Genomic DNA, 57,671 nt, shown 5'->3' on the forward strand with positions numbered 1-57,671 from the left:
GCCGCCAGCGTTCGTCCTGAGCCAGGATCAAACTCTCCAATAAAGTATTGAAAAGAGCGATTAGCTCATTTTGAATCTGACGAGATTAAAAATCTCATTGTTGATCTTGCAAGCAAGATCATTACTCACTCGTTGTTCAGTTTTCAAAGATCAAACTTTTCCGTTTTTCATCGTCTCCGTGTTTCAGCGGCGACTTAAATAATGTACCACATCACAAAAATTTATGCAACAGTTTTTCATAAAATTGTTTTGGTTCTTCATATCTCTTTGCATTTAACCTCATTCACATGCTGAAATTAACGTGCAAATGATAATGCATATCTATTGTAGCACAACTATGAATAGGCTTTCAAACAATATACGCAATATTTTTGTTATTCCGACATATACGTTGATTTCTGTATATTATTTCATTCTTCAGAAGAATCCTCAATGAAAAGACCAGTTCTAATTCATAGAACTGGCCTTTCCACCAGAAGCCTATTCTTAATATGTTACTACGTTAACTAGTATTAATGTTGAATCCAGGGATTACGACGTTTTTTAGCAGGTTGGCGTCGATTAGAAGTCACCGGCGATCTTTCTTCTTTGGAGGATTTTCCAGATCCAGATACAGAAACCTTGGATTTATTTTTCAAAGTTGTTTTGCTTGTTCTCCGTTTGGACGTACCCGATTTAGTTGAGGTTGATTTCGACTTGGCTTCCGCCCCAGCATCCGACTCAGTATTGATCTCCTCAAACGCCGCTTGGCTTAAGTTCGCTTCTTCTCGTCCGCCCTTTTTGCCACCACTGAAACCCTGGCCTTGGGAAGGATACATCTCACCAAAAGCGCCAAGCGGTGATGGAGGAACCATACTTTGAGCTGGATAAGGGTTTTGATAAGCATACTCCATAGGATGATTCGGCATAACAGATGTGGACATTTCAGGTGGCATACCATTTGGATGACCATACATTCCCCAGGCTGGTTCCTGATAACTATGCGAAGGGTAAATGTAATGAGGTGCTTGTGTATGTGATCCACATCCGCATGGTGGGTACGGAAGCATGGAGTAAGGAGACATCATCGGCGGCTGATGGTTCATATGGTTATTTGCAGCTGCAAAAGTCGGAAAAGGGCTATTTACCTGACCAGCAGGTGAAGTTGGAAATGGACTATTTATCACGTCTGGAGAGACATTAGGCGTTACGTTGTTGTGATTATAGGTATGTTCTGCTCCCGACCACGGGCTATTTGGCATATTGCCAACACTGTAGACACCAACATCCTGAACACCTGGGAATGGAGAGTTATTCCCCATACCTGCTGTGTACATGTTATCTTGCTGAACAGCGTATACTTCTTGTGCCGGTACCGGAACCTGCATATATGGATGTTCCATCGGTGCATGAAGCATTTTTTGACCACACCCGCATGGTGCTTTAGTTGCTGGAGCAACATTCACAGGTGGTTCGATGTTAGGCATTACAGGCAAAGGCATCATTTCAGCTGGAGAAATCGGCATTTCAGGTTTTTTCGATTCATTTACAGGTTGGGTTTGGACCTCAGGTTTCATTTCGGGCATTTCAGGTAGTTGCGGCAAAGCCTCCAATTCAGGCATTACATTAGGCTTAACCGGAGCAACAGGCGCCGGGGTCGGAACGGGAACGGGAACAGGGACTGGGACTGGAGCTGGAGCCGGAGTTGGAGTTTCAACTGCCTGAGGTGGAGATGGCGGTACGATCGGTGCCGTTTCTTCTTTTACACCCGTATATTCCTTACCTTCAGGTGATATTTTTTCAAGTACGCCCACATTTCCGATTTCTGCATTGGACATATAGTTGCCTTGCGAGTGCATCGAAGGAATATAGACGGTTTCTCCTACCAGAAGAGCATTTGGATTTTTCAGTTGAGGATTAGCATTGATCATTTCTTTCAACGGAACTCCCCAAGCTTGCGATAGCTTCCATAACGAATCCCCTTGTACTACCTTGTGACTGTGCAGTACGCCCTCTGGTTTTGGACTTACTGGCTGTGCAGGAATTTTGACCTTCATCCCAATATCCAGCTTGTCGGGATCTGAAATCTGCGGATTGGCCGCAATTAATTTTTCCAGCGCTACATTGTATTTTTGGGACAGCAGATATAATGTGTCGCCTTTTTTCACCATGTGTATTTTCACAGGGAACTAACCTCCTAGACGTCATACTTGGGCAGTACATTCGCCCATACCTTTACTACATCCTATGCAGCAACCGGGCTAATGACATCATCTGAACAAAAAAAAATCCTCCCGCCTTATAAAATACCGCATACTTTAAGCATGCTACATTTTATTGGACAAGGAGAATTCCTCGTTTATTCATTTAGGATGAACCTATGACTCCCACACTTTGTAACCATCTTTGTCGACAATTTGACGGAAAGCTTCAAGTAATTGCAATGTAACCGGACCCGCTACACCAGAACCAATCGTTCTGCCATCCACTTCACACGCCGCAATAACTTCCGCAGCTGTTCCGGTGAAGAATACTTCGTCCGCAATGTATACATCATGAAGCGTGAAAGGTACTTCTTTTAGCTCAATATCAAGCTCGCCACACAGATCAATAATGGCTTGGCGTGTAATCCCTTCAAGTGCTCCCAAATAGCATGGAGGGGTGTAGACCACACCATTTTTGATAATGAAAATGTTATCACTCGAACCCTCGGTTACATAGCCTTGAGAATTCAGCATGATCGCCTCACCAGCACCTGAATAGTTGGATTGCAGTTTGACAAGGATGTTATTCAGATAGTTGAGAGATTTGATCTTGGGATTCAGAGCATCCGGAATGTTTCGACGCTGCGATACTGACACAGCTTTAAGTCCAGTAAGATAAGCCTCTTCCGGATAAATCGCAAGTTGCTCCACAATAATGATCACAGAAGCCTTAGGGCAACGCAGCGGGTCAAGACCCAGGTTACCTGGTCCGCGTGACACGATAAGACGAATATATCCGTTACGCATGTCATTGCGGCGCACCGTTTCAGCCATCACTTCAAGCATCTCGTCGTAAGAGAGAGGGATGTTCAGACTGATGGATTTTGCCGAATCATACAAACGATCCAAGTGGGCTTTACATCTGAAAATATTACCATTGTAAATCCGAATCCCTTCGAAGATTCCGTCTCCGTACAAAAATCCGTGGTCATACACCGAAACTTTCGCATTCTCTTTGGTTACATATTCACCATCCAAATAGATCCATTGCTCTGCCACGACTTACCGCACCTCCATTAAAATATACATTCCCGAGATTTCCAAAACGTGCTGGACCTGTCCATTGTACATTAACAATAAAGGAGAAACTCTCATTACACATCAATGTCGAAAGACATCTTCCCGTTATTCAACCCAATCCGTTATTTCCGTGAAGGGTATGTATAACATGGATAACAGCCAAGAACACGCACCTGACAATTCAACGCCTCGATTTCGGCCATGGCTGCCGTGAGCAATACGGAGTCAACCGTTTCAATCACGTCAATATAAAAATAATAACTGCCTAATCGTTTCTTCGTTGGCCTCGATTCAAGACGGGTCAAGTTCAACTTTCTCCAGGCAAAAGCCGACAACACCTGATGCAATGCACCCGGTGCATCCTCAGGCAGCGTTACAAGCAAGCTTGTCTTCACATGATCCGGTTCACGCGGAATACTGACAGGTTCATGACCAATCAGTACAAAGCGGGTGTAGTTATTATCATGGTCCGTCACCCGTTCAGCCATGATGTCTAACCCATGCTTTTGTGCCGCAAGCTTCGTGCCTATGGCCACCCAACCTTTACCCGGATTTTTTTTCACAATCTCGACCGCTTCAGCCGTGCTGTTAACTCCTTCGAGATCTGCGTCCGGTGAATACTGTCTAATAAAATTCTGACATTGCGGGATCGCCACGGGATGAGACATAATCTTGGTGATTTTGCCAAAATCATATGTGCCTTCATCCGTGATGAATTCACTCCCGTGTCCGATGACATTCTGAATGGATGGGTATACCCACTCCGCTTGCATCGGAATATCCACCTCATTCACAAGCCAGTCCATATGGAGGCTGACCGAGCCTTCGATGGTATTTTCAATCGGAATTACACTGTACTGTGTACCCCCGCTATCAACGGCGCGAAACACGTCCGAAATGAGTTTGAAGTGTTGCAAGTCCATTGGTTCGCCATTAAATAAGAATTCGATCGCTTCGTGTGAGACCGACCCCTCCGGTAATACTGCTATTCGTTTCATCGGCCAACTTCCCCTTTGATTCTGTCCAAAAAAGGACGTTCATCTTGATCCGGCAGGATGACAACGCCCTCCAGATCCGGGTCCAACCACAACGCAGAGGCCGTGATCCCCTCCTGCTTCATGATACCCATTACGTATTGCTCCAACTCTTCCTTCCGGGTATCGTGACGATCCACCAGTGTTAGCACCGTCGGTCCCGCCCCACTAAGCGCCGCACCCAATGCGCCATGCCCGGTAGCATGTTCCAAAATATCCGTCATGCCGGGTACCAGTGATGCACGATATGGCTGATGGATCCGGTCTGACATTGCCTTTTGAATCATATCTAGCCGCCCACTGGCAAACGCAGCAACAAGCAATGAAGAACGGCTTATGTTGTGCACAACATCACGCATGCCGAACTGCTGTGGAATGACATTTCTCGCTTTGGAGGTAGAGAGCTGGAAGTCCGGCACAATAACCAAAGTCTGCAAGTCCTGATGCGGCTCGATACGAATATAGTCGACACTTTGACCGTCCCAGGCCGCTGTGATGATCCCTCCAAATAATGAGGCACCCACATTATCCGGATGTTTCTCCAATGATGTAGCCATATCCAACAATTTTTCATTCGATAGGGGACTGCCAATCAACGCATTCGCACCTGCAAGAGCACCTACAATTGCCGATGCACTGCTTCCGAGCCCTCGAGTGAGAGGAATATCCGAGTACATCGAGATGTCCAATTCAGGTACAGACACTCCAGCCTCATCAAATACCATTTGCGCGACTTGATAAATCAGATTGGATTTATCCGCGGGCAGCCCCGTCAGATGGTCTCCATACAGATGAAATGTTGTCTCAGTTGCCGGTTTGATCTCAAGCCAGGCATACAAAGACAAGGCCATGCCCAGGGTATCAAACCCAGGGCCCAGATTGGCTGTACTTGCCGGGATTTTTACGGTTACTTTTTCACGCAAGCTCATACAGACTGCTGCTCCAGTTGGGCAATAGCTGCCAGAACCGCCTCTTCTGTATCTTCAACCACCAGCGGCTCTACAGCTGCCGTCTGAATGGCTACATTCGGGTCTTTCAGGCCGTTACCTGTCAGCACGCATACAACCGTTTCCCCACCTTTGAAGTAACCTTCACTATGCAATTTGTACACGCCAGCGACAGATGCAGCAGAAGCCGGTTCTGCAAATACCCCTTCACGCGCCGCAATCGTACGATAAGCTGCCAGAATCTCTTCATCCGTTACATAGTTAATTTGACCATTAGACTCTTCTGCTGCAGCTACTGCCGTTTTCCAGCTAGCCGGGTTACCGATTCGAATCGCTGTAGCTACAGTCTCTGGCTCAAGGATTGGCTCTCCTTTAACGATGGCCATAGCTCCTTCTGCTTCAAACCCAACCATACGTGGCAAAGCAGTGGATTTGCCTGCCTCTTTATACTCTTTAAAACCTTTCCAGTAAGCCGAAATGTTACCCGCATTACCTACCGGTATTGCCAGAACATCTGGAGCATCGCCCAATTGCTCAACCACTTCAAAAGCAGCCGTCTTCTGTCCTTCAATCCGATATGGGTTAACAGAGTTCACAAGTGTAATTGGGTGCTTCGCAGTAATCTCACGTACGATTTCAAGCGCTCGGTCAAAGTTACCATTGATTGCGATGACTTTGGCACCGTAGATCATTGCTTGAGCGAGTTTCCCCAGTGCAATATTGTTATTTGGAATCAGCACGATACAATTGAGTCCACCGCGTGCTGCGTATGCAGCAGCTGCTGCAGATGTATTACCAGTGGAGGCACACATAATGGTACGACTGCCTTCTTCCATAGCTTTGGCAACAGCCATAACCATTCCGCGGTCTTTGAAAGAACCTGTAGGATTCAATCCCTCGTATTTAAAATACAGATTCAAACCGAGTTCCTTTGACAGATTCTCTGCATGAATCAGCGGTGTATTTCCCTCCTGAAGTGTAAGCTGAGGGGTATTTTCATTTACGGGAAGGTGCTCTTTGTACGTTTGCAATAATCCTTGATATCTCATTATGGGTGAACTCCTTTATGATGGATTGATCTAAATTTTTTGAAATAAATAATGATATTCAGAACCGACGCTTGTTTGAATGAGGTGTTAAGAAGTAAAAGATTGTTAGCTACTAACCTTCAACACGATAAACACTCTTAATTCGGCGTATCACACTGAGTGATTCAAAATGTTTAAGGACCTTATCCATACTTGCTTTACTTGCATTATGAGTAACAATTATAATTTCAGCGTCTGGGTTGTGCTTATTCGGCTGTTGAACAACAGATGCCAAACTGACTTCATATTCCGCGAAAATCTGCGTGATCTGCGCCAGCACACCCGCTTTGTCGTCCACATGCAGCAAGATAAAGTTTTTAGAAATGATCTGCTCATCACGCTGCAGTCTCTTCTCTTTATAGGGTACCATCGCCTTTACTCCGTTTACACCAAGTTTCAGGTTCTTGATTACAGCCACTATATCCGCAACTACAGACGTTGCTGTCGGCATTTCTCCTGCGCCAGCACCATAAAACATCGTCTCCCCTACTGCCTCACCATGAACATACACTGCGTTGAATACACCGTTCACTGATGCAATCGGATGGTTCTGTCTCACCATGGTTGGCTGTACACTAATCGTAATTTCATCGTCTATACGATCTGCGATCCCTAGCAACTTCAACTCATAACCGAGTCTTTTAGCATAGGTAATATCTTCACGCGTGACAGCAGAGATCCCTTGAACGGTAACATCCTTCAATTCCACATTGGTTCGAAAACCGAGTGTACTTAAAATCACCATTTTACGAGCAGCATCGAGTCCTTCTACATCTGACGTTGGGTCTGCTTCGGCATACCCTAAAGCCTGTGCTTCCGAGAGCACCTCCTCATAGGATGCACCTTCCTGACTCATTTTTGTCAAAATATAGTTCGTTGTGCCGTTAACAATTCCCATAATTCGGGTGATCCGGTCTGAAGAGAATCCTTCAATAAGCGTCCGGATAATCGGAATTCCCCCAGCTACACTGGCTTCATAGAACACGTCGCATTGTTTCTCCTGTGCCTTCGCCAAAATCTCTGAACCATGCAGGGCCATAAGGTCTTTATTTGCTGTTACAATGTGTTTGCCGCGTTCCAACGCTTCGAGAATATATTCTTTCGTCTGATCAATACCGCCCATGACTTCCACAATAACATCAATATCCGGGTGACGAATGACATCCCAAGGATCTTCTGTCAGCTTCTCCTGATCAATCTGGAGAACACGATCTTTCTTCGCGTTCTTCACAGCGATTTTCTCAATGATAATCGGTGATCCCACTTGACTGCTCAGATCCTCCTGATTCCCTTCCACAATTCGGACAACGCCCGTTCCCACTGTACCCAGGCCCAACAATCCGACTTTTACCGGTTTCACTAACGACCTACCCCCTAATGTCTAGTCATGTCTACCCATTATGCAAATTTCACTCCTGATTGCACTGCATATCTCTGAAAATATATATTTACAAAGCCAGTCAACCTTGGCCTACGATACGCGTTCGCTTCACTCCAGGCATATCTTGCATACGTTCTAGCATTTCTCCAATCTCTCCATGCAGATGCGTCGTTTCGACAGAAATAACTACATTAGCTCTTCCCTGCAATGGAATACTCTGATTAATTGTAAGGACGTTGGCCCCGTAGGCTGCAAAATGTCCAAGCACACGAGACAGAATACCAGACTGATGCTCCAGATCAATGGAGATCGTTACGATTCGTTCACGCTCTAGCTGATTGATCAGATGGATTCCATCCTTGTACTTGTAAAAGGCACTCCGGCTTAAACCGACCTGTTCTACAGCTTCATGCACTGTTTTGACATCACCGGAAGCAAGCAGTTCTTTTACCTGCATCGTTTTCACTACAGCCTCGGGTAAAATATCTTCCCGTACTAAGTAATAGCGTTCATTCACAGAACGTCCTCTCCTCAAAGACTGATGTATTCATATAGTGGACATTATAAAGGATGATTAACAAAAGGGCAATATGTGACATGTCTATTTTTTCAAAAACTATTTCTCACAGTATACAGGTTTCTCCCTTTCTCATGTCAGAAAAACAAAAAAAACGCAGCGTCACGGTAACTTCACCGCTTGCTGCGTTTATAATTTATATTTCCATATCATCATATATCACGATCAGGGGTGCAGCAGCTTAGTAGTAACTGCTGCTTTCCACGAACTCAAATTCGAAATCTCCAATACGCACAATGGTACCTTCAACGGCGCCGCGTTTGCGAAGCTCATCATCCACACCCATATAGCGAAGTGTACGTGCCAGCTTCAGAATGGCTTCGTGTGAGTTCAACTGCATTCGTTTCATCATGCGATCAATCTTGGCACTTTGCACAATAAACGTATCGTTTTCACGCACAATACGGAAACCTTCGTCTTCTTTCTTCTCCAAACTGTATACTTTACGCTCCGACAGTTCGGTAACTTCCTCTACTACAGGCTCATCCGGAATCTGATCTAGCAGGTCAGCTGCACGGAATAACAGTTCCTGAATGCCATGACGTGTTAAGGAGGAGATTGGCATCACTTCAATATCCGGCTTCACTTCACGAACCCGCTGCAAAAACTGCTCCAGGTTAGCTTCGGATTCCGGCATATCCATTTTGTTCGCAGCTACAACCTGCGGTCTCTCGGCGAGAACAGGATTGTATAGTCTCAGCTCATCATTGATCTTCTGCCAGTCTTCGAAGGGATCGCGTCCTTCTGAGCCAGACATGTCCACAACATGAATAATGACGCGTGTCCGCTCAACATGTCGAAGGAACTCATGTCCCAGTCCAACACCTTCATGTGCACCTTCAATCAGTCCTGGTAGATCGGCCATTACAAAGCTGCGACCTTCACCCACATCTACAACACCTAAGTTAGGTGTAATAGTTGTAAAATGATATGCCCCGATCTTAGGCTTGGCCCCCGAAACAACGGACAACAGCGTGGATTTCCCTACACTTGGAAAACCAACCAGTCCTACATCCGCCATGACTTTAAGCTCAAGTACGATATATCGTTCTTCGCCTTCTTCCCCGTTCTCTGCAAGCTCAGGAGCAGGGTTTTTTGGCGTTGCAAAACGAATATTCCCACGGCCTCCACGGCCTCCCTTGGCAACAACAACTTGTTGACCATGGCGCGTCAAGTCAGCTAATATTTCACCGCTGTCCTCATCAACAATGACAGTGCCAGGTGGGATACGTACAACCATGTTCTCTGCATTAGCACCATGTCTACCCTTATTGCGTCCCTTTTCCCCACGAGGAGCTTTGAAGTGACGCTGATAACGAAAGTCCATCAATGTCCGAAGACCTTCATCCACACGAAAAATAATATCTGCACCTCGACCGCCATCGCCGCCGGCAGGGCCACCTTCGGGTACATACTTCTCACGACGGAATGAAACAATACCGTCACCACCATCTCCGGCTTTCACATAAATCTTCGCTTTATCAACAAACATTAGTTACCCCTTCTTCCTATATTCCACAAGGCATTCTGAATTGTATAAACGTATCTCCAGACGGAAGCTGCTCCGTTCTGACTTTTTTACCTTTGAGTACGGCCGCTAGTTGTTGCAGCGTTTCCGGATCAGGTGTCTGATCCCCGTCCAGCCGGACAACCAGATCTCCATGATCCTGTCCGAAGTTCAAGGTCAGTTTGCGAACCTCTCCCCAAGACGACCGGCCGCCACCATATTGATAGGCCCGAATTGCATCCGCAATCGCCCCCGTAAGCGACTCGCCATCCTCGGGAGAGACCAGAGCACTCAGTTGCAACTCTTCCTCCACTTCCACATGCAATTCCAGCGCAGCTCCACTGGCTCGAAAAGACTGCAAATAAAATACGAGAGAAGGTATGCCTAATTTGGATATTTGGCTCTCTTCCGTAACCCGCTCCTTTATTCTTTCCACACATTGCAGGGATTTATCAAGTTTGCCCAATCGAAGATATCCATATAACACCTGAAGATCGTTCATCCAGTCATGCCGATGATGATTTAATGAAGCTATTGCTGTTTTCTCCATGGATTGTATAATGGTTCTGCGTTCCGCCTCGGCATGCTTTTTCATTGCATATCCCGATATGAACATCACTGCGACGGACCACAATGCGCACATGACGCTCGCGAAGATCCCTGGATACAACATAACGAAAACCAAAGGAATCACAAGTGAACATGCCGCAATCCACGGCACTCTTTTCCAGGATTTCATGGCTTCTCTCCGTTCTACAAAACTCGGTTGGTATAAACCCACCGTAACCAAGTATAACATGTCTTATCTGCCAGTTCATTATCGAATCATCGCTGAATACAAAAAAACCTCCGGCAAAAATGCCGAAGGCTCCTTAGGCGGAATGCCGATATTAAGCTTCTACTGCCGCTGCCACTGGAGCAACGTCTACAGGGTAGATGCTTACTTTTTTGCGATCGCGACCCCAACGTTCGAATTTAACAACGCCGTCGACTTTCGCGAACAAAGTGTCGTCTTTACCGATGCCCACATTTGTTCCTGGGTGAATTTTCGTTCCGCGTTGGCGAACGAGAATGCTACCACCAGTTACAGTTTGACCATCTGCACGTTTAACACCCAGACGTTGTGCATTACTGTCACGTCCGTTCTTCGTGGAACCTACACCTTTTTTCGATGCGAACAACTGAAGATTTAATTTCAACATGATTGGTTTTCCTCCTTCTTCGCTTATTGGTGTTGCTGTATCTGAATATACTTCCCGTATGACTCTGCAATATTAGAGAGCATAACTACCATGGATTCGAGTAATAACTGTACCTGAGAAAAAGTTTCCCCTTTTACCAGCATTGGTAAAGAACCACTCAGAAAGCCATTCTTCATCTTGGCATCCATTTCGACACCAGTCAATGCCTCAATCGAGTTCACCGTACCTACGGTTACAGCAGATACCCCGGCACACACGATATCTTCTCCACGTTTGGCATAATTAGCATGCCCTTCAATGGAAAAGCGTTCGATATTACCATCCGCATTACGAAAGATCTGAACGATAATCACTTATCGCACCTTCTTACGCTTTGATTTTTTCGATAGTTACTTTAGTGTACGGTTGACGGTGACCTTGCTTCACATGGTAGTTCTTTTTCGGTTTGTATTTGTATACAACAACCTTTTGACCTTTGCCATGTTTCTCCACTTTAGCCGTTACAGTAGCTCCGGAAACCAATGGTGTACCTGCTGTCAAACCTTTATCGTTAGATACAGCCAGGACACGGTCGAACGTTACGCTTTCGCCGTCGTTCGCAGTCAATTTCTCGATGAACAGAACATCGCCCTCTTGGACTTTGTACTGTTTGCCGCCTGTTTCAATAATTGCGTACATTTGCCTTGCACCTCCTCATGTCTCAGACTCGCCCGGTCTCAGGTGACAGCGCCTTACGGAACTGTTCTTGTACCCGGCCAGTGCGGTTACAGCATGTGCAAGACCAATAGGCTAAACACATACTCAAGGAGTATACCACGCAGTATACTAAAAATCAATGCAAAGGTGAAATATATCTTTTTCCAGTCCCATGACAAGAAGAACAAGGCTCCACATAAGGAAGTGTGTTCTCTTCTCTCACCTTTTTACGCGTTAATTCAAGCAATCCAAGCTTCGTCCATCCCAAGACAAATGCTTTGGTTCGATCTTTGCGGAGTTCTTGCTCCAGTGAGGCCGCCACTTCATGTCGATTAGATGCTTTTTCCATATCGATAAAATCCACGATAATCATTCCGCCGATATCTCTGAGTCGCATTAACCGAGCGATCTCGACTGCGGCCTGCAAGTTGGTTTCGGTTACCGTTTCTTCTAAGCTGTCTCCGCCCGCTCCGATATATTTGCCTGTATTCACATCAATAACGGTTAACGCTTCGGTTTGATCAATGACAATATATCCGCCTCCCGGCAACCATACCTTGCGAGCGAAGTCTTTGTTCAATTGTTCCTGTACCCCGTAGGCATCAAATATGGATTCCTTTCCAGAATAGACTTGAACTTTGGGCTTATGTCCCGGACAGATCTCTTCAAGCAACGCCCGAATCACCTGAGCTTGTCCCTCACTATCCGTAATGACTTCGTCACTTCCTGGAGTATATACATCTCTAATGACCCGTTGAATCATGTTATCATCCCGGTGCAGCAGACTTGGAGTTGGCAAACTATCTGCTTTTTCTTGGATTAGAAGCCACTGAGTTCGCAGCGTCTCCAGGTCGGTCTGAATCGCCTCATACTGTTCCTCAGCAGAAACGGTACGAATAATCAGCCCTTCTTCATCCCGGCAAATTTGCTCTCCCATCGCTTTAAGACGTGAACGATCCCCTTCTCTGGCAATCTTTTTGGAAACTGCCACGTAACCGGCCACAGGCATGTATACAAGCCAGCGACCCGGTAGTGAATAATGCGTGGTCACCCGGGCTCCTTTACTACCTACCGGTTCCTTTAGAACCTGTACGATCAATTCCTGACCAGGACGCAGCAGTTCCGAAATAGACGGTTTCACCTTCGGCTGCTTCTCCAGATGAGGATGAAGTACATCGTCCACATACAGAAAGGCATTTTTTTTCTGACCAATATCGACAAAGGCAGCCTGCATACCCGGTAACACATTCACTACCCGGCCCTTGAAAAAGGAGCCAAGCAGTCCGCGCTCACGTGTACGCTCTGCCGTGAATTCTACCGCTCTGCCTTCTTCCAGAAGCGCCATTTGCATGAGGTTAGGTTCATTATGTACAATCATTTGTTTCATGGCTCCACCTCTAGAAGACACTTCATTCCACCCACATCCATTTCATATTATAAGAAATACTTGTCCTACGATGTATTACCCTATTTCAAAGCAGTTCATCAGCAAGGATTACTATTAATCCGTATTTTGTTGAAAATAGGTTCCGATCACGCGCTGTTCTGGCAAGACTGCCATGATCCGTCCCTGTTTGTTCATTACGTATACCATGTGGTATCTTTCCCTTTTTAATAGACGCAAAATAGCATCTAAAGGTTTCGCAGGAAACGAGATTATTGGCTGGGCTAAACTGCCTGTAGCCGCATGCCGGACAAAAACAGCTTCGCGATTCATCAGAAAACGGATAAAGCGGTAGGGAACATTGCGATAATCCGTAACATTGGAATACAACAAAAAAAAGCCGATTAACAAGAGGTTTAACGGAACCCCGTAATCACCGGATAGCCATTGACTAACTGCGGTCAAAATAACCCCAGCGCTACACAGAATACTGATACGATAAGTCCACATAAGTGTCGTATAGTAAGGAGCCCACAGGCTCACAATGGCTTGAACAATTTTGCCACCATCCAGCGGTAATACAGGTAACAGATTAAATAAAGCGATGAGCATGTTCGCGTTAATAATATATTCCAGAAACACTGGATCACCCAACTGAAATTGGCGTAACAATACTACCACACCAACCATCAGCACATTTTGCAACGGACCTGCCAAAGCAATAACAATCTCGCGGTAAGCCGTTAATTTGCCGCCATCTTCAATGACGGCTACTCCTCCGAAGGGAAGCATCTGTATGGATCGTACTCGACAGCCGAGAAGGGCAGCAGCCGCTGCATGTCCACATTCATGAATGAATACGATAGCAAACAGCGTGATCAGTTCAATAAAATGTCCCGTCAGTAGCGATGTCATCATAATGATTACGAAAAATGGGTGAAGCGAGATACGTACATCCCACACCCTAATCAAGGGCAACCACTTCCGCAGGATCCACGTACTCTTCTCCTTCTTTTATCGCAAAATAAAGGGTAGCTGGATTTTTATCATCCCCACTCTTAAGACTTCCTACCGCGTCCCCCGCTTCGACCCAATCATTCACTTGAACATCGTTGTTATTCATGCGGCCATAAACCGCTGTCATCTTACCCGTATGTTGAATCACAACAGTGTATCCACTGGAAGGATCTCCGAGAACCTCAATGACACGTCCAGCACCTGAGCTGACCACTTGCACCAACCCTCCAGCTACGGCAGTGTCAGGAACAATCTCGATTCCCTTCATGCTTAGCGCAAAAGGTTGAACAACCGTTCCTGACACAGGTTTCTGAAGAAGTTGTCTTACTCCTGTTCCATTGACCACATCGGTGGTATGTCCGAGCACAGGTAGAAAAGAAGGCGTCCCACCAAAATTCTTTTCATACCATGCAGCGGCCGCAGCAAAATCCATGTCATTATGAAGCACATCAGCGATGACCGTTTTGGGTGATACAGTCCATGATGCATTCAGTTGAAATAGCCCCCAGACACCTCCAAATAGAACTGCACTGATTACCGTGCGCCGCAGTAGTGAACGGAACAGATTAAAACCGGAACGGCCATCAGGACCAAAATGTCCATTCTCTTTTTTCCACAACCATTCTGGGTCTCGTTCTGGTGGTTGCTCTGCAAAAACAAACGACTTCTGCCCGGACTGTCCAACCTGGTCTGCTGTGCTCCTGTCTTGATCTCGATCTTTATCTTTTTCGATCTTCCTCTCCCATTGAAAGGCAGGCTTCTGTTCTTCTAATATTTCATGCAATGCCCCATCCATCAGCCGCCGGATTCGTTCTTCTCTTCTCTGCTTGATTCGCTCTTTGGTATTCATATGTTATCCTCCCACTGAGGCTTGTTTACTTCATCCTATGAATCGGCAGTGAATAATATGAACAAGCCTGTGTGCCTAGCTACAAATAAACTTGAAACCATGAATACCACGCTCTCGGTAAGTGGACGTGGGGGTTGTCTTGTACTTTAAGGTGGTAAAGGTGCTGAAATAGAGATCATTCAGGTGTGACTGATGAAAGACAAAAAAAGCCGGGCACCTTGTCCCGGCTTTAAAAAATTTTATAAGGTCAACTATATTGGTTGCAAATTGGAACGATAAGTTGTTAGCCCATTCCGAAGAATTTCTTGAAACGGGAAAACGCACCTTTTTTCTGCTCCAACTGCATTAATGGCACAGTGTCTCCCAGAATTCGTCTCGCAATATTACGATAGGCGATAGCTGCAAGTGAATCCGGATTCATCACGGTAGGTTCACCAGAGTTGGCAGCTTTGATAACAAGTTCATCATCTGGCACGATGCCAACCAAATCAATGTTAAGTACTTGTAAAATACCGTCGATGTCAAGCATGTCACCTGACTTCATCATATTATTACGAATTCGGTTCACTACAAGCTTCGGTGACTGAATGTGTGAACTCTCCAGCAGACCGATTACTCGATCCGCATCACGTACTGCAGCATTTTCGGGCGTCGTAACGACAATAGCCTGATCCGCTCCTGCTACCGCGTTTTTGAATCCCTGCTCAATACCTGCGGGGCAGTCAATAATAACGTACTCAAAATCCTTTTTAAGTTCCAGAATGATATCCTTCACCTGTTCTGGCGATAAAGAGTTTTTATCTCTCGTCTGCGCTGCAGGCAACATATATAATTCTTCGAAACGCTTATCTTTCACCAGAGCCTGATTCAGACGGCAGCGGCCATCTGCAACATCGCACAGATCGTAAATAATGCGGTTCTCCAGACCCATCACAACATCCAGATTACGAAGGCCAATATCGGTATCGACCAGACAAACCTTTTTGCCTAGCAGCGCCAGCGCTGTCCCGATGTTTGCCGAGGTGGTTGTTTTACCCACGCCGCCTTTACCCGAAGTGACCACAATCGCCTCTCCCATGAGCTACACTCCTTTAAACACATTAAAATCTCGGCGCAACCGAACGATATTGCTCATTTTGTCGATCTGCATCTGATTATCCTGTAAATAAGCAAATTCCATTCCGGTTTCACGACTCTCCCATTCATCCGGGGGACGGCTGATCACATCTGCAATACGCAGTTGTGTCGGTGCAAACAACGATGCTGCAATAATAGCCTCTTCGTCCCCGGCGATACCGGCATGAGCCATACCTCTGAGTGAACCCAAAATATATATATCCCCAGTACACGTCACCGTGCCCCCAGGATTGATATCTCCAAGAAACAGGAGATTTCCTTCATGATGAAGCACCTGTCCCGATCGTACCATGCCGCACATTGTCATAATCGGCGGGGGACCTTTGACCTCCTGAACAAGAGCAGGTGAGTCAATTGACCGGATTAGCAGATTTCCTTTTTGCTTCAATATGTCCAGAATTTCTTCCTTCTGATCTTCCGTAACTTCACGCGCTCCCAGCTTGATATCCACATGAACAATCGGTCCGGTCAAAATATTTTGATGGCTGTGTTCCAGCTTATAGCGGAGCTCATAGAGCAATTCCTCGAATTCACATTGATCGTCCAACAGGAAAACCAAGCCGTCTCGGATGCCTTTAATCGTTACGTGATTCGATTTAACCGTCATAAGCCTGTCCCTCCCATCTCATTACATTTCGTGCCCCGGCCCCCAAGTTCCTGCTTCACGTTCCATAATTGTCGTCAGGAGGCTTCTTCTGTCCTGCTTTTCGGTTTGCCGATCTTATCCAGTTGTTTGCGCAGTGGTACATATATGATCAAGGCAAACACAAAGTGGACAAATAAATTCGGGATCATGTATTCAATCAGTGCCCAGTCAAAGGTCACATGATTAAGCTGGAAGAGTTTATATAAGAAAAATAACATTGTATCATTCAGTAAACTTCCGAGCAGGACAACCGAAACCATAATTGGCAGCGGTGCACGGGGTGCTTGAAATATTAATCCCATCATATAAGCAGATAGACCCATAGAGAATCCATAAGGGCCAATCATCTCTCCATAGAACACAACATCATGCAGGAGTCCAAATGATATACCCAGCACAAGTGCGGTATGCCGATGATAATATACTGCAAAAAACAGAATAACGATATAAACGAGGTTGGCCGAGATCCGCATCTGCCAAGCTGAAGGAATGATATGCGGCAAAATAGTATCTTCAGCGATGAACAGAACGAACAGTAACAGAAACAGAACTTGTTTGCGTGTTACCATTATTTTTTAACCTCAGGTGGAATGATGACAATTAGCAGTTTCCAGTCAAGAAAATTGGCATATGGCTTAATCGTCGCTGTCTGGGTTAAACCATACTCACTTTTTTCCACACTCTTCACTTTACCGATTCGCATATACTTCGGAAAATTGTTAATGATGCCCGATGAGATGATCTCATCACCTTCTGCAATATTGGAATCTTCTGAGATTTTGGTCATCTTCAACATGCCGCTCTTCGGATCGTAACTCTCAATCATACCAAATACTTTCTCTTTGCCCACTGCTGTAGCAGCGATGGCATTCGATGTGGGATCATTGGCATCCATAGAGGTTAACAGATTCACCGTTGACGTATACGCACTGACATGACTAATTACACCAACAAGCCCTTCCTGTGAGGTGACTGCCATGCCTGGTTTAATACCTGCATTTTCCCCAATATCGATGTTGATCGTCCGACTATTCGGGTCTGCATTGGCACTAATGACCTGGGCAACTCTCGTTCCATAGTTATGACGTTCTCGTTGTTCTGTTGTGAAATTGAGTAATTTCTCAAGTTCGTCATTTATCTTCTCCATATCGTTATACTTCAATCGGTCACGAGTATAGTGTCCCATGGCAATACGAAGCTCTTCATTTTCTTCGTATACCGCACGCATGTTCGCCACATCTTTGAAAAAGCCCGCTACATAAGAAGCGGGCTTGTAAAATACGTATTGTACAAATCCAACTGAATCCTTCAGGAATTTTTCCGGCCAGGATAGAGTGGCTCGCGGACTAAGGGTAAAGCCCATCAGCGCGATAAATGTAACAAGGCCCACCAGCAAAACAAAAAGTCTTTTGTTGCCCAGCAGTTTAAACAGTTCCAACACCCTCTAACATCCATTATTCTCTTGAGCCCAGCCCGGTGGGGAGAACTCAGACCTGAAGTCCTTGCGAGAATATCAGTCTAACCCTCCCCTGTTAAGCGGGTCATAGCTCTCCCGATAGATCCGGGCAATCTCGATTGACATGCTGTGGCCAGATCTAGGATCAGACCGAAAAGCTATCAATTAACGTCTGGAACGAACTGCCGAGCTGCTTTTGCTTTTAAACATATGGATATTGTCCAATGCTTTGCCTGTTCCGATCGCTACACAGTCAAGCGGGTTCTCAGCAACAATGACAGGCATTCCTGTCTCGCCAGCAAGCAACTTGTCCAGATTGCGAAGAAGTGCACCGCCGCCTGTCAGAACAATCCCGCGATCCATAATATCTGCAGCAAGCTCAGGCGGACATTTCTCCAGCGTTACTTTTACCGCTTCAACAATAGCATTCACCGTGTCAGCCAGAGCTTCACTAATCTCGTCAGAAGTAATGGTGATGGTTTTTGGCAGACCTGTCACCAGGTCACGACCACGAATCTCCATCGTTTCTACCTGTTCCAGCGGCATCGCTGAACCGATGTCCATCTTCAACTGCTCAGACGTACGTTCTCCAATCATCAGATTGTATTGGCGTTTGATGTACTGGATCACGGAGTCATCCATCTCATCGCCAGCTACACGTACCGAACGACTTGTTACGATACCGCCGAGAGAAATGACCGCTACTTCTGTCGTACCACCGCCAATATCAACGACCATGCTTCCTGTTGGTTCCCAAACAGGGAGGTCTGCACCGATCGCCGCGGCAAATGGTTCTTCAATCGTATAAGCTTCACGCGCTCCCGCTTGTTTTGTTGCATCTTCTACCGCTCGCTGTTCTACTGCCGTAATTCCGGAAGGTACACATACCATAACGTTTGGATGACGCTGAAACATGGAACGTTGCTTCTGTGCCTGACGAATGAAATATTTAATCATCGTGGCTGTTGTATCGAAGTCAGCAATGACACCATCTTTCATTGGGCGGATGGCACGAATGTTGCCAGGTGTACGTCCGATCATTTTTTTGGCAGACTCCCCTACCGCTTCAATGGTTTTTGTATCCGTGCGCAGAGCAACTACCGAAGGTTCACGTACCACAACGCCTTTTCCTTTTACATAAACCAGCGTATTCGCCGTCCCCAAATCAATACCTAAATCTTTCGTAAAACCACCAAACATGACGTATTCTCCTTTTCTGCCTCATATTGCCGCTCACACTGTCTTGCAAGAGCGTAATTTTATCCACGGAACCGTGGAGCTAATATTCGCATTTGTATTTTGATTCTGTAATTATAAAGTGAACCTATCTGTGACGGACACGTCCGTTATCATTCATAGGTAAACATCAACGCCAACCATTATATTATACTAAGCCCTTCTCCTTCAAACTTACGTATGTGCCATCACCTATAACAAGATGATCCAGAACGTCAATTCCCACAATCGCACCGGCTTCAATCAGTCTTTTGGTTATCTGAATATCTTCCGGACTAGGCGTTGGATCACCGCTGGGATGGTTATGAGCGCATACAATTGAGGCACTACTGCATTTGATAGCGGCACGGAATACTTCACGTGGATGTACAATCGAAGCATTGAGACTGCCCATGGAGAGTGTTTCCTGAGCAATGATGTGATTTTTACTATTCAGAAAAAGACACATAAAATGTTCTTTCTGCAAATAACGCAGCTTTTCCATCAAAATATCTGCGGCATCTCGCGGTGTGCGAATCGCTACCGAAGGGGCAAGTCGGCTCTTCGCGACCCGATGGCCAAGTTCAATACCAGCTTTAAGTTGGACAGCCTTGGCTATTCCTATACCCTTTATTGCCATCAGTTCTTCAAGGCTCAGATCGATCAGTGAGCGAACTCCACCTGATTCGTTAAGTATCCGTTGCGCCATATGCATTGCAGACTCTTGCCTTGTTCCTGTCCGAAGTAATATCGCTAGCAACTCGGCATGACTCAAGGCGCCCGCCCCATATTCTATCATGCGTTCTCTCGGGCGTTCTTCCTGGGGGATGTCGCGCATCATGTATTGAGGCGACTCCATACGTTCCCTCTTTTCACAGATCCATTTTGAATTCATTTTCTCGGGAGTACATGAACCCCGAATCCATCCAGCATGTCACTAAGTAAAGATAAAGGTAAACCTACTACATTAAAATAACATCCTTCAATGCGGTCGATCAGTGAAGCACCAATGCCTTGAATCGCATAAGATCCTGCTTTATCTGAAGGCTCTCCTGTCTTCACATAAGCACGGATCGTGGCTTCAGAGAGCTTCTTCATTGTTACATCGGTCTGACGATAATGCACCACGGAATGCCCGCTTAGCGCATCAATACAAGCGACGCCAGTAAACACACAATGCTCCCGCCCTTGCAGGCGTGACAACATCCGTTCAGCATCTGCCTCATCCACTGGTTTGCCTAGAATCTCGTTATCCAGGACCACAACGGTATCACTTCCAACGATAACGGCGTCATGCCCACGCCCCTCCAGTCCACGATACACAGCGAGTGCCTTACGCAGAGCAAGTTCCTGTACCGTCTGTTCAGGTGTCCAGTCCGACGGTGTATTTTCGTCTGCATAACTAGGTATAACTTCAAAAGCCAGATGGAGTGAAGCGATCAGTTCCTTGCGCCGTGGTGATGTGGAAGCCAGAATAATCGGGCGCTGATCGGTGTTATTCAACATGAATGACTCCTTATACGACGGCAACATCTGTCGAATCACAATAATAGATGTCACGTTTTTATTTTTTGGTCAACATTCGTCATTCTCCTACAATCTGCGATACAGCCATAACGCTGTAATTATACCAATCAGACTTAGGAGGCTCATTTGAAATTGAAATGAAAGGTCATAACTGAAAATGTCAAGATCAGCCTGAGGCGACCAGCGAATTGTGGTGACCTTGGTTAGAAAGGCTAATGCCTTTACAGGCTGAAGTGCCTTGGCGATCCAAGCTCCGGCCATCCAGCCGAGAATCAAAAACAATAATAACACGCCGAAGTTTTTTTTCATCGGTTAATCTTCCCTCGCCATTTTTTGACACCCTCATTATTATACGGGGTTTTGTACGGCAATACAAACACAAATCCGGCAAGGGGAACTATTTCCAGTTCCTTGCCGGAAGGGCGTTTTATGGCGTTGTTATATGAGAGATATACAACTCATTGTTTGATGGACTCCAGCCACTTTTTCTGTTGCAGCACGTACTCCATCAAATCGGACTGCACTGCCCACATATGCACAGCATCCGGATTCTTGTTATACTCTGCGATAGCTGTCATCGCACTGTGCATTGATTTCTCCATACCATTCACCAAAGGCTGCACTTCTGCCGCCATTCCAGGGGCGAGACTCTTCATTCCGGTCAACCACGTCTGATGTTGATTCTGTAGTACTCCCATCATGTCTGGTGATATGGCTGCCTGCTCCGACTGACCAAGCTGCTGTATAGAGATTGTCGATAACTGGTCGACAAGTGCCGAACTATTTTTAAAGAAAAGTGCGGCATCTTCCTGCTTGTTTCCGAATATTTGGGGATCCACTATAGGATTAACAATCTCTTTGACATACAGTTCTACCCCCCGGGATTTCAGTCTTGTACTGAGAAGTTTGGCCTCCTCCCGATCAGAGGAGATTCCGGCATACACCCGATTACCATCTTCAGGGTCAGATCCCGCAGCAATCCCTGATTGAGTAAGTTCTAGTTTGGCCTGTTCCGCTCGTTCTGGAGAACTGAACACCCCGTATTGCAGAGCATAGTATGTCCCCGCTTCAGAGGAAACGATGTTTTCAGTTCCCGCTACTCCCTCCTGACCTATTACAGTAGAAACTGTCTGGTTAACAGGAACTTGCTCATCTGGTTTCAATAAAACGTCCTTATTAAAAAAGGATAAAATGACTACACCAAACAAAGCTCCGGTTACCAATGCGCCTGAAACAGAACCGATCATTTTCCATCCCCTTGGGGGCCGATTTCGTTTATATGAATAATTCTCTGTTTCTACCATCCAGTTATGCCCCTGATCCAGAACATGATTTTGATCAGACTCATAGGGATCATATTGCTCGTTTTGATCTGTTGCGTCGTTGATATAGGTCGAACGAGAATCAAAATCAGATTGGCCCTCTTTTTGCACCAATGTATGTCTCAAATGCTCTGATTCCGGTCGGGAAGCATCTGCCAGAATGGTTCCTCCCCAGTCTACAGGTATATCCTCCGCTGTCAGTATATGTGCTGGCATGGCTGTGTTGTTTTCATCTGCTTCCGGCTGTGACAGCGTCTGGGATGTGTAAGGCTTCTCTTCATTCTTAGTGACCAGTGGTCTGGCTGTCAGCGTCTCCTTACTGTCCAGCTTGTCCGATTCTCGATCCCCGAAGCGAAAGGTCATTCTGGCGTTACTCACCCGTACCCTCTCCTTTGTCCCATTTATACCAGCTATATGCTGAGAGTAAAGAGAACATTCCATGAATCGGTTAAAAAACGCCTGCTTCATGAAGAAGACAGACGTTCTAAGGTACTGAGCTATGAAATTTATGCTACTTTTACTTCAATCCTTTGGCAAGGATGTCGCCTACTTTCCAAATATCCCCTGCGCCCATCGTAAGCACAAGATCTCCTGGTTGCAGTCGCGGCTGCAGATCAGCCACAACTTCCTCTTTGGTAGGCAAGTATCTTGCGGATGCATTACTGTTCTGTACAATAAGCTCAACCAGTCTGGCCGAGTGTACACCTTCAATTTGCTTTTCACCTGCAGGGGAATAGATATCGGTAATCAATACCTCATCCGCCTCGGCAAAAGCCCGACTGAACGCATCTAACAGGAAGAACGTACGCGTATATCGCTGAGGCTGGAATACAGCAATGATCCGTTTGCCTGTTGCTTTTGCCGCACTGATTGTAGCTTCTATCTCCGTAGGATGGTGAGCGTAATCGTCGATAATTAACATATCACGTGCCTCACCTAACACCTGAAATCTGCGTTTAGCTCCATGGAACTGCACAATCGCCGCTGTAATCTTATCAAACGGAATGCCTGCTTCAAGACAGGTAATAACCGTTGCCATCGCGTTATAGACATTGTGCTTACCTGGTACAGACAACTCCACCGTTCCCATGGCTGTCCCCTGATGATTCATCGTGAAGGAAATGCGACGATCTCCGAGCACGATATCTGTAGCCGTATACTCCGCTGTTTGATCAATACCATACGTTGTCACGCGGGACTTGAGGTGTGGCAAGATAGCCTGCACATTCTCATCATCAGCACATACGATGGCTGTTCCCTCTGGACGAATCTGACTGAGGAATTGTACATATGCTTTCTTGAGTTCCTCGAAATCACTGTTGTAATTCTCAAGATGGTCCGCTTCGATGTTAGTAACGATGCCGAGCCAAGGATGGTACTGTAAAAAGGAACCATCGCTCTCATCCGCTTCGGCAACTACCCACTCGCCTTGCCCCGCTTTGGCGTTCGTGCCCAAATTCATGATCTCTCCACCAATAATATAGGTCGGGTCCGTGTCGCATTGTTCCATGACTAATGCAATCATGGAAGAAGTCGTCGTTTTGCCATGCGCTCCCGCAACGGCCACGCCTTTGCCCTCATTCAATAATCGTGCCAGCATTTGGGCACGATGAAGAATAGGGATGTTTAGCTGCTCAGCAGCTACACGTTCCACATTATCCGCTGGAGCTGCTGTAGAATAGACCACTAAATCTGCTCCGTTCACATGCTCTGCGGTATGTCCAATATATATTTTCGCCCCTTTGGCTGCCAACTTCTCCGTCAATTCCTGTGAAGCGACATCCGATCCGGTAACGGTGTATCCCATCTCCAGCATAACTCGGGCGATGGCACTCATGCCATAACCGCCTATTCCTATAAAATGAACGTGTTCCAATGTGTTTAACAAAACTTTCACCAACCTTTTTCAGAATCGGTTTGATGCAAAAGGGCTGCCCGCACGTCCGCAATCAGATATAGCGTGCCGGAAACCACCCCCAGATCTTCCGCTTCCGTCCGTGACTTCAATAAATCAAGTGCCTTTGCCCAGTTAGGCTCGACGATGATATCCAGTTCCTGCTTCGCAATAACGGGACGTACCCGTTCAACAATCTGCAGCAACTCAGCTGCAGGCATTTTGCGCCGGAAATCTGGCTCGGTCAGGATCAGCGTATCCACTAGTGGCAGTATATGCTGCAAATACGCTTCGTGATGCTTATTTGCCAGCATACCCATCATCAAAATTAACTTTTTTTGGGGATATCCTTCGATAATGCTTTGGGCTAGCGATTCAGCACCTTCGGGATTATGAGCTCCATCAAGCACAATTAGAGGATTGTCACTGACTTTCTCAAATCTCCCAGCCCAGAAGGCACGCTCAAAACCAATTTTAATATCATCTTCATCCAGCATAAACGCCATGTATTGCCTCAACACTTCAAGTGACATTAATGCGGCTGCAGCATTATCACATTGATATACACCCTGCATACGAATGTGAATGTGCAGATCACGGAAAGGACCTATAAATTGAAAACTTTGCCCCTCTTTGGAGTGATCCAATCTGCGGTAGGAAAATTGCTCCCCAGCCAAGTACACCGTGGATCGCAGCTGTTTCGCTCTTTCCTGGATAACCTTGATGGCTTCAGGCTGCACTGCACAGGTTACAACGGGAACACCAGGCTTGATAATACCAGCTTTTTCTCCTGCGATCTGCTCAATGGTATCGCCAAGTATATCCGTATGGTCCATACCAATATTGGTGATGACGGACACAACAGGAGTAACGATATTCGTTACGTCCATCCTTCCCCCTAGCCCGGTCTCCCATACCACGATATCTGGGTAACACTCTTCTGCATAATACAGTAGTGCCAGAGCCGTCGACACTTCAAACATCGTCGGTGAACCCAGCGATGTAGATGCCATCTCGTTCACAAGTGGACGCAAGCGGTTCGACAGTTTTAACAACGTTTCTTCTGGGATGTCTTCACCGTTGTATTGGAAACGATTCGTGAACTTGGTGATATAAGGTGAAGTAAACGTCCCCACATCGTATCCAGCCTGAAGTAACACCGACGTCAAAAAAGCGCAAGTCGAACCTTTGCCGTTCGTTCCCGCGACATGAATGAATTTGAGTCTTTGATGCGGATTACCTAACCTGGACATCAGACTCTGAATTCGCTCTAGCCCCGGTCTGATCCCAAAAGGAATAAGGCCATTGATCCAATCCACGGCCTCATCATATGTTTGTAAAGGAGTTACTATATCTGTCCCGTTTAATTCCGTCATCTGATTCACCTTCGGTCCCTGTATGATTGAAGATTGAAAAAAGCGGCCGGATGGCGCAGCTAGCATACCCATCCGACCCTTTTGATATTAACCTCTTAGCTCTTTGATCCGTGCAATGACTTTATCGCGTTTATCGGAATAATCCGCTTGTTTAGCTCGTTCTTCTTCGATCACCTTGGCCGGAGCCTTAGCGACAAAGCCTTCATTCGCCAGTTTTTTCTCGACGCGGAGCACTTCAGCTTCCAGATTTTGCAATTCTTTCTCCAGACGAGCTACTTCCTGCTCAATATCGATCAGACCCGCCAGTGGTAAGTACAATTCTGCTCCTGTAATGATCGCTGTCATTGCTTTGTCTGGTGAAGTCAGATCCAGTCCACTCTGGAATTCAGATGTGTTACAGAAACGCTTGATGTAATGGCTGTTGCGTTCAATAATGCTGGATGTTTCAACATTATTTGCTTTGACCATCAATTCGATCTTTTTACTCATCGGAACGTTCACTTCTGCGCGAATGTTTCGAACGGCACGAATGGTATCCATCAATAAGTTCATCTCTGCAACAGCTCCCGGATTCTCCAGAGCAGGGTCATATACTGGCCAGGAAGCGAGTGTAATCGTCTCCCCTTCATGAGGCAGATGCTGCCATATCTCTTCAGAGATATAAGGCATGAACGGATGAATCAAGCGCATGGTCTGATCCAACACATAAGCCAGTACCGATTGTGTTTTCTTCTTGGCAACCGGATCTTCTCCATAGAACGAGAGTTTCGCGAACTCAATGTACCAGTCACACAGATCATCCCAAATGAAGTTATACAATACGCGGCCTGTTTCTCCAAACTCATATGCATCGATTAGACGCGTAATATCACGAGAAGTTTCGTTCAGGCGGTGCAAAATCCAATAGTCAGCTGTTCCGAGCTCACCGCTGATGTCACGTTCTTCGTAGGTGAACCCTTCCAGATTCATCAAAGCGAAGCGGGAAGCGTTCCAGATTTTGTTGGCAAAGTTACGAGCCTGCTCTACGCGCTCCCAGCGGAAACGGAGATCCTGCCCTGGCGTACTGCTGGTCGAGATCATGTAACGCATTGCATCTGCGCCATATTTCTCGATAACATCCAGAGGGTCTACACCGTTGCCAAGGGATTTGGACATCTTACGCCCATCTGCATCCCGTACAAGACCATGCATCAGCACATCTTTGAACGGAATTTCATCCGTGAATTCCAGAGCAGTGAAGATCATACGTGCCACCCAGAAATAGATGATGTCATATCCAGTTACGAGTACATCTGTTGGATAATAACGCTTCAGGTCATCCGTATTTTCAGGCCAGCCCAATGTAGAGAACGGCCACAGTGCCGAGCTGAACCACGTATCCAGAACGTCCTCATCCTGCTTCAGCTTACGTCCTGCATATTCAGGCAAAGTAGTTGGATCTTCAGCCGATACAATCACTTCACCTGTCTCTTCATCATACCAAGCTGGAATACGGTGACCCCACCAGAGCTGACGGGAGATACACCAGTCACGTACGTTTTCGATCCAGTTCAAGTACGTTTTCTCAAAACGATCCGGAACGAAGTTAACGCCTTCTCCACTTTGCTGCTTTTGGATCGCTCTTTCAGCGAGTGGTTTCATCTCTACGAACCATTGTGTGGACAAATACGGCTCAACTACCGCACCCGTGCGTTCGCTATGTCCAACTTGGTGCATATGATCTTCAATATGAATCAGAACGCCTTGTTCTTTCAGATCAGCCACAATCTGTTTACGGCAGTCACTACGGTCCAGACCTTGATACTTACCTGCCTCGGCATTCATTGTGCCGCTTTCGTCCATAACTGTAATCTGAGGCAGGTCATGTCGTAAACCTACTTCAAAGTCATTCGGATCGTGTGCAGGCGTTATTTTCACGGCCCCACTACCGAACTCTTTGTCTACATACTCGTCTGCGATGACTGGAATTTCGCGTCCAATAATCGGAAGTACTAGCGTTTTGCCGATCATGTCAGCATAGCGCTTATCCTTCGGATGGACAGCAACTGCGGTATCGCCCAGCATCGTTTCTGGACGTGTCGTTGCCACCGTAATGTGACCACTTCCATCTTTGAGCGGGTAGCGAAGATGGTACAGATGCCCCTGAACTTCCTTATATTCAACCTCAATATCAGAGAGTGCTGTACGATTAACCGGATCCCAGTTGATAATGCGTTTCCCTCTGTAAATGAGGCCTTTTTCATACAACTGAACAAACACTTTTCGAACAGCTTTGGACAAACCTTCGTCCAGGGTGAACCGTTCACGAGAATAGTCAAGTGATAGACCCATTTTGCCCCATTGCTGACGAATCGTTGTTGCGTACTGATCTTTCCAATCCCATACTTTCTCCAGAAACTTCTCGCGTCCTAAATCATAACGAGTCAGTCCCTCTTCACGCAGCTTTTGTTCTACCTTCGTTTGGGTTGCAATCCCGGCATGGTCTGAGCCAGGCAGCCAAAGCGCATCATATCCCTGCATGCGTTTCGTACGAATGAGAATATCCTGAAGGGTGAAGTCAAGCGCATGCCCAATGTGCAGCATACCCGTTACGTTCGGGGGTGGAATTACAATGGTATAAGGCTTAGCATCCTTGCGTCTTCCCGCTTGGAAATAACCGCGCTCCGTCCAGGTGGAGTACCATTTATCCTCTGCAGCCTTTGGATCGTATGTGGTCGGCATTTCTGTTGTTGCTTTTTTTTGTTCAGACATGTGTCATTCCTCCGTTACTTCATCATCTTCACCAAAAAACAAAAAAAACCTTTCATCCATCAAAGGACGAAAGGTTAGCTTTCGCGGTACCACCTTTGTTTCACGCTGACAGCAGGATACTATCTATCCTCTGGATCAAGCATGACACTTCAAGCAGATAACGGCTGCGACCGGCCTATCCTACCTCCGAGGATTATGAATATACACCATTAACCCCAGTACTCAAACAGGCAACTCCCGGGCGACTTCGATCAGTTGGTTCCTGCGGAATCTCACAGCACATCAATTCCACTCTCTGAAAGGTCATACTGTCTACTACTCCCGATCCACGTCATTATTCAAAAAACCTAAACACATCATACCTTGCTCGTGCTCGATAGTCAACCTGGCAACCGTGGAACAATACGATTAGACAACTTGATTATTGAAAAACAATTAAACCCGTAATCCTAGTGATGGACTACGGGCTGTTTCTACAAGAATTAATATCTCTTTTGTAAACTATGGGATGTACAGAATCTGTCCTTCTTCGACTACTTGTTCAGTCAATCGATTATATAACTGGAGCTCTCTCGTACTTAACTGATACCTGTCAGCAATGGCATCCAGTGTTTCTTCACGTTGTACAATACACAATTTCACTTTACGGAAAGGGGTCTGGTCCACAATTGTACCCAGGAACAGATTTTTCCACTCTACATCTTCGGCTTGATTCACACGTTCGGCAACAATGTTAGCTGAATTCTCTTCACTTTGTTCTCCCTCAGGTTCACGAGCCGCACGCCCGGACGATAACAGAGAGGAAATACCTACGCCTTCTTCTACTCTTGGGGATGATTCCTTTTTACTGCCAAAAGCCACCTTAAGTTCTGGCTTGTCTTCCACCTCAGCTAGCGGTTCAGGAACTGTCCCTTCATTGTGTACCACAGCTCCGTCATCCACCGTTTCTGGTAATGGCCGTTCTTCTTCTACTTCGGATGCGGAAAAAACATCCTGCCAATTCTCGGTCTGTTGCTGAACCGAAGATTCTGGATCTACCGGATCTGAATGTTCTTGTTGGATATTCGAGCGTGCTTCTTTAAAATGCCATACCTCCGTGGCTTGATCTCCAAGGGGTTTCCATGATTCTTCTGAACGCACTTGACTAGAAGCCTCTATATTAGATGAGCTCACACTCTCAATCGTACTATTTACAGAAGGTTCGGACCATACAGATGCTTCATCTTCTATTGGAAGCAGCGGGTCTGATTCGGGATAAGAAGCTAATCGATCAGCTGTTTCCGCCATAAATGACGAGATTGGAGAAGGTGCTTCATCGACTTCATCCGATGCCTGTGATGGAATAATCTGAGCACTTGAGACTGATTTTCTACCATCATCCGATTCATTGATCAAGGAGATATCAGATGGATACGGTTCAGTTGGCGCCTGATTAAGATAGGCCTGTGAGAGCTCTTCGTACTTTGATTCTTCATCATCTCTAAAAGATAAATCTGCTGATTCAGGTGAGCCATACGCAGCAAGCGCAGACCCATTCGCTAGCTCTTCCTCTTCATTACGCTGCAACAGAGCTTGTTGCTGAAGTTCGAACTGCTCCGTCTGATCCCATTCACTCGCACGACTGTCGGGCGCAGCTTCTGGCGAGTGAACAACCGTGAATTCGTCTGCTGACCATACTTCTGGCTCCTCTACAGGGAACCCTTCAATGCCACGAAGTGATAACACACCTGTAATGTTCAGGCTTCGGCTGGATAGCAGATCGACGTCAAAATTTTCAATCTCAATTGAAATATCATCAATTGATCGAACCCGGTTCAATGGAACGGTAATTTCGACAGGAATAAAATGCTTCAACTCCTCCGAATGTTCGCTCTCTCCCCGGTACGTTCCCGTGAGCAGCAGATGTCCCCTCAAGGTGGCATGGTCGTCCTGTCCAATCACCTCAATGCGTGGATATAGTTCAATTTCCTCCAGTTCCTCAATTGCAGGCACTCCCTCAGACAAATGAACGCGCTCATAAATATCGAACCGCAGACCATAAGGTTGATTCAACAAAGGTGGCGTCCTCCTTTCAGCATATGTTCACCATGATCTTTCTCATGGAACTGATCCATGGTTAAATCCTTCGTTACCCATCTATATGCCATGAATGGGATGGGCATGCCACCTTTTGTGAAAGACTGTTATTCCCTGCATCATTTATTCATTCTGCAACTCGGACAATAAAAGAAAAGAACTGACCGTCTATTCGGTCAGTTCTCCACACCGCTACTCTCCCTCTCCGCCAATTGTGTAAAATCGATTGGCCAAGGGTCTTGCACTTCAATAAGTTCTTGGGTTAAAGGATGGTTAAAACGAAGTAATTCACCGTGCAAAGCCTGTCTAGCAATTGGATCTTTGCGACCACCGTATAGTTCATCCCCTATAAGAGGGTGTCCGGCATAACTGAGGTGCACACGTATTTGATGAGTACGTCCGGTCTCCAGTTTCAAACGTACAAGTGTTGCCTTGTCCCATGTGTGCACGATGCTCACATGAGTAACTGCATCTTGGCCTCCTTCCGAGACACGTCTACGCTGCTTGTGATGCCTGTCCTTACCGATCGGCGCATCAATTTTGCGAAGATCTCTGGAAACTTGGCCCCCAGCGATGGCAACATACTGACGATCGATCGCTTTGCGTCGCATCGCTTCGTCCAGTTTTGCAAGCGCAAATGTATTTTTGGCATATAACACAGGTCCGGTCGTATCCTGATCCAAGCGATGTACATGACGCACACTGGTTTCGATGCCATTCATCTCGTAATACGAGGCTACAGCATGATCCAACGTAATATCGCGATCCTCACGGCTTCCATCCGGGTGAAGCTTCATCCCGGCTGGTTTATGCACGACTAGGCAGAAATCATCTTCGTACAGAACTGTTATATCCGCCCAGCGCGGCTCCACATCCAGCGGCTGGGCAGCAAAAAGAGCCAGCCGAAGCCGGTCCCCTGCTAGCTGTATCCCTTGGGCTGCCTTGAGCTGGCGCAGCAACTTTTCTGGAAATTGTATTTCCGAAAGAAGCCACTGTTCAGCAGCTGCCTGTCTATCTCCTTCTCCAGTCACTGCCTTACCTGGCATGAGCTCGAGCCATTGCCCACGGCGTTTCCAGCTTTTCATGCTCATAACGATAGCAAAGCCTTACGGTTCGCTTCGATGGTATCCTCGATATCCTGTTCGGTATGCACACCTGACACAAACATTCCTTCATATTGGGAAGGTGCAACACTAACTCCTTGATCGATCATCGCTGCGAAATAACGACGGAAGTGATCCAGATTGCTCTCCTTAGCAATATCGTAGTTGGTCACAGGAACATCACTGAAGAATGGGCACACCATGGAGCCGACACGGTTAATAGTAACAGCAACGCCTGCTTCTGCTGCATTTTTCTCGAATCCAGCCTGCAAACGTGCAGATAACATTTCTAACCGATCATATACTTCCGGCGTCAACAGTTTCAATGTAGTGTAACCTGCCGCCATTGCCAGCGGATTACCACTGAGCGTCCCAGCCTGATAGATTGGTCCTGTCGGAGCAATCTGTTCCATCAGATCACGACGACCACCATAAGCTCCTACAGGGAGTCCACCACCGATTACTTTACCAAGACACGTCAAATCCGGTGTAACACCGAATCGACCTTGTGCACAGTTAAGCCCTACACGGAACCCGGTCATCACTTCATCAAAGATCAGCAGGCTTCCGTACTCCGTCGTCACACGGCGTAAACCTTCCAGGAATCCGGTAGCTGGAGGTACAACCCCCATATTGCCTGCCACAGGCTCAACAATAACTGCGGCGATCTCTTCACCAAATCGTTCAAAAGCAAGTTGAACAGACTGCAAATCATTGTATGGTACCGTGATCGTATTCAGGGCGACTCCTTCAGGTACTCCCGGGCTATCTGGCAGACCCAGCGTTGCCACTCCTGATCCAGCCTTAATCAACAAGCTATCTGCATGTCCGTGATAAGAGCCTTCGAATTTCAAAATTTTACTGCGTCCTGTTACCCCGCGTGCCAATCGAATCGCACTCATTGTTGCTTCCGTACCTGAATTCACCATACGCACGATATCGATGGAAGGTACACGCTCACATACAAGCTTAGCCATTTCTGTCTCAAGCAGAGTAGGCGCACCAAAGCTTGTTCCTTTCAGAGCTGTCTCTCGAAGCGCCTCCACGACCTCGGGATGAGCATGTCCCATGATCAGTGGTCCCCATGACCCTACATAATCAATAAACACGTTACCATCGATATCATAAATCTTGGAGCCCTCTCCGCGTTCAGCATAGATTGGGGTAAGTCCCACAGATTTGAACGCTCGAACTGGGCTATTCACCCCACCAGGTATGTACTTCTTAGCTTCCTCAAATGCGCTACGTGAGCGCTCATCCTTACGGTGATTGCCTTGTTGTGCAGTCATTGAACATCCTCCTTAATGTGAGGACCTGCTTTCAAGAAAGGATTCAGCCCGCTTGCAGCTGCATGAATTTCTAATAAAAGCAGGACCTATGAGTCGTATTCGTGTATTTCTAGAAATCAACATACGCTACTGGTTCCGTGAGATGGACATCGACTTATTTTTCAGCCAGCCACCGGGAAGCATCTTTAGCATAATAAGTGATAATCATATCCGCTCCCGCACGTTTCATGCTAAGCAAGATTTCCATCGCTACCTTCTTCTCGTCGATCCAGCCCTGAATTGCGGCTGCCTTCACCATTGCGTACTCTCCGCTTACGTTGTAGGCAACCAGTGGAAGATCAAATTGATCCTTAATCGTGCGCATAATGTCCAGGTAAGACAGTGATGGTTTGACCATCAGCATATCAGCGCCTTCCAGCACATCAGTCTCCGCTTCGCGCAGCGCTTCGCGAGCATTCGCCGGGTCCATCTGATATGACTTTCGATCTCCGAATTGCGGCGTTGAATCTGCTGCTTCACGGAATGGGCCGTAGAACGCCGAAGCATATTTTACTGAATATGACATGATGGGGATATGGCTGAATCCATTCTCGTCCAGACCTGCACGAATCGCCTGAACGAAACCATCCATCATATTGGATGGTGCGATAATGTCTGCGCCTGCCTTGGCCTGGGATACCGCCGTTTTCACCAGCAGCTCCAGCGATTCGTCATTCAGAACATCACCGCAGATATGTCCATCAATCTCCGTCGTATGCACCATGCCGCAGTGCCCGTGATCGGTGAACTCACATAAACAAGTATCTGCGATCACCAGCAACTGAGGATACCAGGACTTGATTAGTCTCGTAGCTTCCTGCACAATCCCGTCCTCTGCAAAACCGGATGAACCTACGCTGTCTTTTGTTTCGGGAATACCGAACAACAATACAGCCGGAATGCCCAATTCAGCTATTTCTTTTACTTCTTCCTGTAATCGATCCAGTGAGAAACGGAATACACCTGGCATCGACTTAATCTCTGACTTTACATTTGTTCCATATGTGACATAGATCGGTTGGATGAAATCCTCCACATTCAGATGTGTCTCTCTCACCATGTTGCGAATGCCTGCCGATTGACGTAAGCGGCGATGACGTACAATTGGAAAACCCATTTATAACCTACCTCCCTGAAATTTCATACTGTAAAAAGGGGAAGCGCGCTGTTTCTTCTCGAATTCAGCACGCTCCATATATTCAGCCGAAGCTTGTCTTGTCACGATAACCATCGTGTACTTCACTTGCTTATATAACTATCATAACTCTGTTATGGATACATTCATTCAACCTATTTGCTTGCTTTTACAGCGTCACCCGTTCGTTTCCACTCGCATAAAACATCAATCAGGCTGGGGATCGTAGCTTCCTTCGCCATCATTGTGACTTGCAGTCCAGCAGCCTCCGCAGTCTTGGCTGTGAGTGGACCGATACAAGCAACCTCTACTCCCTTCAACAATGCCAGGGGATCTTCCACACCCATTTTTTCCAACATCTTCATGAAATTCGTCACCGTGGATGAACTTGTAAAGGTCATCGCATGGATGCCGCCCTCTTCAAGCAGTTTTAGCAATTCATCGTCTTCTTCACCCACAAGGATCGTATCATAGATAATGGCCTCGGTAACGTGCAATCCTCGCTCCCTTAATTGCTCCGGCAACCACGAACGTGCGAGGTCTCCATGAGGAATCAATACCTTGTCTCCTGCCTTAAGCTCACTTTCAAATGTTTCAAACATGCCCTCCGCTTGAAATGGTCCTTCGACAACTTCAGGCGCGATACCATGCTTGCGCAGAGCATCCGCTGTGGACGGTCCTACTGCAGCAATTCTTGCTTGATGGAGAGAGCGAATATCCTTACCTTCAATCTCCAGATGACGGAAGAAAAACTCTACACCGTTGACACTTGTAAAAAAGACCCAATCAAATGTATTTAACACCTGTAATGCATCTTTGACACTTTGTTTGGACGATTCACTGGAAGGCATCACGGTCTCAATGACTGGAAACTCATACGGTTCACCGCCCAGTTCCTCGATTCGATTCACCAGTTCACTCGCCTGACTTCGAGCACGAGTCACCAAAATACGTTTACCAAACAATGGCATCACTTCTGCCCATTTCAATTGCTCACGCTGATTGACAACCTCACCAACCACAATGACCGCTGGTGGTTGGAAATTCGCCTCAATCACCTTTGCTTCGATATTTTCCAGCGTTCCGGTAATAGTCTCCTGTTCTGCTCGTGTTCCCCAGCGTACAAGTGCCACAGGTGTGTCCGCTGGACGACCATGACGAATAAGCTGCTCGCTGATATAACCAATCTTGGCAACACCCATCATAAATACCAGTGTTCCCGTAGCGTTCGTTACTTTATCCCAATGAATGCTTCGATCTAGCTTGTCGGGACTCTCATGCCCCGTAATGATAGAGATTGAGGAAGCGTGATCACGATGTGTTACCGGGATACCCGCATACGCGGGCACGCTTATTGCTGCGGTTACACCAGGTATAATCTCAAATGGAATATCGTTTTTGTAGAGCAGCTCCGCTTCTTCACCTACCCGGCCAAAAATCGTAGGGTCTCCCCCTTTTAGGCGCACAACAACTTTGCCTTCCAATGCGAGATCAACTAACAGCTGATTAATCTCTTCCTGTTTCATCGTATGTCGATCTGGTCGTTTACCCACATAAATCTTCACTGCACCGGGTTTCATAAGTTTCAGCAATCGCGGACTCGCGAGCCGATCGTATACCACTGCATCTGCCTTGCCGATCGTCTCCCATCCTTTTACCGTAATCAGCTTTGCATCCCCAGGACCTGCGCCTACCAAATAGACCTTCCCCGCCATGCCTTCATCCCCTAACTTCTGCCAGAATCTGTTCCGCTCCGCGATCAATTAATCTCCAGGCCACTTCTTCTCCCAAACGAACCGGATCCTTGCCGCTCAACGTTTCTTTAAGAATTAGTCCACCGTCCGGCGTACCAACCATACCTGTTAATTGTAACTTGTTTTCACCGTTCAGGGAAACTGCATCTTGCTCTGGCTCCCATATCGCATGAGCACCGATGGGCACCTGACAGCCTCCATTCAGCACGCTAAGGAAGCGTCGTTCGGCCAATACTGGGGAAGCTGTTGCCGGATCATTATATAAAGTCAGCAGATGCAGCAGTTCCTCATCATCTTCTCGGCATTCAATACCAAGGGCTCCTTGTCCTACAGCAGGAAGGCAGGCTTCCTCAGACAAATATTCCGTAATCCGTTCCTCCCAGCCCATCCGATACAATCCCGCTGCAGCCAATATAATAGCGTCCAACCCTTCCGTTTCAAGTTTACGCAAACGTGAGTCGATATTACCGCGAATAGATTCCAGCTGCAGGTCTGGACGGTAAGCCTTCAGCTGACTTGATCTGCGCAAACTACTCGTTCCAATCCGCGCACCCTCTGGCAATTGATCCAGTGTAAGACCACTGCGAGACACAAGCGCATCCCTTGGATCAGCACGCCGGGGAACAGCACCGTTAACCAGACCTTCTGGCAGCTCGGAAGGCATGTCCTTCATGCTGTGCACAGCCATATCAATGGTGCGATCCAGCATCGCCTGTTCGATCTCTTTAACAAACAATCCTTTGCCCCCCACCTTGGACAAGGTGACATCCAAAATGAGGTCTCCCTTCGTGACAATCTTATGTACCTCAAAATCAAATGCTAAACCTTCCCGCTCACAAATATCTCGCAGATCCTGAATCACGTATCCAGTCTGAGTTAACGCCAGAGCACTCTGCCTGCTGCCCACTTTAATTGTACGCATATCTATATTTCCTCCTGATTACGGGATATCCAGTTCCCGATTTCTTCTTCGGTCCACCACTGAAATTCACCTGTTCGTATTTTGTCCAGTATGTCCATCTCCGTCAATCGCCGCAGAAGCGTTCTTCTTGTGGCAGAAGGCAGTTCGCGGGATTTAATCTCCATTCTCATCTGATGTAAAAAATCAAGATAGACCTCGTATTCATCTCCAAACTGCTGTTCCAATAAAGCACGAATCTCGGCTGCTGCTGCTGGCCCTGCACCAGAAGTCGAGATTGCAATGCTTAATCGTCCTCGTCTAACCACACTCGGCGTGATAAAGCTGCTGTTGCCGGAAGATATTGCATCATTCACGAGTATCGTCTCTGCCTCAGCTTCCTGTACCACAGCTCTATTAACTTGCGGATCATCAGTAGCTGCATATACGAGAAAGGCCCCCCGCAAATCTCCATTGCGGTAGGACCGAGCTATCCACTCCATTCGGGATTCTTGATGTAATTGTTGTAGGTATGGCGTAAGCTGAGGACTTATCACTGTAATTTGAGCCTTTGCCTCCAGCAACCCCTTTACCTTACGCTCAGCAACAATCCCGCCGCCGATTACGAAGACTGACTTGCCTGAAGTATTCACATAAATCGGCGTGTAGTGTTCCATACCTCTTCACTCTCCCGTCCAGCGATGAAACGCTGAGTAAGCATTGGATAAAAAACTGAGGATGATTAGCGCATATCCAACCAATGTCCATTTAGACATGATGATCATCGAGAATTGTTTTCTTCTCTTTACTACAAAATAGCCAACATAGATGGCAATTGCCAGACCTGTGGCAATCACCTTCAGGTCCAGAAGCAAGTGCCAACGTCGTTCCGCTACTATGGACAAAACAGCTAACACAACCGATACACCAAGAAGCGGGGTTCCGATCAATGTAGCACCGTCCATGTACTTTCCGATAACCTCCAGGCTTGGCAGGCGTCGTACGGTATCATTCCACTTTTTATTCTTGAGTTTGTGATGAAGGAACAAATAGAGCAGTGCCAATACTGCGGCAACCGTTAAAGCAGCAAAGCCCAGATTAGCCAGCGTTATGTGCATGATCAGCAGACCATGAACTGTCTGCCAGTTATGAAGCGAGATCTCCCCTGCTGTAAACCACAATCGATTCAACACTGTTACCGAAAATCCAACGATGTTAAGCAGCAGAATGACAAATTCCGAACGCTGGATTCGGGTCAAAATTAGCGATATCAGCACAATACTGAAAGAGAAAATAAACAGAAAGTCAAAAGTAGTATAAATAGGGAAGTGGCCTTCCATCCACATCCGTATAATAACATGGGTTACCTGTAGTCCCCAAACAACAATAAGAAACCCTGTGCCTGTCCGCTTCGCCCCCGCATTGCGTCGAATGCAGTCCGAGAAATAGAACAGTAGGCTCAGGGCATACATATAGATCAAAACTTCATAGACTTGTTCAGCAAGGGTCAAACTGCCCACCTGCCTTATACGCCTGCCGGAACATAAGCCGGCACGGGTTCTTGCCGGTTTTCATTAAGGTGAACAGCTGGTTTGCCTAGAGCAGTTGCGTCACTCTGATTCACCTTTTCAGCAGCCTTCTCCACCGCATCTTCCAGCGCAAAAATCTGGGTGAACATGCGTAGAGCTTCATCACCTTGCTTCGTACCTGCCATTTCCTTAATCCGGTTAATCGGATCCGTTGTCATTTGATTTACAATACTTTTCGTTAGACGACGAATGACTTTGCGTTGATGTTCATCGAGCTCTGGCAGCTTGTTAAACAGACTATCCATCGTTTCTTCATGAATAGATACGCCTTTTTCCTGCAATGCTCGAATGACGGGACGGACGCCGAGTGTTCTGAGCCATTGATAATAGTCTTCCATCTCTAGCTCAATCATTCTCTCGATTTTGGCCGCTTCGACTTTGCGCATCTCCAGATTGCTCTCCACAATCCCTTCCAGGTCGTCGATATCATAAAGGAATACATTGGAAATCTCCCCAATGGCTGGATCGATATCCCGCGGTACCGCAATGTCAATTAAAAACAGTGGTCGTGATTGTCTGCGCTTCATGCTTTCGCGAACAGTTGTTGCATCCAGCACATAACGTTCTGCCCCTGTAGAGCTGATAACGATGTCAACCTCACTCAGTCTTGCAAGTGCCTGCTCCATCGTACAAGGGGTTCCTCGGAATTTGCTAGCCAACTCTTCGGCTCTGGCGAGCGTACGATTGGCTACGATCACTTCAGATGCTCCATTGGCGTACAGATGCTTGACCGTAAGTTCACTCATTTTGCCGGCACCCAATATAAGTACCTTTTTGTCTGTGAACATTCCAAAGATCCGCTTGCCGAGTTCTACCGCTGCATAACTGACAGACACAGCACTCTCCCCGATGGATGTCTCCGAATGTGCCCGCTTGCCCAGGGTTACCGCCTGTTTAAACAACTTGTTAAACCAGGTGCCCGTAGACTTCTCTTCTTGCGCTTTGAAAAAAGCCTGTTTAACCTGACCCAGAATCTGAGTCTCTCCGATGACCATCGAATCCAGTCCACAGATTACCCTGAACAGATGGCGCATAGCTTGGTCATCTTCATATATATATAAGTGTTGCGTGAATTCTTCCCGTGGAACGTCAAACCATTGCTCCATGAATGTTCGAATAAAATAACCGCACATGTGAAGACGGTCGACCACAACGTACAGTTCAGTACGATTACAAGTGGTTACGATTACACCTTCCAATACACTCTTGGTCAGCTTGAGCTGCTGCAGCGCTTCAGACAAGTCCTTTTCTGCAAATGTGAATCGTTCTCTGACCTCTACAGGCGCCGTGCGATAATTCAAACCAACAACAACGATGTGCATTGCAAGTTCACCTGCCTAATAAATTTCCAATCAAAGTGCTTACTGTATAAGTCTATCCAGTTAAGATTGACATAGTTAATTATATCACACATCACGTCCATCACTCGCTCATTTTTATGAAATGTTTATGAAATCACGATGATGATTTATCATATGCATTGTCATTTATTGTAGTGTCTCACCATTATCCTCCGTTATACGTGAAATGATTGAACGACACAAATTCATATTTATAACAAATAGCCATGGAAACCTTCCATGACTATCTTGGTGCAGAAACATGATGTGTTCTTTAATTGTTAGTGCTTGTCTTGCTGAATCCCATCAACCACTTCATTCTCATTCTCTGAATCGGATTCCACGGGCGCATACTTATCTATGCGAGCATGACGCGTAATGATATCCCACAGTTCTTCCTTTCCCAGACCTTCCTCAGATGAAAAAGGGACAAATAAGTCGCCCGAGCGAAGACCCAGAGCTTCCTTGATCATTTTAATATGTTTGCCTCTACGTGTCTTCGGAATCTTGTCCATCTTCGTAGCAACAACGACCAATGGCAATCCATGGTGGCGCAGCCACTCATGCATCATCTTGTCGTCCTTAGACGGCTCATGTCTCATGTCTACCATCTGCATGACCAGTTTCAACTCATCACGTTGCAGTAAGTACTTCTCCATCATTTTACCCCAGGCAAAACGCTGCTCCTTGGAAACCTTCGCGTATCCATAGCCCGGAAAATCGACGAAGTATAGATCTTGATTGATCTTGTAATAGTTCAGTTGCTGGGTTTTACCCGGAGTTGCGCTTGTACGCGCCAAATTTTTGCGGTTAATCAACCGATTAATCAGTGATGACTTGCCTACATTGGAGCGCCCGGCGAGGGCAATCTCTGGCAAGCCGTCATCTGGATATTGTTCAGGCCGAACGGCACTAATAATGAATTCAGATTGATTCACTTTCAAATTGCATCTTTCCTCTCTTGAACTCCTGTCCTGCGAATATACATTTCAACATTTTATCTCGTATTATGCCATTATTCCTTCTATCATACCAAAAAAAAGACTGTTTTACTCGGAAAAACGATGATGATGTGCAAAAAAAATGCTACAACGCCAAAATCATATCGGTTCTCAATAAAAAACCGTTCTGTGGAAGCCAAAAGCTCCGCAGAACGGTCTACTCTTCATATGATACCTCTGGATATGGAATTAAAGACTAATGCCTGCCTGTTCGACCAGCGCATGCTGCAGCACCTGATCCATATGGGCTACGGGCACAAATTCCACATCTTCCTTGATACTATCCGGAATGTCGCGCAAATCGCGTTCGTTATCCTTAGGCAATAATATTTTTTTATAACCCGCACGGTGGGCAGCGAGCGACTTTTCCTTCAAACCGCCAATCGGCAGCACTCGTCCGCGCAGTGTGATTTCACCAGTCATGGCAACGTCCTTGGACACATGTTTGTTCGTCAAGGCCGAGATCAACGCAGTTGCCATCGTAATCCCCGCAGATGGACCATCTTTCGGAATAGCACCCTCAGGTACATGGATGTGAATGTCGTTTTTCTCATGAAAATCAGCGGCGATACCCAACTGTGCTGCTTTGGATCGCGTATAACTGAAGGCTGCCTGAGCTGATTCTTTCATTACATCTCCCAGTTTCCCTGTCAGGGTCAACTTACCTGTTCCAGGCACGACAGTTACTTCAATAACAAGCGTATCCCCGCCTACTTCAGTCCATGCCAGCCCTGTAACCGTGCCAATCTGATCTTCCAGCTCCGCCATACCATAGCGGAATTTGCCAGGACCCAGATACTCTTTGACATCATCTGGTGTAATGACAATCTGACCTTCTGCACCGGATACGATATTTTTAGCCGCCTTCCGGCACAATGATGCCATCTGCTGTTCCAGGTTCCGCACACCAGACTCACGTGTATATTCACGAATGACTTTCAGCAGACTCTCTTCTGGTATTTGCAACTGTTCTTCTTCCAGACCGTGATCCTTCTTCTGTTTCGGGAGCAAATATTTTTTGGATATTTGCAGTTTTTCCAGTTCGGTATACCCCGGGATATTCAGCATCTCCATACGATCTAGGAGCGGACGCGGAATGTTGTGCACAGTATTCGCTGTAGTTACAAACATAACGTTCGACAAGTCAAATGGCAGCTCCACAAAGTGGTCACTAAACGTGTTGTTCTGCTCAGGATCCAGCACCTCAAGCAATGCAGCTGAAGGGTCTCCACGGAAGTCGGAAGCCATCTTGTCGATCTCATCCAGCAAAAATACAGGGTTAAGTGATCCTGCTGTTTTCATCCCCTGGATTATGCGACCTGGCATCGCTCCCACATAGGTACGACGGTGTCCACGAATCTCCGCTTCATCCCGCACACCACCGAGTGAGATACGTACGAACTCCCGTCCCAGTGATCTTGCGATCGAACGAGCTAGAGATGTTTTACCTACCCCTGGTGGTCCAACTAGACACAGGATTGGACCTTTCAACTTCTTGACGAGCTTCTGCACGGCCAGATATTCCAGTACACGCTCTTTAGGTTTCTCCAGACCGTAATGATCTGCGTTAAGCACATCTTCAGCTTTCTGGATATCTAGATCATCCTCGGTCATCTGGCTCCAAGGCAAGGCAAGCAACCAATCCACATAGTTACGGATGACGCCTCCCTCCGCAGAACTAGCCGGCATTTTCTCCAGTCGATCAATTTCCTTCTCGACCTTTTCTTTTACCTTGTCCGGCAGGCCAAGACTTTCCATCTGATTACGAAGTTCTTCCACTTCGCCTGCACGGCCCTCTTTTTCGCCGAGTTCCTTCTGGATCGCTTTCATCTGCTCACGCAAGTAGTATTCCTTCTGGGTCTTCTCCATCTGTTTCTTCACACGCTGGCTGATCTTGCGTTCAAGTTCAAGCACTTCGCGTTCATTATTCAAGATGTCCAGCAGTTTCTCCAGACGCTCGCGAACGTCGATGGTCTCCAGAATTTCTTGTTTATCTTTGATCTTCAGAGACAGATGGCTTGTGATCACGTCTGCTAGACGCCCCGGCTCTTCAATGTCGGACACGGCCGCCAGTGTCTCGGGGGTTACTTTTTTGGACAGATTAATATAACTCTCGAACTGGTTCAGAACGGTACGCATGAGGGCGTCCGTCTCTGGATGTACAGTATCATCCTCAGGCAACTCCTGTGCGAGCACCTCGTAATAATCTTCGTTGTCCGTATATTCAATAATTTCAGCCCGTTCCAAGCCCTCCACAAGTACTCGAATCGTTCCATTGGGCAGCTTCAGCATCTGTCTAACTTTAGCTACGGTCCCAATTCGAAATATATCCTCTCGTGTGGGTTCTTCAATATTTACCTCGGCTTGGGAACATAGGAGAATCAAATGTTCTTCTACCATCGCTTTTTCTAAAGCCTTGACCGATTTCTCCCGGCCCACATCGAGATGCAGCACCATACTCGGGTAGACGAGAAGTCCTCTTAAAGGCAGTAAAGGAAAACGACGACCTTTCGTTTTGCTCGGTCCCATCGCTTTCGCACCTCCAATGGCTCTCAGGTTGTAGTCATCCATTATTCTATCAAATGTTCACATAAAAAACCAATGAAGGGAATCCCTTAGCAGCCGCCTGAATCTGTTACCTTTCCCTGACGAGGGGACTCTGCACGCAAGAAAGAGGCCGATGCCGGAGGGAATACCTCGGGCTTGGGTGATGCAATCTCTTCCGCTACTACCTGTGATTGTTCGATTTGTGATGCTTCCGGTTTCCAATCGAACACCTCGCGAAACACATCCTGAACGGTATCTACCGGGATCACTCGCAGGCCTTCCAGATTATCAAAAATAGACTGCCAATTCTCAGCCGGTATAATGACCGTCTTCGCACCAGCCTGGAAAGCCGCCTCTACCTTCGCTAGTACACCACCAATCGGTTTGACACGACCGTGAATACTAATCTCACCTGTCATCGCAATCTCATGGTCTACAGGACGCCCTTGTATGGCAGAAGTAATCGCTGTTGCCATAGCTATTCCAGCAGATGGACCATCGATCGGCGTGCCTCCTGGGAAATTCACATGTAAATCGTAATCACTCGTGCGGATTCCCATCGCTTTCAGGACGGTTAACACATTTTCAACCGAGCCCTTAGCCATACTTTTCCGCCGGAGTGTACGGGATCCGCCTCCAATCTCTTCCTCATCCACTACTCCTGTGATGTTGATACGTCCTTGCTCTTTCGGTGCGGGAACGGCTGACACCTCGATCTCCAGAATCGTGCCCATGTTCGGCCCGTATACGGCGAGTCCATTGACAAACCCAACCTGCGGCTTGGAAGGAACCTTCCGATCCGGTCTAGGCTGGATCTGACTGCTCCCTGCTACCCACTCCACATCAGAAGCCTGAAGAGTTTCACGCTTCTCAGTGAGTGCAAGTCCAGCTGCCAGTTGAATGATGTTGACCGCTTCGCGTCCGTTGGTCGCATATCGCTTGACCACTTCTACGGCATCCGGGCAAGGGCTAAACCCAATTTTCTGCACGGCATCCTCCGCAATTTTCCCAATCTCTTCTGGTAACAATGGACGGAAATAGACCTCCATACACCGTGAACGTAGTGCAGGAGGAAGCTCATGAGGAGAGCGTGTCGTTGCTCCAACAAGACGAAAATCGGCTGGCAACCCATTCTGGAAAATATCGTGGATATAAGCAGGAGTATGCGTATCTTCTGAGTTATAGTACGCACTTTCCAAAAAGACCTTGCGGTCTTCCAGTACTTTCAACAGCTTATTCATCTGAATAGAATGTAATTCTCCGATTTCATCAATAAATAACATACCACCATGTGCTTTAGTTACTGCTCCTGGCTTCGGCTGTGGAATACCCGCAACCCCCATCGCTCCCGCTCCCTGATAGATCGGATCATGAACCGAACCAATCAGCGGATCAGCAATACCTCGCTCATCAAAACGAGCCGTGGTCGCATCCAGCTCCGTGAATTTAGCATCTGCCTTGAAAGGAGAGGCTGGATTTTTTTTGGCTTCTTCTAGCACAACCCTTGCAGCTGCCGTTTTCCCCACTCCCGGCGGACCATATATGATTACATGCTGTGGATTACCACTGCATAAAGCCGCTTTGAGGGCACGTAATCCATCTTTTTGTCCAACAATATCGTTAATTGTTGCTGGACGTGTCTTCTCTGCCAGTGGCTTGGTCAACGAGATCGAACGCAGCTTACGCAGCTTCTCTAGTTCTTTTCGCGATTCACGTTCAACCGCAGTTCTGTTTGTTTTCTGGCCTCGAAGCAGATTCCAAAAATATAGCCCAACCACCACTCCAAAAAATAACTGTATCATCATGAATACCATGCCTAGCTCACCCATAATTCATCATCCTCCTGTTCTATCCTTCTTCTCATCTGTGTCATGCTAATACTTGGTAGTATAGCCTTTTCAGCGAGACGTAAACGGAACAAGCAGAATTTGTGCCAGAGAATTTGTTCGATTCCATGTAAAAAGCCCGCCAAGAACGGCGGGCCTTCACTTTACAACTTATAAAAAATCAATGTCACCAGAATATGAGCATAGGAATCTGTTGAATCTGTTTGTACTTGTACATAAAAGATTCAATCGTAATTAGTGCGAGCGTCCGGGGATAACACCTGTCTCTTCATACACTTCGACGATCTTGTCGATCTCTTTCTTCAGTTCCTCTACCATGGTCTCTTCTGGTACTTTACGAATCATCTCACCATGACGGAACAAGAGACCTTCACCGCGAGCACCAGCAATCCCGATATCCGCTTCTTTTGCTTCACCTGGACCATTAACCGCACAGCCAAGTACGGATACTTTAATCGGTACCTTTAACTTTGAGATATACTCTTCCACTTCGTTAGCAATAGAGAAGAGGTCAATATCCAGACGTCCACATGTTGGACATGAGATAAGTGTAGCAGCATTAGTAATCAGTCCAAATGTTTTGAGCAGATCGCGGGCTACTTTGATCTCTTCTACTGGATCTGCACTCAAGGAGATCCGCATTGTAGAACCAATGCCCATAGAAAGCAAAGCTCCCATGCCGGCTGAACTTTTGACCGTTCCAGAGAACAGCGTGCCTGCTTCAGTAATCCCCAGATGTAATGGATATGGAATGATCTGTGCCGCCTTAGTGTATGCTTCGATTGCCATCGGCACATCTGATGCCTTAAGGGATACGATGATATCATGGAAATCTAGCTCTTCCAGGATTCCGATGTGGTACAACGCACTTTCAACCATAGCATCGGCTGTTGGATAACCGTACTTTTCGAGCAAGTGGTTCTCCAGAGAACCCGCATTTACCCCAATTCGAATCGGAATACCTTTCTCCTTACAAGCTTTAACAACTTCTTCGACTTTGGTACGTTTACCGATGTTACCAGGGTTAATCCGTACCTTATCAATACCATTCTCAATAGCAAGCAAAGCCAGCTTATAGTTGAAATGAATATCCGCTACTAGCGGAATGTGAATTCGCTTCTTAATTTCTTTAATCGCTGCCGCAGCTTCTTCATTATTCACCGTTACACGCACCACTTGGCATCCGGCTTCTTCCAGTCGCAGAATTTCTGCAACGGTCGCCTCCACGTCTGCTGTTTTAGTTGTACACATACTCTGAATAATAACTTCGTTACTGCCGCCAATAGTCAAATTCCCAACTTTAACGGGACGGGTATCTTGTCTTAAATACATGAGTGATTTCTCTCCCCACAACGTCAAAGCTCCACTCTGACAAAAGACCCTATATAAGCCTTCTGCCCAAGTGGAGAACTGACAAGTCTATATTTCAAAGATCAGCTGAAGCTGTGCCACTTAGGCACTCTCTTCCTGCTTATCGTCCTTTGATTGGCCAAGTTCAGGCACAACTTTTTTCTCAACAACCTCTTCGGTAATGACACAGCTAGTCACGTCTTCACGTGAAGGCACTTCATACATAATTTCGAGCATAATGCCTTCAATAATTGCACGCAAACCACGTGCACCTGTGTTACGCTTGATGGCTTCTTTTGCAATCGCCAGCAAAGCACCTGGTTCAAACACCAGATTAACATTGTCCAGCTCAAGCAGTTTCTGGTACTGCTTCGTCAGCGCGTTTTTCGGTTCGGAAAGAATCCGTACCAACGTATCTTCGTCCAATGGCTCCAACGTAGAGATCACTGGCAAACGACCTACGAATTCAGGAATCAAACCGAATTTCAGCAAGTCTTCCGGCAATACCATACCCAGGTATTCACCCGGTTTCAAATCTTTTTGCTCCGAAACGGTGTTAAAGCCAATGACTTTTTTACCGATCCGGCGTTTGATCATCTGCTCCAGACCGTCGAAGGCACCGCCGCAAATGAACAGAATGTTTGTTGTATCAATCTGAATGAACTCTTGATGTGGATGCTTACGACCACCTTGTGGCGGCACGGAAGCAACGGTACCTTCAAGAATTTTCAGCAAAGCTTGTTGCACACCTTCACCGGATACGTCACGAGTAATGGACGGGTTCTCCGATTTACGTGCCACTTTATCAATTTCATCAATATAGATAATGCCGCGTTCTGCTTTTTCCACGTCATAGTCAGCTGCTTGGATCAATTTGAGCAGAATGTTCTCCACATCCTCACCCACGTATCCTGCTTCTGTCAATGAAGTCGCATCGGCAATAGCAAAAGGAACATTCAGGATTTTCGCCATCGTTTGTGCAAGCAACGTTTTACCCGAACCTGTAGGTCCTAACAGCAAAATGTTACTCTTGGAGAGCTCAACATCCTCAATTTTACTTTGTGTATTGATGCGTTTGTAGTGGTTGTACACCGCAACAGACAATGATTTTTTCGCTTGTTCCTGACCAATAACGTATTGATCGAGGATATCACGAATTTCTTTTGGTTTCGGAATGTCTTTCAGGTCCAGTTCTTCATCATGACCCAGTTCTTCCTCTACAATTTCGGTGCAAAGCTCGATACATTCATCACAGATGTATACGCCTGGTCCAGCGACCAGCTTGCGAACCTGCTCCTGAGATTTACCGCAAAAAGAGCATTTCAGTTGCCCTTTCTCATCGTTAAATTTAAACATGAAACCACCCCTTTAGGAATTGATCGGTCTGCTGAGCACCTGGTCAATAATGCCGTACGTTTTCGCTTCTTCAGCACTCATGAAAAAGTCACGGTCTGTATCCCGCTCAATTTTATCAAGGGGCTGACCTGTACGATCAACATATATTTGATTCAGTTTCTGACGAGTTTTAATGATCCATTCTGCGTGGATTTTAATATCCGCAGCCTGTCCCTGAACACCGCCAAGTGGCTGGTGTATCATGACTTCGCTGTTCGTAAGCGCATATCTTTTACCAGGAGCACCTGCGGTCAGTAACAGAGAACCCATGCTCGCTGCCATTCCTACACAAATGGTTGATACATCCGGTTGGATAAATTGCATCGTATCGTATATACCCATCCCTGCCGTAACAGAACCACCAGGTGAATTAATGTACAAGCTGATATCCTTCTCGGGATCATCGGCTGCCAAAAACAAAAGCTGAGCTATGACAAGATTGGCTACATCGTCATCAATCGCACTGGTCAGAAAAATAATGCGATCCTTCAGCAAACGTGAATATATATCGTAAGAACGCTCGCCCCGATTGGTTTGTTCAACAACCATTGGCACCAGACTCATGAGACCAACCTCTTTTCTACATGTAATTAGACATAGGCTGACTGTAAAGCAAACCCAAAATTATTTTAACATGTTCCTGTGACAATGTCATTTTTCAAGAATCACGTCATCTTAAGCATGTTTACGATTTAGCCTGATCATATTTAACCATGTTTTCTATGTATGTGCAAATTACATCCATCCTATGCCGTCTAGGCCTTTTTTTATTTTATACCCAGGCTAAATGGTATGAAATCTACAAAAATGGGCAACATGCCAAGAAAAACAAATCAACATCCATATCAATACTCATTTTTCTATAAAATGGATGTATCAATTTAAAAATAAGGCACGCAATGATTCACGTGCCTTATCATTTATGAAGCTGTCACATTCGCACAGCTTGTCTTATTTTTTGTCAGCTTTTGCAGGAGCTTCTTCAGCTGGAGCTTCAACCGGCTCAACAACTTTGCTGTTCTCCACGAGAACGTCGATTGTTTTGCGCAGTTTCACTTCATCACGAAGACTGTCGAGGGAACCATTACCTTCAAGGATACCACGGATCTCTTCCGCAGGACGCTTGTAAGATTCAGCCATTTTCTCGAGTTCTTGATTCACTTCTTCATCGGAAACTTCGATCTTTTCTGCGTTACCTACTGCTTCAAGCACCAGGTTGTTACGAACACGTTTCGCAGCATCATCTTGCATTTGTGCTCTCAAGTCAGCTTGTGTCTGACCGGAGAAGCTCAAGAACATCTCAAGGTTCATCCCTTGGTTGCGAAGACGGTTGTCGAAATCGCGCATCATGTTCTGTACTTCGCTGTCAACCATTGCAGAAGGGATGTCCACTTCAGCGTTTTCAGCTACTTTTTCTACAACTGCATTTTCCTGTGCAGCTTTGAACTCATCTTCTTTACGGGATTCCAGTTGTTTCTTGAGATCAGCTTTGTACTCTTCAAGTGTATCGAATTCACTAACATCTTTGGCAAACTCATCATCCAGTTCTGGAAGCTGTTTGCGTTTGATTTCGTGAACTTTCACTTTGAATACCGCTTGTTTACCAGCCAATTCAGCTGCATGGTAGCTCTCTGGGAAAGTTACTTCCACGTCTTTGAAGTCACCTGTGGACAAGCCTACAACTTGCTCTTCAAATCCAGGAATGAATGTGTTGGAACCCAGCTCCAAGGAGTAACGCTCTGCTTTACCACCTTCGAAAGGTACACCATCAACAGAACCGTCGAAGTCGATTACAGCTACGTCGCCGTTTGCTGCAGCACCTTCGTCAATGACAACCAGCTCAGCATGACGCTGTTGCAGACGCTCCAGCTCTTCTGCTACTTCAGCATCAGTAACTTCACCTTTAGCTACAGCAACTTCGATTCCTTTGTAGTCACCCAGAGTAACTTCAGGTTTCACTGTTACTTTCGCTTTAAATTTGAAGGATTGTCCTTTAGCGAATTGCTCGATGTCTACATCAGGACGATCGACTGGGAAGATATCCGTTTGATCGATTGCTTCTGTATAAGCTTCAGGAAGCAAAATATCGATTGCATCCTGGTAAAGGCTCTCCACTCCGAAGCGAGCTTCAAAGATTGGACGTGGCACTTTACCTTTACGGAATCCAGGTACGTTTGCTTGTTTTACTACTTTATTAAAAGCTTTATCGAGTGCTTCAGTTACACGATCAGCACTGACTTCAACCTCAAGAACCCCAAGGTTCTTCTCTATCTTTTCCCAAGTTGCTTTCATTGTATACTTTCCCCTCCAAAATTCACATGTTCACGTAGGCAATCACGCACAAAATAACCATTTTAGTATAAACAAGTTTACATTCTTTTTCAAGGGGATTCCCTTGATACCATTTAAGGTAAACGTTTTAACCCTTAATGTCCATCCAAACCGGCAGAAACAAACTGCTTTATGGAGCGATAGGCTTGCTCGAGCCGAAACCTCATTGCACCTGTCACAGCGTACATCGAGCGTGTATTCTCTTCATCATGGGAGCCACCCAGGCTGTCTGCCACTGTCATATGTAGTGCGGCGGCCCAAATATCTGCCATTGCATCATTTTGTTCCAGCATAGACTGGTAATCCCGAGTTCCATAGACGGCCATAACATATTGTATCCACAGTTCTTGAGCAAAATAAAATAGAGTAGGTTCATGAACCTCCGTCTGATCTGCTACTCGTTCCAGAATCTGCACAATCGGAAGCGGGAACTCTTCTGGTTTAAGCGGAACGTCAGCAAGATCAATCTCTACCTCTTCGTCACCTCTCGTAAACCGAACGATGTCTTGCCGGCCTCTGCGGCGAAGCGTTTGAAGCACCCTGAACTGTAATAACGGATGAAGCGTTTTGGTCTGAAGCCACTGAACCAGTTCTTCATCTACCTTGGGAACATCCAGAAATGCCAGTTGTTCCAGCGCCAGCATGGTTTGTTCAGACAGTGGTCCTTCCATAACTGTGCGTAGCAACTTATCAGCATAACCGTCGTCTTGCGCAAGTTTGGACTTGGCATGTTGTCTGGCCATCTCTTCCTCGCTGACGTCTTCTTCCTCTTCTTCACTTATGGTCGGTGTATCCATTCCTTCATATTGAGGAAACGCCGCCTGCAGCCATTCCAGCAAAGCCCGCCACTCATCATAGTGACGTTCTTCCTGCCCTTGGCATTGCAGCAAAAAGCGAAGCAATTCCATTGCTTCACCATTACGTTCATTTTCAAGCATAACCGTCAGTTGGATCTGATAATAGTCCAGCGTCTTTGGAAACAGCACGATCTTATTGTTGTGCTCATTGTCCGGGGTCGTGGATTCCTTGATAGGAGCACCTCCTCTGTTCCTGAATCTCCAGCGGGAATCGACCATGAATAGATATATATCAAAGAATATGGATCTATTTTCTAAGTTCTTCTGATATTCTAACATAACCCTAATTAGAAAGAAAAAAACGTTACGGCCGCCAAATATCATATCCGAAAATGAACCAAAAATAAAACAATTGATATTATTTTTTATTTATGATAAAATCATTTTTGCTTGAAAAAATTCATGTCTCAGTAGCTCAGCAGGATAGAGCAACGGCCTTCTAAGCCGTCGGTCGGGGGTTCGAATCCCTCCTGGGACGTCATGAAAGAAGCTTCCTTCGGGGAGCTTTTTTTGCGTTCTAGGGATGAGAACCCCAATGGTTCGTCGAAGCATAAGCTTCGTTAGCATATACATCGCAGTCTCGACTGTAAGGAGTATCCCTCCTGGGACGTCAAAAAAGAAGCTTCCTCCGGGAAGCTTCTTTTTTGCGTTCTGGGGATAAGAACCCCAATGGTTCGTCGAAGCATAAGCTTCGTTAGCATTTACATTGCAGTCTCGACTGTAAGGAGAGTATCCCTCCTGGGACGTCAAAAAAGAAGCTTCCTCCGGGGAGCTTCTTTTGCGTTCTAGGGATGAGAACCCAGGTTTAAATTACCATTAATAAAACAATTATACTCTGGCTTGCTACCTCTCTCCTTCATCTCCCTTTCACCCCACTATCTCATAACAAAAATCAACAAATGTCACATTCTGGCACATTTAAAACGTAGTACCTTACAAATACAGCAATCCAAAGGAGAGTTTTATATGAAAAAGAACATGAAGTACAAGACAAGTCTAATCGCTTTGGCAGCAGCTATGCTATTCATTCCGGCCTCAAGTTTTGCAGATGATCTCCACAGCAACCAAATCTTTAAGCTAACCAATAACAAAGGGGAGGTTGTCTATGAGCAAAAGCCATACGAGGCCTCCCAAAAGTCGGACAACTCCGCCCAGGATTTGCATCTGGCTTCAAAGAGCCATAGCTTAGCAAATGAGCTACTGAAGAAAGGGGAAGCCGCCCTGTTCTACATTGCCGAGGACAATCCACAGCGCAAAACCAACATTGTGCGAACATCAATGAGCTTCAAAGAAGCAACCAAGCTGAGTAAGCAGCTAAAGGGACAATCGGTTAAAATTTTGGATACCATCCAGCAGAAATACAAATTTGACAGTGCCAGCGTAACATATCATCCAGTCTTGTCTGATTCCGAGCGAGCCAAACTGACTGATCAGCTGGAGCAGCAGGCCGTAAAGTCCGGTAAAGGCTATGCCATGCAGAAACTTAAGCTGACCGGTAAGCACTGGAACCTTTTCAGCACATATAAAAATGGAAGCAGCGAGTTGCTGGTTCAGGCTATGAAATCCGATGAGAAAATCACAATTCTTACTCCTTCCGAGCAGACAGGGGTCACGCGAGAGCTGATCAATTCAGGAGGAACTGAAATGCTCTATTCATCGTATATCGAATCCGAGTCTCAGGATTTCAAATCTTCAGGCCAAGGCATTACATTTGTTTACAGCATCCCTAATAGTGAGTTTCATATCAAGTACCATATTGAAGACATCGGCAGCAAGCTGAGTAAACAGGAGTTCATCAAGCTCGCCCAATCGTATCTGAAATAAGACGCGGAGTAAGAGGCCGCCTTTGAGTGACAGCGGCGCTTGGGGATATAGCTTTCAGATTACTACGCCCCAGACAACAGCCTGTCCATCCGTAACCGTTATGATGAAGTGATGTTCCTAAGCATATACAGGCACACGATGTAACTCTCTTTTTATTAAGTATGTTCGTTTAAACGAACCGGGAGGGATGCATCCTGTGCCTTCTTGTGCAAAAAATACGGCAAGCTGTCACATTGCGAGGTGTCTCCTTCGTAAAACACTTTAAAAGGGGTGGGGACTTGGAAGACACAGATCTTCGCCAGATTATAAGCGACATTCTGAGTGGTGATACCACGCAGTTTGAGAGAATCATGCATAAGTATCAGAGACCGATCTTCCTCTACTGTTATCATATGCTAAACAACTATGCGGAAGCCGAGGATTGCGGACAGGAGGTCTTCCTCAAGGCCTTCAAGCATATGAAAAGGTATGACCCGGAGAAATCGTTCGAGGCCTGGTTGTACACCATTGCATACAATCAGTGTATTGATGTGCTGCGCAAACGCCGGCTCGTCAAGTATCTGCCTTTCCTATATCATTCCACCAGGGAGTATAGCCCGATAGATCAGAGAATTGAGGATATTTATTTTGATGAGCAGGTGCTTCAGGCTATGAATAAACTGTCGCCGGAGGAGCGCAGTCTGCTTATTTTGCGATGTGTGGAGGACAAGACCTATGAGGAGATCAGCACGATTCTCCAGCGAAACAACGCTTATCTGCGTAAGAAATATGAACGAACAGTCGGCAAATTCCGAAAGCACTATTATCCAGTGAAGGGAGCTAGCCACAATGAAGCCAAGCAGCAATCAGGATCTTCGAAACCTATTTAATAAGGCAGAGCCGCCCCATGCAGACCTGTCTGGGCCTGTAATGAAAAAGCTACAAGGTGAACAACCTCAGATGAAAAGCTCCGATCGCCCCCACCTGAAATACAAGGTTAGTGTGATTATAATGGTCTGCATGCTGCTCAGCATTTCTACAGGCTTCGCAGCCGTTCATCTCTACTCACTGACCAACAACAAGGGTAAGACCGTTTATGAAGAAAAGATCTTCGAGCCATCCATTCTGGAGAAGAAGGATCCTCAAGAAGAATTACGTGATCGAGAGGCTACTAAACTTAGCTACAAGCTGCTGAAGCCCGGTGAATCTGCTGCTCTATACATTGCCGCAAACAATCCTCACCAAATGCTGAACCTAGTCACTGGTCCAGGACTAGGCTTCAAAGATGCACACGCTCTGACAGAGGAGTTGAAGAATCAGGAGATCAAGCTCACGAACAGCATACGCACGAGTAGGCAGGTCTATTCCTTTGATCGCGCTAATCTGAGCTACCACACCCCGAAACCGCTGACAGCCGAAGATGAGACATCACTGACCGAGGAGCTCAAGCGGCAAGCCACGGAATCTGATGTTGGATATGCCATGGCCCCCCTTGAGACCCTCAAGGATAACTGGAACATGTATATCAGCTACAAGAGCTCAGACGGTCAGATCGTGATACAGCCCTGGAAAAGAAAGGAGAAGTTAACGATCCACTTCAATGAGAACCATGTAGACGCGAAGGAGGAAATGAAGATATCCGGGGTAGATGTACTGTACAAGGAAGCGAATAAACGCAGCAGCAACAGATCCATTCAATTCATTTATAATATCCCGAATAGCGATTATCATATTAATTACTATATAGAAGCTACTAGAAAGATCACTAAGGCAGAGCTGATCGAGATCGCCAAGAGCTTTTTGGAATAAACTTCTGTCGAACCCGAAGCCCTTAAGTCAAGCAGCGAATAGGCCCGCACTACTGGATGATACCAGCTGTGCGGGCCTATCTTATGTTCCTCGGGTTCTATTGATGTATTTTAAAAATCGGGCTTGGAGTTTGAAGGTCATGATTATATTGCCGGAGGCAACTTCTAGCATCCTAAGCTAGACGGATCTGGTATCCAACAAGATTGATTGTGCAGATTAAAAAGGGAAAACTCATTAAAGACTATCAGAATTCGATGATTCAAGTTAAACTACACATTAGCACAGATCAACGAGGCAGCTAAGCCGTGAAAAATGAAATCCTTGCTTTAACTTCACTTCAACTTCAACTTTAGCTTCTCTATTCGGAAGATCATCTCATTAAAAGTCGCTAGCGATCATCCAACAAACGAGAAACAGGAGATTAATCATGTCATCACGTACTCAACAACAACATTCCATCTATTCTGAGGAAGAACAATTGCCGCAGCAAACATCCAAAAATATGGGGATATTGCTCGCTGGAATTATCATTATCGCTGCGACCATGCGATCACCTATTACAGCTACTGGTCCTGTAATTGAATGGATCCGATTAGATACCGGGATTGGTCACACCATGGCAGGGCTTCTGACCTCCTTGCCCCTGATTGCTTTTGCTGCGGTGTCTCCTTTCGCTCCACGCCTTGCCAAACGTTTTGGGCTTGAGACATCCTTACTGCTTGCTGTCATTATCGTTACAGCTGGGATTACGATGCGCTCGCTTCCCTCCGTCGTCGCACTATATGCAGGAACAGCTATACTTGGATGCGGGATTGCTCTCAGTAACGTACTCTTACCCAGTTTAATCAAACGGGATTTCCCGCTGCGTGTCGGCATAGTCACCGGGCTTTATTCTGTTTCAATGAATATCTTTGCCTCGATATCCTCAGGAATAAGCGTACCTGTGGCAACAGCCTCTTCACTTGGCTGGCGGGCGTCATTAGGGATGTGGGCTATCCTGTCGATAGGGGCTATACTCTTATGGCTCAAACAGGCGGGAGAAGGGCGCAAACGGATGTTATATGTCACCTCCCAAAGCGAGACTGCACCTACACGTCTATTGACATCTTCCCTTGCATGGTTCGTAACACTGTTTATGGGGATACAGTCATTCATTTTCTACACAACGATCACTTGGCTTCCAGGAATTCTAGCGAATCAAGGCTTCAGTTCTGCGTCGGCTGGCTGGATGCTCTCTCTCATGCAAATGATCAGCGTCCCAGCTACCTTTATCGTACCCATCCTGGCCGGCAGAACGCGAGATCAACGACTGCTGACTACAATAACCAGTATGTGTCTCATTACGGGATATGCCTTGCTGTTCACTACTGCCCCTGCGCTCGTTACGATCGGTGTGGCTCTTGCCGGGATTGGTGCGGGTGCTTCATTTGCTCTAGTTACGATGTTCTTCGTTCTTCGCACCAATCATGCAAGAGAGGCCGCAAATCTATCGGGGATGGCCCAATCTTTCGGTTATCTGTTAGCAGCTGGAGGACCTATGTTGTTTGGCTTGTTGCACGACTGGACTCAAGGATGGACACTTCCGTTACTCATCCAAATTTCTCTGGCGGTGGCATTACTCATAACAGGAATCCAGGCAGGTAAAGATCGAACCATTTCTTAGTTTTATAAAAAAAGATCATCAGGAGATCGGATATCTATCCTTCCCTGCAAGCAAATAATGAGAAACGGCCTTATCCTGTACATGCACAGGGTAAGGCCGTTTCTCATATCCAGCTTTCGTCCAGTCATCGGCTTCATGCCGGACAGGGACGAAGCACTACTTTTCCCAAACCACAGCTTGGAATTGTGCTCTTATCACACGACATATAACATTACATTGTGCCCCTAAAGGGATACCTTGTTTACTTCACCTTTACCTTCATTGTATTCGTGCTTGTCACGCCGGCATCGTTATTCAGCTCAGCCCGGTACGTATACGTACCAGAGGATTTACCTTTCACTGTGGTCACAGCGTATTGTGACATGGGTGTAACAGCTGTAAGGGACTGCGTATCAATCAGCTCATCATTCTCATAGAGACGATACTCGGTAGCATTGGTACCCCACCACATGTTCATCATGACTTTATAGTCACCGTCTCCATCCCAATTATCGTGAGAGAGCACCGCTTGGCCAGGCAACGCATCCGTTACCCGTACAGTCAATGTCTGACTGCGTGTTACACCCTTATCATTGGCAAGCTCGGCCACATAAGTATAGGTGCCATTGGTTTTGCCTTTAATTTTCGTTTGAGCAAACTGTGCCCATGGCGCATTATACGTTAATTTTTGCGAATCAACCAAAACGCCATCCTCATACAACTTGTAGCTGGTCGCATTCTCACCCCACCACATGTTCATGGACACGGTATAGTCGCCCCCTAACAGACCGTTAACAAAGCCGTTATTATGGGACAATGTAGGTGTTCCAGGTGCTTTGGTTGCCGGGGTTTCCGGTTCCGTCTGCGCTTGCTCCACTGTAATTACGGTACTAGCCGTACCTGTAAGCCCTTGCTCGTCTTGAACCGTGGTTTCCACAGTATATGTTCCGCCTTCAATACCTTCTAATGGATATTGGAAACTGCCATCGGCCTGAACATTAAACGTCCCTTCTTTCAACGTGGAGCCATCTTCCTTTTTCACCAGGTAGGATGCTTTCAACGCAGCCGTCGGATCAAACTGGATACTCCAGCCCTTGGCTAGTGCAGGGGCAGCACGGAAATACAGATCTTCCACGGTACCGCTGATTACAACCGCATCGTCCGCTTTAAATTGCAATGATTCTGGAGCAGTTACTGCCGGAGCTGTCTTTTTAACTAAAAATGGAGAAGTATCTTCTTTGTAAGTCTTGCCATCTGCCCCAATTGTTGTGATATCGATGGTATACAAGCCATCAGCAAGCTCGATTACTTCTTCCGTAGTGTAATCCGAATACTGTCCATCCCAAGCCAGGGTATATCTTGTATTTGCATTAAAGTTGTAATAATTGCCAAAGATTGAACCGATGTACCCATCTTGGAAATGACCACCCTCAGGTTCGAGGCCGTTATAGATTTCGATCAACGCAAAGGTCATTGGATTATGGAATTCCATCGCAATGTTTACGGTATCCAGTGAACCGTCTGCCTTCAACGGATAGTAGAACGGATTCTTGGTCGTTCCTTTTACAGTCTCAATGTATTTCACTCCACTAGACG

Annotated in this window: 50 protein-coding genes, 1 tRNA gene and 2 other annotated features (1 of these 53 running past the window's edge); of the genes, 5 read left to right on the top strand and 46 right to left on the bottom strand. The window is 46.4% G+C overall.

The annotated features are described in order from the left end of the window. Window positions 1-512: 512 nt before the first annotated feature. The 45 genes from PQG66_RS18220 to PQG66_RS18440 all read right to left on the bottom strand — a co-directional run bounded on the left by PQG66_RS18220 (window position 513) and on the right by PQG66_RS18440 (window position 51,040). Window positions 513-2,162 (bottom strand): LysM peptidoglycan-binding domain-containing protein, encoded by a 1,650-nt coding sequence (locus PQG66_RS18220; protein WP_272039217.1) that lies wholly within the window; start codon window positions 2,160-2,162, stop codon window positions 513-515. Between the two features lie 195 nt (window positions 2,163-2,357). Further along, window positions 2,358-3,242, bottom strand: coding sequence for a branched-chain-amino-acid transaminase (gene ilvE, locus PQG66_RS18225; RefSeq protein ID WP_272039218.1), 885 nt, complete (start codon window positions 3,240-3,242; stop codon window positions 2,358-2,360). Between the two features lie 143 nt (window positions 3,243-3,385). After that, window positions 3,386-4,261 carry a prephenate dehydratase gene (pheA, locus tag PQG66_RS18230; RefSeq protein WP_272039219.1) on the bottom strand — a complete coding sequence of 292 codons (876 nt, stop codon included), beginning with the start codon at window positions 4,259-4,261 and terminating at the stop codon, window positions 3,386-3,388. Further along, window positions 4,258-5,226, bottom strand: coding sequence for a homoserine kinase (thrB, locus tag PQG66_RS18235; protein ID WP_272039221.1), 969 nt, complete (start codon window positions 5,224-5,226; stop codon window positions 4,258-4,260). The genes pheA and thrB overlap by 4 nt, the downstream gene beginning before the upstream one ends. Continuing rightward, window positions 5,223-6,293: a threonine synthase gene (gene thrC, locus PQG66_RS18240; RefSeq protein WP_272039222.1), complete on the bottom strand. Its 1,071-nt coding sequence runs from the start codon at window positions 6,291-6,293 to the stop codon at window positions 5,223-5,225. Before thrC ends, thrB begins: the two co-directional genes overlap by 4 nt. 112 nt (window positions 6,294-6,405) lie before the next feature. After that, the gene (locus PQG66_RS18245; protein WP_272039223.1) at window positions 6,406-7,692 is read right to left on the bottom strand and encodes a homoserine dehydrogenase; all 1,287 of its coding nucleotides are present in this window, start codon (window positions 7,690-7,692) and stop codon (window positions 6,406-6,408) included. 100 nt (window positions 7,693-7,792) lie between these two features. Next, window positions 7,793-8,230: an ACT domain-containing protein gene (locus PQG66_RS18250; protein WP_272039224.1), complete on the bottom strand. Its 438-nt coding sequence runs from the start codon at window positions 8,228-8,230 to the stop codon at window positions 7,793-7,795. A 241-nt stretch (window positions 8,231-8,471) separates the two neighbouring features. Continuing rightward, window positions 8,472-9,782, bottom strand: a complete 1,311-nt coding sequence (gene obgE / locus PQG66_RS18255) for a GTPase ObgE (RefSeq protein WP_272039225.1) — start codon at window positions 9,780-9,782, stop codon at window positions 8,472-8,474. 16 nt (window positions 9,783-9,798) lie between these two features. Next, window positions 9,799-10,536 (bottom strand): Spo0B domain-containing protein, encoded by a 738-nt coding sequence (locus PQG66_RS18260; RefSeq protein WP_272039226.1) that lies wholly within the window; start codon window positions 10,534-10,536, stop codon window positions 9,799-9,801. A 151-nt stretch (window positions 10,537-10,687) separates the two neighbouring features. Beyond that, window positions 10,688-10,999 carry a 50S ribosomal protein L27 gene (rpmA, locus tag PQG66_RS18265; protein WP_272039228.1) on the bottom strand — a complete coding sequence of 104 codons (312 nt, stop codon included), beginning with the start codon at window positions 10,997-10,999 and terminating at the stop codon, window positions 10,688-10,690. A gap of 23 nt (window positions 11,000-11,022) precedes the next feature. Further along, window positions 11,023-11,352, bottom strand: coding sequence for a ribosomal-processing cysteine protease Prp (locus PQG66_RS18270; protein ID WP_272039229.1), 330 nt, complete (start codon window positions 11,350-11,352; stop codon window positions 11,023-11,025). Between the two features lie 13 nt (window positions 11,353-11,365). Then, window positions 11,366-11,677, bottom strand: coding sequence for a 50S ribosomal protein L21 (gene rplU / locus PQG66_RS18275; protein WP_056697947.1), 312 nt, complete (start codon window positions 11,675-11,677; stop codon window positions 11,366-11,368). A gap of 14 nt (window positions 11,678-11,691) precedes the next feature. Beyond that, window positions 11,692-11,775: a sequence feature (ribosomal protein L21 leader region), on the bottom strand. A gap of 56 nt (window positions 11,776-11,831) precedes the next feature. Further along, window positions 11,832-13,082 carry an Rne/Rng family ribonuclease gene (locus tag PQG66_RS18280; protein ID WP_272039231.1) on the bottom strand — a complete coding sequence of 417 codons (1,251 nt, stop codon included), beginning with the start codon at window positions 13,080-13,082 and terminating at the stop codon, window positions 11,832-11,834. A gap of 114 nt (window positions 13,083-13,196) precedes the next feature. Further along, complete coding sequence (locus tag PQG66_RS18285; RefSeq protein WP_272039232.1) at window positions 13,197-14,051, bottom strand: M50 family metallopeptidase; 855 nt, start codon at window positions 14,049-14,051, stop codon at window positions 13,197-13,199. Then, the gene (locus tag PQG66_RS18290; RefSeq protein ID WP_272039233.1) at window positions 14,044-14,946 is read right to left on the bottom strand and encodes a M23 family metallopeptidase; all 903 of its coding nucleotides are present in this window, start codon (window positions 14,944-14,946) and stop codon (window positions 14,044-14,046) included. Before PQG66_RS18290 ends, PQG66_RS18285 begins: the two co-directional genes overlap by 8 nt. A gap of 283 nt (window positions 14,947-15,229) precedes the next feature. After that, the gene (minD, locus tag PQG66_RS18295; RefSeq protein WP_272039234.1) at window positions 15,230-16,024 is read right to left on the bottom strand and encodes a septum site-determining protein MinD; all 795 of its coding nucleotides are present in this window, start codon (window positions 16,022-16,024) and stop codon (window positions 15,230-15,232) included. Window positions 16,025-16,027: 3 nt separating this feature from the next. After that, complete coding sequence (minC, locus tag PQG66_RS18300; RefSeq protein WP_272039235.1) at window positions 16,028-16,690, bottom strand: septum site-determining protein MinC; 663 nt, start codon at window positions 16,688-16,690, stop codon at window positions 16,028-16,030. A gap of 74 nt (window positions 16,691-16,764) precedes the next feature. Further along, complete coding sequence (locus tag PQG66_RS18305; RefSeq protein ID WP_272039237.1) at window positions 16,765-17,298, bottom strand: rod shape-determining protein MreD; 534 nt, start codon at window positions 17,296-17,298, stop codon at window positions 16,765-16,767. After that, window positions 17,298-18,170 carry a rod shape-determining protein MreC gene (gene mreC / locus PQG66_RS18310; RefSeq protein ID WP_272039238.1) on the bottom strand — a complete coding sequence of 291 codons (873 nt, stop codon included), beginning with the start codon at window positions 18,168-18,170 and terminating at the stop codon, window positions 17,298-17,300. Before mreC ends, PQG66_RS18305 begins: the two co-directional genes overlap by 1 nt. Before the next feature lie 180 nt (window positions 18,171-18,350). After that, window positions 18,351-19,385, bottom strand: a complete 1,035-nt coding sequence (locus PQG66_RS18315) for a rod shape-determining protein (protein ID WP_272039240.1) — start codon at window positions 19,383-19,385, stop codon at window positions 18,351-18,353. A gap of 184 nt (window positions 19,386-19,569) precedes the next feature. Then, window positions 19,570-20,259 carry a RadC family protein gene (gene radC, locus PQG66_RS18320; RefSeq protein WP_272039496.1) on the bottom strand — a complete coding sequence of 230 codons (690 nt, stop codon included), beginning with the start codon at window positions 20,257-20,259 and terminating at the stop codon, window positions 19,570-19,572. A 32-nt stretch (window positions 20,260-20,291) separates the two neighbouring features. Further along, complete coding sequence (locus PQG66_RS18325; protein ID WP_272039241.1) at window positions 20,292-20,906, bottom strand: Maf family protein; 615 nt, start codon at window positions 20,904-20,906, stop codon at window positions 20,292-20,294. A gap of 87 nt (window positions 20,907-20,993) precedes the next feature. Then, window positions 20,994-21,236, bottom strand: coding sequence for a DUF4321 domain-containing protein (locus PQG66_RS18330; RefSeq protein WP_272039242.1), 243 nt, complete (start codon window positions 21,234-21,236; stop codon window positions 20,994-20,996). A 149-nt stretch (window positions 21,237-21,385) separates the two neighbouring features. Further along, complete coding sequence (locus PQG66_RS18335) at window positions 21,386-22,627, bottom strand: SPOR domain-containing protein (protein ID WP_272039243.1); 1,242 nt, start codon at window positions 22,625-22,627, stop codon at window positions 21,386-21,388. A 139-nt stretch (window positions 22,628-22,766) separates the two neighbouring features. Then, a complete protein-coding gene (murC, locus tag PQG66_RS18340; RefSeq protein ID WP_272039244.1) occupies window positions 22,767-24,086 on the bottom strand; it encodes a UDP-N-acetylmuramate--L-alanine ligase in 1,320 nt (439 codons plus the stop codon). A gap of 56 nt (window positions 24,087-24,142) precedes the next feature. Continuing rightward, window positions 24,143-25,519, bottom strand: a complete 1,377-nt coding sequence (locus tag PQG66_RS18345) for a bifunctional folylpolyglutamate synthase/dihydrofolate synthase (protein ID WP_272039497.1) — start codon at window positions 25,517-25,519, stop codon at window positions 24,143-24,145. An 87-nt stretch (window positions 25,520-25,606) separates the two neighbouring features. Further along, window positions 25,607-28,270, bottom strand: coding sequence for a valine--tRNA ligase (locus PQG66_RS18350; protein ID WP_272039245.1), 2,664 nt, complete (start codon window positions 28,268-28,270; stop codon window positions 25,607-25,609). A gap of 59 nt (window positions 28,271-28,329) precedes the next feature. Then, window positions 28,330-28,608: a binding site (T-box leader), on the bottom strand. 163 nt (window positions 28,609-28,771) lie between these two features. Beyond that, window positions 28,772-30,325 (bottom strand): LysM peptidoglycan-binding domain-containing protein, encoded by a 1,554-nt coding sequence (locus PQG66_RS18355; protein WP_272039246.1) that lies wholly within the window; start codon window positions 30,323-30,325, stop codon window positions 28,772-28,774. Window positions 30,326-30,522: 197 nt separating this feature from the next. Next, window positions 30,523-31,437: an RluA family pseudouridine synthase gene (locus PQG66_RS18360; RefSeq protein ID WP_272039247.1), complete on the bottom strand. Its 915-nt coding sequence runs from the start codon at window positions 31,435-31,437 to the stop codon at window positions 30,523-30,525. Next, the gene (gene hemL, locus PQG66_RS18365; RefSeq protein WP_272039248.1) at window positions 31,434-32,738 is read right to left on the bottom strand and encodes a glutamate-1-semialdehyde 2,1-aminomutase; all 1,305 of its coding nucleotides are present in this window, start codon (window positions 32,736-32,738) and stop codon (window positions 31,434-31,436) included. Before hemL ends, PQG66_RS18360 begins: the two co-directional genes overlap by 4 nt. A gap of 154 nt (window positions 32,739-32,892) precedes the next feature. Continuing rightward, a complete protein-coding gene (gene hemB / locus PQG66_RS18370; protein ID WP_272039249.1) occupies window positions 32,893-33,894 on the bottom strand; it encodes a porphobilinogen synthase in 1,002 nt (333 codons plus the stop codon). Further along, a complete protein-coding gene (locus PQG66_RS18375) occupies window positions 33,895-34,020 on the bottom strand; it encodes a hypothetical protein (protein WP_272039250.1) in 126 nt (41 codons plus the stop codon). A gap of 47 nt (window positions 34,021-34,067) precedes the next feature. Further along, on the bottom strand, window positions 34,068-35,627 hold the full coding sequence (cobA, locus tag PQG66_RS18380) for a uroporphyrinogen-III C-methyltransferase (protein WP_272039251.1): 1,560 nt from the start codon (window positions 35,625-35,627) through the stop codon (window positions 34,068-34,070). A gap of 4 nt (window positions 35,628-35,631) precedes the next feature. Continuing rightward, on the bottom strand, window positions 35,632-36,588 hold the full coding sequence (hemC, locus tag PQG66_RS18385) for a hydroxymethylbilane synthase (RefSeq protein WP_272039252.1): 957 nt from the start codon (window positions 36,586-36,588) through the stop codon (window positions 35,632-35,634). 2 nt (window positions 36,589-36,590) lie between these two features. Beyond that, complete coding sequence (locus PQG66_RS18390) at window positions 36,591-37,241, bottom strand: precorrin-2 dehydrogenase/sirohydrochlorin ferrochelatase family protein (RefSeq protein ID WP_272039253.1); 651 nt, start codon at window positions 37,239-37,241, stop codon at window positions 36,591-36,593. 6 nt (window positions 37,242-37,247) lie between these two features. Then, window positions 37,248-38,075 carry a cytochrome c biogenesis protein CcsA gene (gene ccsA / locus PQG66_RS18395; RefSeq protein WP_442955131.1) on the bottom strand — a complete coding sequence of 276 codons (828 nt, stop codon included), beginning with the start codon at window positions 38,073-38,075 and terminating at the stop codon, window positions 37,248-37,250. 14 nt (window positions 38,076-38,089) lie between these two features. Next, on the bottom strand, window positions 38,090-39,475 hold the full coding sequence (hemA, locus tag PQG66_RS18400) for a glutamyl-tRNA reductase (RefSeq protein WP_272039254.1): 1,386 nt from the start codon (window positions 39,473-39,475) through the stop codon (window positions 38,090-38,092). A gap of 299 nt (window positions 39,476-39,774) precedes the next feature. Further along, a complete protein-coding gene (gene yihA, locus PQG66_RS18405; RefSeq protein ID WP_272039255.1) occupies window positions 39,775-40,437 on the bottom strand; it encodes a ribosome biogenesis GTP-binding protein YihA/YsxC in 663 nt (220 codons plus the stop codon). A gap of 246 nt (window positions 40,438-40,683) precedes the next feature. Continuing rightward, a complete protein-coding gene (gene lon / locus PQG66_RS18410; protein ID WP_272039256.1) occupies window positions 40,684-43,023 on the bottom strand; it encodes an endopeptidase La in 2,340 nt (779 codons plus the stop codon). A gap of 86 nt (window positions 43,024-43,109) precedes the next feature. Next, window positions 43,110-44,870 carry an ATP-dependent protease LonB gene (lonB, locus tag PQG66_RS18415; protein WP_272039257.1) on the bottom strand — a complete coding sequence of 587 codons (1,761 nt, stop codon included), beginning with the start codon at window positions 44,868-44,870 and terminating at the stop codon, window positions 43,110-43,112. A 252-nt stretch (window positions 44,871-45,122) separates the two neighbouring features. Next, window positions 45,123-46,220: a flavodoxin-dependent (E)-4-hydroxy-3-methylbut-2-enyl-diphosphate synthase gene (gene ispG, locus PQG66_RS18420; RefSeq protein WP_272039258.1), complete on the bottom strand. Its 1,098-nt coding sequence runs from the start codon at window positions 46,218-46,220 to the stop codon at window positions 45,123-45,125. Between the two features lie 120 nt (window positions 46,221-46,340). Further along, entirely contained in the window at window positions 46,341-47,594 is a 1,254-nt protein-coding gene (gene clpX / locus PQG66_RS18425; RefSeq protein ID WP_272039260.1) for an ATP-dependent protease ATP-binding subunit ClpX, read from the bottom strand. A 12-nt stretch (window positions 47,595-47,606) separates the two neighbouring features. Then, window positions 47,607-48,197, bottom strand: coding sequence for an ATP-dependent Clp endopeptidase proteolytic subunit ClpP (clpP, locus tag PQG66_RS18430; protein ID WP_272039262.1), 591 nt, complete (start codon window positions 48,195-48,197; stop codon window positions 47,607-47,609). 387 nt (window positions 48,198-48,584) lie between these two features. Then, on the bottom strand, window positions 48,585-49,925 hold the full coding sequence (gene tig, locus PQG66_RS18435) for a trigger factor (RefSeq protein ID WP_272039264.1): 1,341 nt from the start codon (window positions 49,923-49,925) through the stop codon (window positions 48,585-48,587). Window positions 49,926-50,059: 134 nt separating this feature from the next. Further along, window positions 50,060-51,040, bottom strand: a complete 981-nt coding sequence (locus PQG66_RS18440; RefSeq protein WP_442955127.1) for a hypothetical protein — start codon at window positions 51,038-51,040, stop codon at window positions 50,060-50,062. A 185-nt stretch (window positions 51,041-51,225) separates the two neighbouring features. Between PQG66_RS18440 and PQG66_RS18445 the strand changes: the two genes are divergently transcribed. The 5 genes from PQG66_RS18445 to PQG66_RS18465 all read left to right on the top strand — a co-directional run bounded on the left by PQG66_RS18445 (window position 51,226) and on the right by PQG66_RS18465 (window position 56,096). Beyond that, window positions 51,226-51,299: transfer RNA gene (locus PQG66_RS18445), tRNA-Arg, on the top strand. A gap of 488 nt (window positions 51,300-51,787) precedes the next feature. Further along, window positions 51,788-52,645 (top strand): hypothetical protein, encoded by an 858-nt coding sequence (locus PQG66_RS18450; protein ID WP_272039265.1) that lies wholly within the window; start codon window positions 51,788-51,790, stop codon window positions 52,643-52,645. Between the two features lie 278 nt (window positions 52,646-52,923). Next, window positions 52,924-53,514: an RNA polymerase sigma factor gene (locus PQG66_RS18455; protein WP_272039266.1), complete on the top strand. Its 591-nt coding sequence runs from the start codon at window positions 52,924-52,926 to the stop codon at window positions 53,512-53,514. Further along, window positions 53,474-54,433: a hypothetical protein gene (locus PQG66_RS18460; RefSeq protein WP_272039267.1), complete on the top strand. Its 960-nt coding sequence runs from the start codon at window positions 53,474-53,476 to the stop codon at window positions 54,431-54,433. The genes PQG66_RS18455 and PQG66_RS18460 overlap by 41 nt, the downstream gene beginning before the upstream one ends. A 427-nt stretch (window positions 54,434-54,860) precedes the next feature. Continuing rightward, window positions 54,861-56,096: a CynX/NimT family MFS transporter gene (locus PQG66_RS18465; RefSeq protein ID WP_272039268.1), complete on the top strand. Its 1,236-nt coding sequence runs from the start codon at window positions 54,861-54,863 to the stop codon at window positions 56,094-56,096. Window positions 56,097-56,337: 241 nt separating this feature from the next. On the opposite strand, the gene PQG66_RS18470 is transcribed toward PQG66_RS18465, so the two are convergent. Next, window positions 56,338-57,671: the final stretch of a S8 family serine peptidase gene (locus PQG66_RS18470; RefSeq protein WP_272039269.1), read on the bottom strand. The gene runs 2,671 nt beyond the window's last position; only the last 1,334 of its 4,005 coding nucleotides appear in the window; its start codon lies beyond the right edge, outside the window; the stop codon is at window positions 56,338-56,340.

It is taken from the genome of Paenibacillus sp. JJ-100, assembly GCF_948329825.1.
Lineage (GTDB): Bacteria > Bacillota > Bacilli > Paenibacillales > Paenibacillaceae > Paenibacillus.

Coding starts and splice junctions, on each gene's coding strand:
- PQG66_RS18290 (WP_272039233.1), bottom strand. CDS start 14,946: ATGAATACCAAAGAGCGAATCAAGCAGAGAAGAGAAGAACGAATCCGG.
- ispG (WP_272039258.1), bottom strand. CDS start 46,220: ATGTATTTAAGACAAGATACCCGTCCCGTTAAAGTTGGGAATTTGACT.
- rplU (WP_056697947.1), bottom strand. CDS start 11,677: ATGTACGCAATTATTGAAACAGGCGGCAAACAGTACAAAGTCCAAGAG.
- thrB (WP_272039221.1), bottom strand. CDS start 5,226: ATGAGCTTGCGTGAAAAAGTAACCGTAAAAATCCCGGCAAGTACAGCC.
- pheA (WP_272039219.1), bottom strand. CDS start 4,261: ATGAAACGAATAGCAGTATTACCGGAGGGGTCGGTCTCACACGAAGCG.
- lonB (WP_272039257.1), bottom strand. CDS start 44,870: ATGGGTGAGCTAGGCATGGTATTCATGATGATACAGTTATTTTTTGGA.
- PQG66_RS18305 (WP_272039237.1), bottom strand. CDS start 17,298: ATGGTAACACGCAAACAAGTTCTGTTTCTGTTACTGTTCGTTCTGTTC.
- radC (WP_272039496.1), bottom strand. CDS start 20,259: ATGGAGTCGCCTCAATACATGATGCGCGACATCCCCCAGGAAGAACGC.
- lon (WP_272039256.1), bottom strand. CDS start 43,023: ATGGGACCGAGCAAAACGAAAGGTCGTCGTTTTCCTTTACTGCCTTTA.
- obgE (WP_272039225.1), bottom strand. CDS start 9,782: ATGTTTGTTGATAAAGCGAAGATTTATGTGAAAGCCGGAGATGGTGGT.
- PQG66_RS18350 (WP_272039245.1), bottom strand. CDS start 28,270: ATGTCTGAACAAAAAAAAGCAACAACAGAAATGCCGACCACATACGAT.
- hemL (WP_272039248.1), bottom strand. CDS start 32,738: ATGACTGCACAACAAGGCAATCACCGTAAGGATGAGCGCTCACGTAGC.
- tig (WP_272039264.1), bottom strand. CDS start 49,925: ATGAAAGCAACTTGGGAAAAGATAGAGAAGAACCTTGGGGTTCTTGAG.
- thrC (WP_272039222.1), bottom strand. CDS start 6,293: ATGAGATATCAAGGATTATTGCAAACGTACAAAGAGCACCTTCCCGTA.
- PQG66_RS18315 (WP_272039240.1), bottom strand. CDS start 19,385: ATGTTTGGTGGTTTTACGAAAGATTTAGGTATTGATTTGGGGACGGCG.
- PQG66_RS18330 (WP_272039242.1), bottom strand. CDS start 21,236: ATGAAAAAAAACTTCGGCGTGTTATTATTGTTTTTGATTCTCGGCTGG.
- cobA (WP_272039251.1), bottom strand. CDS start 35,627: ATGGCGGGGAAGGTCTATTTGGTAGGCGCAGGTCCTGGGGATGCAAAG.
- clpP (WP_272039262.1), bottom strand. CDS start 48,197: ATGAGTCTGGTGCCAATGGTTGTTGAACAAACCAATCGGGGCGAGCGT.
- hemC (WP_272039252.1), bottom strand. CDS start 36,588: ATGCGTACAATTAAAGTGGGCAGCAGGCAGAGTGCTCTGGCGTTAACT.
- PQG66_RS18280 (WP_272039231.1), bottom strand. CDS start 13,082: ATGAAACAAATGATTGTACATAATGAACCTAACCTCATGCAAATGGCG.
- PQG66_RS18345 (WP_272039497.1), bottom strand. CDS start 25,519: ATGACGGAATTAAACGGGACAGATATAGTAACTCCTTTACAAACATAT.
- PQG66_RS18465 (WP_272039268.1), top strand. CDS start 54,861: ATGTCATCACGTACTCAACAACAACATTCCATCTATTCTGAGGAAGAA.
- murC (WP_272039244.1), bottom strand. CDS start 24,086: ATGAGTGCCATCGCCCGAGTTATGCTGGAGATGGGATACACCGTTACC.
- PQG66_RS18325 (WP_272039241.1), bottom strand. CDS start 20,906: ATGTTGAATAACACCGATCAGCGCCCGATTATTCTGGCTTCCACATCA.
- PQG66_RS18440 (WP_442955127.1), bottom strand. CDS start 51,040: ATGGTCGATTCCCGCTGGAGATTCAGGAACAGAGGAGGTGCTCCTATC.
- clpX (WP_272039260.1), bottom strand. CDS start 47,594: ATGTTTAAATTTAACGATGAGAAAGGGCAACTGAAATGCTCTTTTTGC.
- PQG66_RS18460 (WP_272039267.1), top strand. CDS start 53,474: ATGAAGCCAAGCAGCAATCAGGATCTTCGAAACCTATTTAATAAGGCA.
- PQG66_RS18360 (WP_272039247.1), bottom strand. CDS start 31,437: ATGAGCATGAAAAGCTGGAAACGCCGTGGGCAATGGCTCGAGCTCATG.
- PQG66_RS18390 (WP_272039253.1), bottom strand. CDS start 37,241: ATGGAACACTACACGCCGATTTATGTGAATACTTCAGGCAAGTCAGTC.
- minC (WP_272039235.1), bottom strand. CDS start 16,690: ATGACGGTTAAATCGAATCACGTAACGATTAAAGGCATCCGAGACGGC.
- hemA (WP_272039254.1), bottom strand. CDS start 39,475: ATGCACATCGTTGTTGTTGGTTTGAATTATCGCACGGCGCCTGTAGAG.
- PQG66_RS18260 (WP_272039226.1), bottom strand. CDS start 10,536: ATGAAATCCTGGAAAAGAGTGCCGTGGATTGCGGCATGTTCACTTGTG.
- rpmA (WP_272039228.1), bottom strand. CDS start 10,999: ATGTTGAAATTAAATCTTCAGTTGTTCGCATCGAAAAAAGGTGTAGGT.
- PQG66_RS18450 (WP_272039265.1), top strand. CDS start 51,788: ATGAAAAAGAACATGAAGTACAAGACAAGTCTAATCGCTTTGGCAGCA.
- hemB (WP_272039249.1), bottom strand. CDS start 33,894: ATGGGTTTTCCAATTGTACGTCATCGCCGCTTACGTCAATCGGCAGGC.
- minD (WP_272039234.1), bottom strand. CDS start 16,024: ATGGGAGAGGCGATTGTGGTCACTTCGGGTAAAGGCGGCGTGGGTAAA.